General features: G+C 65.3%; 41 protein-coding genes and 1 pseudogene. 19 read left to right on the forward strand and 23 right to left on the reverse strand.

The genetic code is table 11. The features are described 5' to 3' along the window. Positions 1–99: 99 nt before the first annotated feature. Both istA and istB read left to right on the forward strand, forming a co-directional pair. Entirely contained in the window at positions 100–1,629 is a 1,530-nt protein-coding gene (gene istA / locus L610_RS08835) for an IS21 family transposase (protein ID WP_144704383.1), read from the forward strand. After that, positions 1,619–2,413: an IS21-like element helper ATPase IstB gene (gene istB, locus L610_RS08840; protein WP_024850044.1), complete on the forward strand. Its 795-nt coding sequence runs from the start codon at positions 1,619–1,621 to the stop codon at positions 2,411–2,413. Before istA ends, istB begins: the two co-directional genes overlap by 11 nt. A gap of 163 nt (positions 2,414–2,576) precedes the next feature. On the opposite strand, the gene L610_RS20495 is transcribed toward istB, so the two are convergent. Genes L610_RS20495 through L610_RS08865 form a run of 6 tightly spaced genes read right to left on the reverse strand, consistent with a single transcriptional unit; the run spans position 2,577 to position 7,066 of the window. After that, on the reverse strand, positions 2,577–2,882 hold the full coding sequence (locus L610_RS20495) for an ABC transporter permease (RefSeq protein ID WP_246658969.1): 306 nt from the start codon (positions 2,880–2,882) through the stop codon (positions 2,577–2,579). Beyond that, positions 2,869–3,426, reverse strand: a complete 558-nt coding sequence (locus L610_RS08845; protein ID WP_246658970.1) for an ABC transporter permease — start codon at positions 3,424–3,426, stop codon at positions 2,869–2,871. The genes L610_RS20495 and L610_RS08845 overlap by 14 nt, the downstream gene beginning before the upstream one ends. Then, on the reverse strand, positions 3,423–4,616 hold the full coding sequence (locus L610_RS08850; protein WP_024846234.1) for an ABC transporter substrate-binding protein: 1,194 nt from the start codon (positions 4,614–4,616) through the stop codon (positions 3,423–3,425). The genes L610_RS08845 and L610_RS08850 overlap by 4 nt, the downstream gene beginning before the upstream one ends. Before the next feature lie 13 nt (positions 4,617–4,629). Continuing rightward, entirely contained in the window at positions 4,630–5,418 is a 789-nt protein-coding gene (locus L610_RS08855; protein WP_024846235.1) for an ABC transporter ATP-binding protein, read from the reverse strand. Beyond that, positions 5,415–6,494: an acyl-CoA/acyl-ACP dehydrogenase gene (locus L610_RS08860; RefSeq protein ID WP_144704386.1), complete on the reverse strand. Its 1,080-nt coding sequence runs from the start codon at positions 6,492–6,494 to the stop codon at positions 5,415–5,417. The genes L610_RS08855 and L610_RS08860 overlap by 4 nt, the downstream gene beginning before the upstream one ends. Beyond that, positions 6,491–7,066: a carboxymuconolactone decarboxylase family protein gene (locus tag L610_RS08865; RefSeq protein WP_024846237.1), complete on the reverse strand. Its 576-nt coding sequence runs from the start codon at positions 7,064–7,066 to the stop codon at positions 6,491–6,493. The genes L610_RS08860 and L610_RS08865 overlap by 4 nt, the downstream gene beginning before the upstream one ends. Positions 7,067–7,388: 322 nt before the next feature. On the opposite strand from L610_RS08865, the gene L610_RS08870 reads away from it, so the two are divergent. The 8 genes from L610_RS08870 to L610_RS08905 all read left to right on the forward strand — a co-directional run bounded on the left by L610_RS08870 (position 7,389) and on the right by L610_RS08905 (position 16,416). Next, positions 7,389–8,414: an ABC transporter substrate-binding protein gene (locus L610_RS08870; RefSeq protein WP_024846238.1), complete on the forward strand. Its 1,026-nt coding sequence runs from the start codon at positions 7,389–7,391 to the stop codon at positions 8,412–8,414. Positions 8,415–8,477: 63 nt separating this feature from the next. Next, the gene (locus L610_RS08875; protein WP_144704389.1) at positions 8,478–9,971 is read left to right on the forward strand and encodes a sugar ABC transporter ATP-binding protein; all 1,494 of its coding nucleotides are present in this window, start codon (positions 8,478–8,480) and stop codon (positions 9,969–9,971) included. Between the two features lie 334 nt (positions 9,972–10,305). Beyond that, on the forward strand, positions 10,306–11,298 hold the full coding sequence (locus tag L610_RS08880) for an ABC transporter permease (protein WP_144704392.1): 993 nt from the start codon (positions 10,306–10,308) through the stop codon (positions 11,296–11,298). Next, on the forward strand, positions 11,295–12,251 hold the full coding sequence (locus L610_RS08885) for an ABC transporter permease (protein WP_144704395.1): 957 nt from the start codon (positions 11,295–11,297) through the stop codon (positions 12,249–12,251). Before L610_RS08880 ends, L610_RS08885 begins: the two co-directional genes overlap by 4 nt. Continuing rightward, a complete protein-coding gene (locus tag L610_RS08890) occupies positions 12,248–13,261 on the forward strand; it encodes a LacI family DNA-binding transcriptional regulator (RefSeq protein WP_144704399.1) in 1,014 nt (337 codons plus the stop codon). Before L610_RS08885 ends, L610_RS08890 begins: the two co-directional genes overlap by 4 nt. Before the next feature lie 14 nt (positions 13,262–13,275). Then, complete coding sequence (locus tag L610_RS08895; RefSeq protein WP_144704402.1) at positions 13,276–14,514, forward strand: Gfo/Idh/MocA family protein; 1,239 nt, start codon at positions 13,276–13,278, stop codon at positions 14,512–14,514. Further along, positions 14,486–15,529 carry an SIS domain-containing protein gene (locus L610_RS08900; RefSeq protein ID WP_144704405.1) on the forward strand — a complete coding sequence of 348 codons (1,044 nt, stop codon included), beginning with the start codon at positions 14,486–14,488 and terminating at the stop codon, positions 15,527–15,529. Before L610_RS08895 ends, L610_RS08900 begins: the two co-directional genes overlap by 29 nt. Beyond that, entirely contained in the window at positions 15,526–16,416 is an 891-nt protein-coding gene (locus tag L610_RS08905) for a carbohydrate kinase family protein (protein WP_144704409.1), read from the forward strand. Before L610_RS08900 ends, L610_RS08905 begins: the two co-directional genes overlap by 4 nt. Here the strand turns inward: L610_RS08905 and L610_RS08910 are convergent. Together L610_RS08910 and L610_RS08915 are read right to left on the reverse strand one after the other, a co-directional pair. Beyond that, a complete protein-coding gene (locus L610_RS08910; RefSeq protein WP_144704412.1) occupies positions 16,407–17,267 on the reverse strand; it encodes a sulfite exporter TauE/SafE family protein in 861 nt (286 codons plus the stop codon). The genes L610_RS08905 and L610_RS08910 overlap by 10 nt on opposite strands. Before the next feature lie 138 nt (positions 17,268–17,405). Beyond that, on the reverse strand, positions 17,406–17,660 hold the full coding sequence (locus L610_RS08915; RefSeq protein WP_144704415.1) for a hypothetical protein: 255 nt from the start codon (positions 17,658–17,660) through the stop codon (positions 17,406–17,408). Between the two features lie 269 nt (positions 17,661–17,929). Between L610_RS08915 and L610_RS08920 the strand changes: the two genes are divergently transcribed. Beyond that, complete coding sequence (locus tag L610_RS08920; RefSeq protein WP_186441402.1) at positions 17,930–20,137, forward strand: Wzz/FepE/Etk N-terminal domain-containing protein; 2,208 nt, start codon at positions 17,930–17,932, stop codon at positions 20,135–20,137. Between the two features lie 3 nt (positions 20,138–20,140). Here the strand turns inward: L610_RS08920 and L610_RS08925 are convergent, their stop codons facing one another. Beyond that, positions 20,141–20,494, reverse strand: a complete 354-nt coding sequence (locus L610_RS08925; RefSeq protein WP_024846250.1) for a VOC family protein — start codon at positions 20,492–20,494, stop codon at positions 20,141–20,143. 231 nt (positions 20,495–20,725) lie between these two features. Between L610_RS08925 and L610_RS08930 the strand changes: the two genes are divergently transcribed. Continuing rightward, positions 20,726–21,541, forward strand: coding sequence for a lytic transglycosylase domain-containing protein (locus L610_RS08930; RefSeq protein ID WP_024846251.1), 816 nt, complete (start codon positions 20,726–20,728; stop codon positions 21,539–21,541). 856 nt (positions 21,542–22,397) lie between these two features. Here the strand turns inward: L610_RS08930 and L610_RS08935 are convergent. Beyond that, on the reverse strand, positions 22,398–23,621 hold the full coding sequence (locus L610_RS08935) for an argininosuccinate synthase (RefSeq protein ID WP_024846252.1): 1,224 nt from the start codon (positions 23,619–23,621) through the stop codon (positions 22,398–22,400). Between the two features lie 175 nt (positions 23,622–23,796). On the opposite strand from L610_RS08935, the gene L610_RS08940 reads away from it, so the two are divergent. Together L610_RS08940 and L610_RS08945 are read left to right on the forward strand one after the other, a co-directional pair. Next, entirely contained in the window at positions 23,797–25,116 is a 1,320-nt protein-coding gene (locus tag L610_RS08940) for a hypothetical protein (RefSeq protein WP_024846253.1), read from the forward strand. A 68-nt stretch (positions 25,117–25,184) separates the two neighbouring features. Then, positions 25,185–25,838, forward strand: a complete 654-nt coding sequence (locus tag L610_RS08945; protein WP_024846254.1) for a LysE family translocator — start codon at positions 25,185–25,187, stop codon at positions 25,836–25,838. Here the strand turns inward: L610_RS08945 and L610_RS08950 are convergent. The 4 genes from L610_RS08950 to L610_RS08965 all read right to left on the reverse strand — a co-directional run bounded on the left by L610_RS08950 (position 25,835) and on the right by L610_RS08965 (position 28,761). Further along, the gene (locus tag L610_RS08950) at positions 25,835–26,278 is read right to left on the reverse strand and encodes a hypothetical protein (protein ID WP_024846255.1); all 444 of its coding nucleotides are present in this window, start codon (positions 26,276–26,278) and stop codon (positions 25,835–25,837) included. The two genes, L610_RS08945 and L610_RS08950, sit on opposite strands and share 4 nt — an antisense overlap. After that, positions 26,275–27,510 carry a 23S rRNA (adenine(2503)-C(2))-methyltransferase RlmN gene (gene rlmN / locus L610_RS08955; protein WP_024846256.1) on the reverse strand — a complete coding sequence of 412 codons (1,236 nt, stop codon included), beginning with the start codon at positions 27,508–27,510 and terminating at the stop codon, positions 26,275–26,277. Before rlmN ends, L610_RS08950 begins: the two co-directional genes overlap by 4 nt. 109 nt (positions 27,511–27,619) lie before the next feature. Continuing rightward, complete coding sequence (locus tag L610_RS08960) at positions 27,620–28,126, reverse strand: invasion associated locus B family protein (RefSeq protein ID WP_024846257.1); 507 nt, start codon at positions 28,124–28,126, stop codon at positions 27,620–27,622. Positions 28,127–28,392: 266 nt separating this feature from the next. Beyond that, positions 28,393–28,761, reverse strand: coding sequence for a YkvA family protein (locus L610_RS08965; protein WP_024846258.1), 369 nt, complete (start codon positions 28,759–28,761; stop codon positions 28,393–28,395). 163 nt (positions 28,762–28,924) lie between these two features. Here L610_RS08965 and L610_RS08970 point away from each other — a divergent pair, with 163 nt between their 5' ends. Next, positions 28,925–29,371, forward strand: a complete 447-nt coding sequence (locus L610_RS08970; protein WP_024846259.1) for a hypothetical protein — start codon at positions 28,925–28,927, stop codon at positions 29,369–29,371. Positions 29,372–29,803: 432 nt separating this feature from the next. On the opposite strand, the gene L610_RS08975 is transcribed toward L610_RS08970, so the two are convergent. The 3 genes from L610_RS08975 to L610_RS08985 form a co-directional block, all read right to left on the reverse strand. Further along, positions 29,804–30,100, reverse strand: coding sequence for a 4a-hydroxytetrahydrobiopterin dehydratase (locus tag L610_RS08975; protein WP_144704421.1), 297 nt, complete (start codon positions 30,098–30,100; stop codon positions 29,804–29,806). Then, positions 30,097–30,690, reverse strand: a complete 594-nt coding sequence (gene thpR, locus L610_RS08980; RefSeq protein WP_024846261.1) for an RNA 2',3'-cyclic phosphodiesterase — start codon at positions 30,688–30,690, stop codon at positions 30,097–30,099. Before thpR ends, L610_RS08975 begins: the two co-directional genes overlap by 4 nt. A 95-nt stretch (positions 30,691–30,785) precedes the next feature. Continuing rightward, positions 30,786–31,427 carry an arylesterase gene (locus L610_RS08985; protein WP_024846262.1) on the reverse strand — a complete coding sequence of 214 codons (642 nt, stop codon included), beginning with the start codon at positions 31,425–31,427 and terminating at the stop codon, positions 30,786–30,788. Between the two features lie 54 nt (positions 31,428–31,481). On the opposite strand from L610_RS08985, the gene L610_RS08990 reads away from it, so the two are divergent. The 4 genes from L610_RS08990 (at position 31,482) to L610_RS09005 (ending at position 36,194) form a co-directional block, all read left to right on the forward strand. After that, a complete protein-coding gene (locus L610_RS08990; RefSeq protein WP_024846263.1) occupies positions 31,482–32,180 on the forward strand; it encodes an ABC transporter ATP-binding protein in 699 nt (232 codons plus the stop codon). Continuing rightward, entirely contained in the window at positions 32,177–34,741 is a 2,565-nt protein-coding gene (locus L610_RS08995) for an ABC transporter permease (RefSeq protein ID WP_245263618.1), read from the forward strand. Before L610_RS08990 ends, L610_RS08995 begins: the two co-directional genes overlap by 4 nt. A 172-nt stretch (positions 34,742–34,913) precedes the next feature. Further along, entirely contained in the window at positions 34,914–35,693 is a 780-nt protein-coding gene (locus L610_RS09000; protein ID WP_024846265.1) for a Bax inhibitor-1/YccA family protein, read from the forward strand. Positions 35,694–35,972: 279 nt separating this feature from the next. Further along, a complete protein-coding gene (locus tag L610_RS09005) occupies positions 35,973–36,194 on the forward strand; it encodes a DUF2798 domain-containing protein (RefSeq protein ID WP_024846266.1) in 222 nt (73 codons plus the stop codon). Positions 36,195–36,246: 52 nt separating this feature from the next. Here L610_RS09005 and L610_RS09010 read toward each other — a convergent pair whose 3' ends face one another. The 6 genes and pseudogenes from L610_RS09010 to L610_RS20500 all read right to left on the reverse strand — a co-directional run. Further along, entirely contained in the window at positions 36,247–36,867 is a 621-nt protein-coding gene (locus tag L610_RS09010; protein WP_024846267.1) for a 2,3-bisphosphoglycerate-dependent phosphoglycerate mutase, read from the reverse strand. Positions 36,868–36,905: 38 nt separating this feature from the next. Continuing rightward, on the reverse strand, positions 36,906–37,706 hold the full coding sequence (gene dapB, locus L610_RS09015) for a 4-hydroxy-tetrahydrodipicolinate reductase (RefSeq protein WP_024846268.1): 801 nt from the start codon (positions 37,704–37,706) through the stop codon (positions 36,906–36,908). Positions 37,707–37,714: 8 nt separating this feature from the next. Next, positions 37,715–39,463, reverse strand: a complete 1,749-nt coding sequence (locus L610_RS09020) for an ABC transporter ATP-binding protein (RefSeq protein ID WP_245263619.1) — start codon at positions 39,461–39,463, stop codon at positions 37,715–37,717. A 131-nt stretch (positions 39,464–39,594) separates the two neighbouring features. Beyond that, on the reverse strand, positions 39,595–40,617 hold the full coding sequence (locus tag L610_RS09025) for a glucokinase (RefSeq protein WP_024846270.1): 1,023 nt from the start codon (positions 40,615–40,617) through the stop codon (positions 39,595–39,597). A gap of 29 nt (positions 40,618–40,646) precedes the next feature. Further along, positions 40,647–41,030, reverse strand: a complete 384-nt coding sequence (locus L610_RS09030; protein WP_024846271.1) for a methylglyoxal synthase — start codon at positions 41,028–41,030, stop codon at positions 40,647–40,649. A 71-nt stretch (positions 41,031–41,101) separates the two neighbouring features. Then, positions 41,102–41,294, reverse strand: a pseudogene (locus L610_RS20500) (penicillin-insensitive murein endopeptidase); the annotation flags it as partial.

The following is a 41,294-nucleotide window of genomic DNA, read 5'->3' on the forward strand; positions in this document are numbered from 1 at the left end:
GAGAACTGACCCGGGATTGGGCGGTTTTTCCATTGAGAAGTGACCCATGTTTGAACCCACCCCTGCTGGTTGATCGCAGGGGATTTTGGAGTGATAGACATGGCGTTACTGAGCGTTATCCGACGCTGGCATCTGCGGGATGGACATTCGATCCGGGAGATTGCACGGCGCACGGGACTGTCGCGGAACACGATCCGCAAATACCTGCGATCCGACGAGGTGGAGCCCCGCTTCCAGGTGCCGGATCGGCCGAGCAAGCTTGATGCCTATGCCGAGCGGCTGTCGGCCTGGCTGAGGACGGAAGCAAACAGGCCGCGCAAGCAGAAGCGCACGATCAAGCAGTTGCACGCTGACCTGATGAGCCTCGGCTATGAGGGCTCATATGGTCGTGTCGCCGCCTTTGCGCGAGCCTGGAAGGAAGAGCGCCAACGTCAGATGCAAACGAGCGGGCGCGGCACCTTCGTGCCGCTGGCGTTCGAGCCCGGCGAAGCGTTCCAGTTCGACTGGTCGGAAGATTGGGCGGTCATCGGCGGCGAGCGCACCAAACTTCAGGTGGCGCACTTCAAGCTCAGCTACAGCCGCGCCTTCATCGTGCGGGCCTATCCGCTGCAAACGCACGAGATGCTGTTCGATGCCCACAACCACGCCTTCCGGGTTCTGGGCGGCGTTCCCCGGCGCGGGATCTACGACAACATGCGCACGGCGGTCGACAGGATCGGCCGCGGCAAGGAGCGGCAGGTCAATGCCCGCTTCTCGGCGATGGCCAGCCATTATCTGTTCGAGACCGAGTTCTGCAATCCGGCTTCGGGCTGGGAGAAGGGGCAGGTCGAGAAGAACGTCCAGGATTCCCGCCACCGGCTATGGCAACCGATACCACGCTTTCCATCACTGGAAGCCCTGAACGACTGGCTGGAGCAGCGGTGTCGGGAGCTGTGGCAACAGATTCCCCACGGCCTCAGGCCGGGAACGATCGAGGACATCCGGGCCGAGGAAGCACGGTTCCTGATGCCGATGCCACGCCTCTTCGACGGCTTCGTCGAATACACCAAGCGGGTCTCTCCGACCTGCCTGGTCCATCTGGAGCGCAATCGCTACAGCGTGCCGGCGTCCTTCGCCAATCGGCCAGTCAGCCTCAGGGTCTATCCAGAACGGATCGTGGTTGCCGCGGAGGGGCATATCGTATGCGAGCATCCCCGCATCATCGAGCGGTCGCATGACGGCCCCGGTCGCACCGTCTACGACTGGCGTCACTATCTGGCGGTCATCCAGCGCAAGCCCGGTGCTCTGCGCAACGGCGCTCCCTTTACTGAACTCCCCGAAGCCTTCAAACGGCTGCAGCAGCACCTGCTCAGGAAGCCCGGCGGCGACCGCGAGATGGTCGAGATCCTGTCGCTCGTCCTGCAACATGACGAGCAGGTCGTGCTGACCGCCGTCGAGATGGCGTTGCAGGGCGGCGTTCCGACCAAGGTCCACATCCTCAATCTCCTGCACAGGCTGGTCGACGGCAAGCCGATCGAGACGCCGATCGTGGATGCGCCGCAGGCGCTGAGCCTGGCCAAGGAGCCGCAAGCCAATGTCGAGCGCTACGATGCTCTGCGCCAGACCCGGGAGGTACATCATGCGTCATGATCCCGCCAGCGGCGCTATCGTCATCATGCTCAGAAGCCTTAAAATGCACGGCATGGCGCAAGCCGTCGCCGAACTCACCGAGCAGGCTTCACCCGCCTTCGAGTCCGCCATCCCCATCCTGTCGCAACTCCTGAAGGCCGAGATGGCCGAGCGGGAGGTCAGGTCCGTGGCCTATCAACTCAAGGCAGCCCGCTTCCCGGTCTATCGCGACCTGGCCGGCTTCGACTTCGCCAGCAGCGAGATCAACGAGGCCCTCGTGCGCCAGCTCCATCGATGCGAGTTCACGGACAATGCCAACAATGTCGTGCTTGTCGGCGGCCCCGGCACCGGCAAGACCCACATTGCCACCGCCCTCGGCGTGCAGGCGGTCGAGCATCATCGCAAGCGTGTCCGCTTCTTCTCCACCGTCGAACTCGTCAACACGCTCGAGCAGGAGAAGGCCCAGGGCAAGGCCGGCCAGATCGCCAATCGGCTCGCTCATTCCGATCTCGTCATCCTCGACGAACTCGGATACCTGCCCTTCAGCGCATCAGGCGGGGCGCTGCTGTTCCATCTGCTGAGCACGCTCTACGAGCGCACCAGCGTCGTCATCACCACCAACCTCAGCTTCAGCGAATGGGCGACCGTCTTCGGCGACGCCAAGATGACGACGGCGCTGCTCGATCGGCTCACCCATCACTGCCACATCCTGGAGACCGGAAACGACAGCTTCCGCTTCAAGAACAGCTCTGCCCAGACCACACCGACAAAGAAGGAGAAAGCACCCACCTTGACTAAGTCCTGAGACCCAAACCATACATGAAGGCGGGTCACTTCTCGGCGAAAATCCCGGGTCAGCTCTCAGCGGAAATCAACAAATAAGTGAACAACGGTAAACTTACCGGTACGCAGGCGAGAAATCCCAAAGGAACGGCCCAAGCCAGGCGTTTCAGGCGACCGCAGCCCCCTCACCCGCCCCGTCCATACCTCTGAACAAACGCTCTCGCTGCGTAGTCGAGCGCGAAGCCGATGACGCCGATGGCGATGACGGTAGCCATCAATTCGGGATAGGCAAGGCGGTCTCGGGTATCGAGGATGAAGTAGCCGAGGCCGGCCTGCACGCCCAGCATCTCGCACGGCACCAGCACGATCCAGGTAATGCCGATGGCAAGGCGAAGGCCGGTGAGCACGTTGCCGAGCACGCCGGGGATGATGACGCGCGTCAGCGTCTCCCAGCGCGTCGCGCCCGGTACACCAGCATTATATCCATTCACTAGGGGAGGCCACCAGCCAGTGGCGGTCGAGCTGGCGCACGCCGGCGGCCGTGTTGAGCAGAATCGGCCAGACCGCCGCGAAGGCGAGCAGGAAGTAGATCGGCGCGTCGCCCACGCCGAACACCATCACCGCGATCGGCATCCATGACAGCGGCGAGATCATGCGCAGGAACTGGAAGGCCGGCGTCGTCGCCGATTCCGCCAGCCGGGAGGCGCCGACGAGAAGGCCGAGCGGAATCCCAACGGCAAGTGCCGCGGCAAGGCCGATCAGCACGCGCTTGAGGCTGACGCCGATATGCACCCACAGGTCCGGGCCGCTCAGCAGCGTCACCAGCGCCGGCAGCGCGGCGGTCGGCGAGAAGCGGCGGGCAAAGCTCTTCTCGCCCGCGAAAATGTCCGTGGCAAGCCACCAGGCGATCAGGATGAGGACGAGGCCGACGAGCCCCAGCGCGACATGCAGCGCACGGCGCTGCAGCTCCGCTGAAGCAGTCTTTCTTGCCGGGGCAACCGCGGGCTGCCGGGTCTCGTCCGCAATGACAGTCACGCCTGGATTACCTCCTGACGGTCGAAGGAATCCGCAAGGCCGAAGGCCTGCAGGCCGCCGGCTTCCGCGATTGCCTTCTTCACGAAGCTGTCGTCGACGAGGTCCTTGGCGGCAAAGGCCGGGTCGAGCGCGTCGAGGAAGGCGCGGTCGCCCTCGACATGGGTTTCCTTCAAGAGCTTCACCAGTTCCTCGGTATAGGTCGGGAACGGATAGGGCTGGAAGTCGATGCGGCGGTCGCGCCACTCCGGATGTTTGACCGCGCCGGTCTTGACGTATTCGGCGAGGTCCTCGTCGGTGGGCGTCAGCACGCGCGACAGGATTTCCGGGCTGTGCGGCGTGTACTTCTGCTCGTTGGCGGAGGAAAGCAGCTGCGCGGTCTCGGCGCGGTTGTCGCGCGTCCACAGCTGCGCCTTCACCATCGCGTTGACGACCTTCTGCGACCATTCGGGGCGCTCGGAAAGGTCCTGCTCGTTCATGAAGACGACGCAGCAGGCGTGGTCTTTCCAGACATCGCCGGTAAAGCGCAGCACCTTGCCGACCTGGTTGACCTCGGCGGCGGCGTTGAAAGGCTCGGCGACGATGTAGCCGGCGATCTGGCCGGCGGCGAGCGCTGGCACCATGTCCGACGGCGCCATGATCAGCAGGTTCACCTCGTCGGCCGCGATCTCGCCCGACGGGCGGGTGACCGGCTTCAGGCCGTTCTCGCGCAGCAGCTTTTGCAGCACGACATTGTGGATCGAGTACCAGAATGGGATCGCAACCGTCTTGCCGCCGAGTTCGGCCACCGAATTGATGTCGTGGCCAACCGTCAGGCCCGAGCCGCTGGTGTGGTTCCAGGCTACCACCTTCGCCGGCGTCTTGCTGCCATAGCGCGCCCAGACGGTGATCGGTGACAGCAGGTGCACGACATTGACCTGCCCGGCCAGGAACGCCTCGACGATCTGCGACCAGCCGCGGAACAGCACCGGCTTCTCGACCTTGAGGCCCTCGGCCTCGAAGAAGCCTTTGCCGTGCGCGACGAGCAGCGGCGTCGCATCGGTGATCGGCAGGTAGCCGACGCGCACCGGCTCGTCGTCCGACTGGGCGCGTGCCTTGCGCATGTTGAGGAACGGCATGGCGCCGGAAGCCGTCAGAAGCGCGGAAAGCTTCACGATATCGCGGCGGGAGAAGAGAAAATCATCCGTCGGCATGGGTGTGGTCCATTCAGTGGCGGCGAACCGCGTTGCGAAGCGTTGAGACGATCTCGACGCGGATCTGGCCGAGTTCTTCGACGAAATCCTCGCGAGGTTTTGGCAGGTCGATGGTCCACTCGCCGATTTGCGATGCGGGCGAACCACCAAGCAGGATGATGCGGTCGGAGACGAGCAGCGCCTCGTCGATGTCGTGCGTGACGAGCACTGCAGCTGTCCCGTAGTCGCTGACGACCTTGACCAGGAGGCGCTGCATTTCCGAACGCGTCACTTCATCGAGCGCGCCGAACGGCTCGTCGAGGAGCAGCACCTGCGGCTCGCGCGCAAGGCAGCGGGCAAGTGCCGCGCGCTGCGCCATGCCGCCGGAAAGCGCTGCAGGGCGCAGTTTTCGCGCATGGGAAAGCCCAACTTCGCGGATCGCCTGGTCAACGCGGGCCGTAAGTTCGACGCGGGAAATCTTTGGCTGGCGCCTGAAGTCGAGGCCGAAGGCAACGTTCGCCTCAAGGTCGAGCCACGGCAGCAGCGCCGGGTTCTGGAACGCCATCGCCAGGCGCGGGTGAACGCCCGAGACGACGCGCCCTGCCGTCTGCACCTCGCCGGTGCTCGGCGGCTGGAGCCCGGCCAGCACGCGCAAGAGGCTCGACTTGCCGACGCCGCTCGATCCCAGGAGCGAGACGATCTCGCCCTCGGCGAGATCGAGACTGAAGCCGCTCAGCACCGGCTTGTCAGCGCCGTCATAGCGCAGGCCGATGTTGCGGGCGCTCAGCGCGGGAGTCTGCGGGACGACGCGGGCAACGTTCATGCGGCCTTCTGCCTCTCAAGCAGGGCCGCCTTGAGCTGCACCAGGCTCGGCGTGATGACCGGCACGAAGGCCGCCTCGCGCCAGCGGCGGGCGAACGCGCGGCCGGGGCCGGCGAGGTACGCCTTGCCCCCGGACGCCTGCAGTTCGAGCGACACCGCCTCAGCGACGATCTCGGCAAGCTCGATGCGAAGCTCGAACAGCGGAGCGGCATTGGCCTCGAACTCGCGAGAGCGCAGGCCGGCATACATCCGCGCCTCTGCCCTGGCGAGCTGCTGGCTCAACTGCGCGATCGGCTCGCCCAGCACGCTGCGGCCAGCGCCGGCGACCTTGCCGGCTTCGGCGAGCGCGCGGCGCGCAAGGCCGATCGACATGCCGCACTGGAGGCCCGCGAAGGCCGGACGAACCTTCGGCAGCCACTGGCCGGCATTGTCGGAGAGGATGCGGTCGCGGCCGATGCGCACACCGGTGATGGTGACGGCGGCCGTATCCGACGAGCACATGCCCATCAGCTGCAGGTCGTCGGAGCGAGAGAGTCCCTCGTCGTCATGCGACAGCGCAACCACCAGCGCCGGGCCGCCATCGGCCTGGTCGACCGCCGCCGCGACATGGAAGCCTTCGCGGCGAAGGTTCGTCACCCACGGCATCTTGCCGTCGAGGACGAGCTCGTCGCCTTCCCTGCGCGCCACGATCTGCAGCGGCTCGAGGCCGGCGAGGAACTTCATGGCGTTGGAAAGTCCCGTCGCGCCGGCGACGCGGCCGTCGAGAATTTCGGCAAGCTGCCGCTCCTCCAGCGTCCGGTTGGGGCTCTGCAGGAGATATTCGACATAGGTGCGCTGGCCCCAGAGGATGAAGGCCGCGGCCAGCGATTCCTCGGCAACGGCAGCAATGGTGGCGACGGCATCGACGATGTCGCCGCCCGCGCCGCCCTTGTTTGCCGGAACACCCGCGCGAACCAGCCCTGCCCCGGCGAGACGCGGCAGGATCTCGGCGGCGGGAACCGCACCGGTGTCAACGTCGCAGGCAACGCCTGCGAGCCACTCGACGAGATCGGCAGGAAGGTTCACGCGCGCGCTCATTCTGCTGCTGCCCGTGCTGCTTCCGGCTGCCAGCGATACGGCTCGAGCTGCTCGTTGAGCGGCGGCTGGCCGAGATTGTTGGCGAAGTTGCAGAGCGTCGCGAGGCTGACGCCGAGCACGACTTCCAGCGCCTGCTGGTCGGTGTAGCCGGCTGCCTTGAAGGTCGCGAGCGCATCGTCGGAGACGGCGCCGCGGGCGGCGATCACTTCCTCGGTGAAGCGGGCGACGGCGTTGAGGCGGGCATCCGGCACGGTCGTCTTGTTGCGCAGCGCCTCGACGATGGCCTCTTCAAGGTGGGCCTTCTTGTAGCCGATGGCGGTGTGTCCGGCGACGCAGAAGCCGCATCCGTGGGTCGCGGCAGCGGTAATCTGCACGGCCTCGCGCTCGGCGAGCGTCAGCGAGGCGCGGGCGTTGATGCCGCCGACGGTGAGGTAGGTTTCGAGCGCGACCGGAGCGTTGGCAAGCACGCGCAGGAGGTTCGGCAGGTAACCGTTGTTCTTCTGGGCTGTGGCAAGGCGTTCCTTCGCCTCGTCCGGAGCATCTTCAATGGTGCGCAGCGGCAAGCGGGACATTTATATCTCCTCGCGGGGTAAATTTTTCTAATGTCTGGCCAAATCTATCATCCGGACCGCAGGAAGCCCCGATCAAGGCCTCACAAATTCCCGCAGAATCTGAGAATGTTGTTCTGCCTGACCTTGCAGTAATGGAAACGGTTGCTGCCGCAAAAGCTTTGCGCAGTTGGCAACGTCCGAGTTTCAGGACAACATGGACTTGTGGAGGAAATTTCGCGGCGGAGGCGGCTCTTCGGCTGAGGATGTCGCCAAAATCCGCTTGAAATCGATTTCATTTTGCTCTTACAATCGATTTCATCAGTTCGCACTAAGGGAGGAACCTGTGAAGAAACTGACCCTGCTCGCACTCGCCGGCGTAGCCGCCGCTGCGATCTCTGCCTCATCCGTATCCGCTGCAGACTACAAGATCGGCCTCTCCAACGGTTGGGTCGGTTCCGAGTGGCGCACCCAGATGATCGAGGAAGCCCAGGCCGCCGCCGCTGCCTGGAAGGAACGTGGCCACAATGTCGAGGTCGTGGTGCAGAGCGCCAATGTCGACGTGCCGGGCCAGATCGCCCACGTCCGCAACTTCATCAATGAAGGCGTCGACGCGATCATCATCAACCCGAACAGCCCGACCGCCTTCGACCCGGTCTTCGCACAGGCCAAGGAAGCCGGCATCCTGGTGATCTCCACCGACGCCGAGGTCTCCTCCCCGGATGCGATCTATGTCGGCATCGACCAGACGGCCTGGGGCGCAGCTGGCGCCGAATGGCTCGCCAAGACCCTGAATGGCAAGGGCAACGTCGTCGCCATCAACGGCGTCGCCGGCCACCCGGCCAACGAGATGCGCGTCGCCGGCTACCGTTCGGTGTTCGAGAAGTATCCGGACATCAAGGTCGTCAACGAGGTCAACGCGAACTGGGATCAGGCGCAGGGCCAGCAGGCCATGCAGAATCTCCTCGCCACCAACCCGGACATCAACGGCGTTTGGGTTCAGGACGGCATGGCCGCCGGCGCCTGGAAGTCGATCATGGATGCGGGCAAGGCCGGCGACATCGCGGCGACCGGCGAAATCCGCAAGGACTTCATCGACCTCTGGACCTCCGAGAAGCTGAACTCCGGCGCGTCCGTGAACCCGCCCGGCGTGATGGCCTCGGCGCTCAACGTCGCCGTCTTCATGCTTGAAGGCCGCGAGCTCAAGGAGCCGGCAACGGCTGGCCAGTACGGCAACGCCATGTACCTGCCGATTCCGTTCATCGACTCGAGCAACCTCGCCGAGGCTGCAAAGCAGGTCGAGGGCAAGCCGGGCTACTACTCCTTCACCAGCGCCCTCTCGATCGAAGAGGCCGAGGCGCTGTTCAAGTAAACCATCCTGACGAGCCGGAAGCGGGGTCCCCCCGCTTCCGCAACAGGGCAGGAGTTTTCCGACATGGCAAAGCTGAAGATCAGCGGCGTAAGCAAGGCTTACGGCGCAACGGTGGCGCTCAGCCGCGGCGACCTCGAGCTTGAAGCTGGCGAGGTGCACGTCCTCATCGGCTCGAACGGATCCGGCAAGAGCACGCTCTGCAAGATCGTCGCCGGCTCGGTGCGGCCCGACAAGGGCGAGGTGCTGCTCGACGGCAAGCCCGTCACCATGAGCGGTCCGCGCGCTTCCAAGGCGCTCGGCATCGGCATCTTCTACCAGGAACTCAGCCTCGCCGCGCGGCGCACGGTCGAGGAGAACATCTGCCTGCCCGACCTGCCGATGAAGGGCCCCTTCATCGACCGCAAGGCTTTGTCCGAGCGCGCACGGCGCTACATCGAACTGTTTGACGGCGTCACTGGCGAAGGCTTTGCGCCGGACCTCACCGTCGACGTACTGCGCGCCGACCAGCGCCAGCTGGTCGAGATCATGAAGACGCTCGCGAGCGAAGCGCAGATCCTGATCTTCGACGAGCCGACGTCCGCGCTCGACCGCGCCCAGGTCGACCGCTTCTTCGAAATCCTGCGCCGCCTCAAGAGCGAAGGCCGCGCCATCGTCTTCATCTCGCACCGCATGGACGAGATCTTTGCTCTCGGCGACCGCGTCACCGTGTTGCGCGACGGCGCCACCGTCGGCACCTCCCGCATTGCCGACACCAACGCGCAGGAAGTCGTGCGCATGATGGTGGGCGAGGAACCGACGCTTGCCGAACATGCCGACGCCGCGCCGCAGGCGACAGGGCCGGTCGCGCTGAAGCTTTCCTCCCTCTCCGGCATCGGTTTTTCCGATGTCAGCTTCGAGGTGCGCCAAGGCGAGATCCTTGGCCTCGGCGGGCTCCACGGCCAGGGCCAGTCGTCGGTGCTGCGCGCGCTGTTTGGCGCGGGCTCGGTCGCGACCGGCGATGTAACGCTGGACGGCGGCGCCTACCACCCGCACGATCCGCGCGCGGCGATCCGCGCGGGCCTCGCCTATGTCTCCGGCGACCGCGGCCGCGATGGCGTCATCCAGGGCCGGCCGATCCTCGAAAACCTCACGCCGATCCATTTCCTGCGCAACCGGCTCGCGCTCGCCAGCCCATCCGTGCTGAAGGCAAAGGCGACGCCCGCCGTCGAAGCGCTGAAGACGAAGTTCGCCAGCTTCTCGCATCCCATCGGATCGCTCTCCGGCGGCAACCAGCAGAAGATCGTCATCGCCCGCTGGCTGATCGACCGGCCGAAGGTGCTGCTGCTCGACGATCCGACCAAGGGCATCGACCTTGCCGCCAAGAGCGATCTGTTCGCGCTGGTGCGCCGGCTTGCCGCCGAGGGCATGGCCATTGTGCTCTATTCGTCGGAGGACGCGGAGCTGCTGGCCAACTCCGACCGCATCCTCGTCTTTAATGGCGGCCGCATCACCCGCGAGCTCACCGGCGCCGAGCGCACGCGCTTCAACCTCTACGAAGCAGCCTACGAGGCCGCGTGATGAGGAACTTTTCTTCTTGCAAATCGGGCCGCTTGGCACCCCCACCCCTTACCCCTCCCCACAAGGGGGAGGGGGAACTTGCAAGGCTTGCGCTCAAACAGGTGCAAACTGCGACTTCAGCGCCAACTGCGCTGCGCGCGGATGGGCTTGAACTCGGCCTCCCGCGTCGAGGGCTGTCGTCTCAACGATCGAGGCGCGCGGACATCTCAGAATCCCCCTCCCCCTTGTGGGGAGGGGTAAGGGGTGGGGGTGCTGTGCCGGCCTCCGCGACCCGCGTGAAGGACCGCCTGTCACGTCCAAATCCACCGATCCCCTCCCCGTCACAGGAGAAGGCATGATGGTTGATGCTGTTGCCAAGCCGCCGCGCCAGCCCGGCGCGCTGAAGCGGTTCATCGAGCGATATCCGTTCGTACCGGCGCTGGTGATCATGCTGGTGCTGCTGGCGCTCAACGGAATCTGGCAGCCGCGCAGCGTCAGCCTCGTTGGCATCACCGGCCTCATCAAGACCTACATGGCGCTGATGCTGCTCGCCGTCGCCCAGACCTATGTCGTCTATGCCGGCGACATCGACCTGTCGGCCGGCGCGATCGTCTCGCTGGTCAACGTCGTCATCGTCGCCATCATGGCGGCGATGGGCGACAGCGGCGCATCGGTCTTCACCGCAATGGCCGCGGGGCTCGCGGTCGGGCTCGCCTGTGGCATCGTCAACGGGCTGGTCGTCGCCGCCTTCCGCCTGCAGGCGATCGTCGCCACCTTCGCGACCTCGATCTTCTTCACCGGCCTTGCGCTGTGGGTGATGCCGGTCGCGGGCACTCCCGCCCCGGCCACTTTCTGGCGCACCTATGGCGGGCGCATCCTCGAAATCCCGTTCGTGTTCTGGGCAGCGATCGTGCTCGCCGTGATCCTCTATGTCCTGTCGCGCACCCGCCATTCGCTGCAGCTGCTGGCCGTGGGCGATGACGCGCAGGGCGCCTACCAGAGCGGCCTGCGGGTGACGGCGATCCGCATCCGTGGCTATGCCTTTTGCGGCCTGTTCGCGGCGCTCGCAGCCTTCTGCATCACCGGCGATACCGCCAGCGGCGATCCGCTCGTCGGCGGCAAGATGACCCTTTATTCGGTCGCGGCCGTTGTGCTCGGCGGCACCGCGCTTGCGGGCGGCTATGGCACCGTCGTCGGCTCCGTCTTCGGCGCGCTCATCATCGGCCTCATCAATTCGCTGGTCTACTTCGTCGGCACGCCGTCCGAATGGCAGAACCTGGTGCAGGGCCTCGCCATCCTTGTCGCGCTGGTTGCGGGCATCCTGATCGGCCGGAGGGCGCGCGCATGACCCAGGTCCCGGAAATGCTCAAGAACCCCATTTTCGTCGCGCTGGCGCTGATCGTCCTGCTGCTCTTCGCCGGCGAGATGCTGTCGCCGGGCTTTGCCTCGCCGACGCAGATCATGCGCCTTTTGATCGTCGCGGCCCTGCTCGGCATCGTCGCGGCCGGCCAGAACCTCGTCATCCTCGGCGGGCGCGAAGGCATCGACCTTTCGGTCGGCGGCGTCGTTTCGCTGGCGGCGATCATCGCCGGCAATCTGATGGACGGCCAGAACGCGGGCATCCCGCTCGCCATCCTCGGCTGCATCGCCGCCGGCGCCATCATCGGCCTCATCAACGGCGTCGGCGTCACGCTGATGCGCATTCCCCCGCTCGTCATGACGCTCGGCATGCTCGGCGTGCTGCAGGGCCTGCTGGTCGTCATCCGCCAGGGCATCCCGTCGGGCCGCGCGGCGCCGGGCCTGTCGCAGTTCGTCACCAAGCCGATCCTGCTCGGCCTTCCCGGCATCATCTGGCTGTGGGTGCTGATCGGCCTGTTCCTCGCCTTCCTTCTGTCGCGCACCGTCTACGGCCATCGCATCTATGCGATCGGGTCCAACGAACAGGCGGCGCGCATGGCGGGCGTGCCGGTCGCCGCGATCCGCATCTCGCTGTTTGCGCTGTCGGGCGTCTTTGCTTCCATCGCAGGCATCTGCCTGATCGGCTATTCGGGTTCGTCCTTCGCCAATGTCGGTGAGCAGTACATGCTCCCGTCGATCATCGCGGTCGTGTTCGGCGGCACGTTGCTTGCCGGCGGCAAGGGCGGCTACACCGGCACCATGGCGGGTGCGATGATGCTGACCGTGCTGCAGGGCATCCTAACCACCGTCAACATCGACGAATCCGGCCGCCAGATGATCTTTGGCGCAACGCTCCTGTTGCTGATGCTGTTCTACGGCCGCGGGAAGGCCATGCGCGCATGAGCGGTCGCAGGCCCAAGATCAAGGACATCGCCGAGAAGGTGGGCGTGTCGCCCGCCACCGTCTCGCGCGCGCTTTCGGGCAGCGGGCTCGTCGCCGAGCCGACGCTGAGCCGGATCCGCGAAACGGCACGGGCAATGAACTACCGGCCGAACGTCAGCGCGCGCAATCTGCGCACCCAGCGCTCGATGTCGGTGCTGATGGTCGTGCGCGACATCGGCAACCCGTTCTATCTGGAGGTCATGAAGGGCGTCGAGGAGGCGGCGAGTGCCGCCGGCTATGCGGTGCTGATGGGCAATACCCAGAACGATCGCCGCCGCGAGATGGAGTATTTCGACATGCTCCGCGACGGCCATGCGGACGGCATGATCCTGATGACCGGCAAGCTGCCACCAAAACTAGAGGCCGAGCGCGAGGCGCTGCCGCTGGTGGTCGCTCTCGAAACCATCGAAGGCTATGGCCTGCCGCATGTGCAGGTCGACAATTTCCGCGCCGCGCGCGAGGCGGTCGAGCACCTGATCGGCCTTGGCCACACCCGCATCGCCCACCTCACCGGCCCGCTGCCGGAGGTGATGGCGACGCTGCGCCGCGACGGCTGGCGCGCGGCTATGGAGGCGGCGAACCTGCCGATCCTGCCGGGCTACGAGCAGCGCGGCGACTACCTGCTCGCAACCGGGCACGAACTCGGCGCGAAACTCTGCGACCTGCCCGAGCCGCCGACGGCGATCTTCTGCGCCAATGACGAGATGGCGTTCGGCGTCATCCACGAGCTTCGCCGCCGTGGGCTCGACGTGCCGGGCGACGTCTCTGTGGTCGGCTTCGACGACATTTATCTGAGCAAGGCGCTGTTCCCGCCGCTGACGACGGTGAGCCAGCCGCGCGCCGACATCGGCCGCAAGGCAATGTCGCTGCTGCTCGACGTGATGGGCGAGGCCGAGCTTTCGCCCGAGCCCATCGTGATGCCTACCACGCTGAAAATTCGCGGGACCACCGGTCCCGTCCGCATGACCTGAGGGAGAGTTATTTCATGGCTGAGATCAGAGACAGACTGCGCGTCGGCTTCGTCGGCTCGGGCTTCATCGCCCACTTCCACCTGAAGTCGATGGTGGGCGTGCGCAATGTCGATGTCACCGGCGTCTACAGCCGCAGCGCCGAGAAGCGCCAGAAGTTCGCCGATGCCGTTGCAGAGCTCGGCCTTGGCACCTGCCGCACTCATGAGACGCTGGAATCGCTGCTGACCGCCGACGATGTCGACGCGATCTGGATCCTGTCGCCGAACGACACCCGCCTCGGCGTTATGCGCGAACTGCACCGCCTCAAGAAGGACGGCCGCAGCCAAGTCTTCGCTGTTGCCTGCGAAAAGCCGCTCGCCCGCACGGTTGCCGAAGCACGCGAGATGGTTCGCCTCGTCGATGATGCCGGGCTCAACCACGGCTATCTCGAAAACCAGGTGTTCTGCACGCCCGTCCTGCGCGGCAAGGAGATCATCTGGCGCCGAGCAGCCTCGACCACCGGCCGCCCGTATCTCGCCCGCGCCGCGGAAGAACACTCCGGCCCGCACGAGCCGTGGTTCTGGCAGGGCGACAAGCAGGGCGGCGGCGTTCTGTCCGACATGATGTGCCACTCGGTCGAGGTCGCGCGTCACCTGCTGACCGCGCCGGGCGCAAAGCGCAACTCGCTGAAGGTCAAGGCCGTCAACGGCACGGTGGCGAACCTCAAGTGGACGCGGCCGTTCTATGCCGACCAGCTCAAGAGCCGGTTCGGCGCGGAGGTCGACTACCGCAATCGTCCGTCGGAGGATTTCGCACGGGGCACGGTGGAGCTCGAGGACGAGGACGGCAACGAGCTGATGATCGAGGCGACGACCTCGTGGGCTTATGTCGGCGCGGGCCTGCGTATCCAGCTCGAACTGCTCGGGCCGGAATATGCGATGGAGTTCAACTCGCTTTCAACCGGCCTCAAGGTGTTCATGTCGCGCGCCGTGACCGGCGCCGAGGGCGAAGACCTGGTCGAGAAGCAGAATGCCGAGCAGGGTCTGATGCCGGTGCTCGAGGACGAGGCCGGCGTCTACGGCTACACCGACGAGAACCGCCACATGGTCGAGTGCTTCCGCAAGGGCGAAACGCCGCTCGAGACGTTCCATGACGGTCTGGCGGTCGTCGAGATCCTGATGGGCCTCTATATGTCTTCGGAGCTTGGCCGCACCGTCCGCTTCCCGGAACCGGAGCTGGAGAACTATGTCCCTGTCGTCGCACGTGCGCGCTGAGGCGCAGAGCCCGCGCGACCTGCTCTCCGACGAGATGCGCCGGCAGAACGCCGACGCTCTCGCCAGTCTCGACACCAACCGCGAACGCGCTGCGGAAATCGCAGCGCGCCTGCGGCAGTCGGGCCGGCTGCTTCTCCTCGGCATGGGCGCCTCGCACTGGGCAAACCGCATGGCGGTGGCTTTCTACCGCGCGGCCGGCATCGATGCGCATGCCGAACCGATCTCGGAAGACTTGCGCCAGCCGGAAACGCCGTTCGAGCGCGTGGTGATGCTGACCTCCCAGTCCGGTAATTCCGGCGAGGTCCGCCTCTGGCTTAACCGCAACCCTGATCGTGCCGATGTCTTCGGCCTGACGCTACAGGCCGACAGCGTGCTCGGGTCCTCGGTACCGTCGCTGATCGGCGTCGGTCCGCGCGAGATCCCGTTCGCGGCGACGCGCAGTATCGTCATCACGCTCGCGCTGCATGCAGCCGTACTGGAGGCGCTTGGTACCGACATTTCGGATCTGCGGACCCTCTGGGCGCAGCCGTTCACGCATCCCGATCTGCCTCAGGCAGCCGTTTCGGCGCTGTCCGGCTGCTCGTCGCTGTTCCTGGCAACGCGCGGCCAGTGCGTGCCAGCGCTCGAATGCTGCGCGCTGACCTACATGGAGCTTGCCCGCACGCCTGCGATCGCGCTCGAGCTCGGACAGCTGATCCACGGGCCGCAGGAGGCTCTCGGTCCCTCCACCGCGCTTCTGCTCGTCCGTCCCGCCGGTCCTGACGCCATGAACATCACGCGCTTCGCCTGGCAGGCGCGCTCGTGGGGCGTGCCGCTCGTCATGTTCGACATCGGCAATGACATGCCGGACGTCGAAGGCGCTGCCATCGTCCGCCTGCCGCAGGCCGAGGGACTTGCCGCTATCGCGCGGGTCCTGCCGGCGGTGCAGGCGCTCGTCATCGACGCGGCGGCGCGACGTGTGCCCGACATGGGCGTGCCGCAGCGCTCCTCGAAAGTAACGGACGGCGAAGGATGACCGCGCCCATCCTCGTCCTCGGCAATGTGAATGTCGACCTCGTCCTCGGCCCGGTCGATGGCTGGCCGGCCATCGGTACCGAGATCGAGGTCGAGCGCGCCGAAATGCGCGCCGGCGGTTCTGCCGGCAATACCGCTCTGGCGCTCTCGGGCCTCGACGAGCCGCACCTGCTCGTCGCCTCTACCGGCGACGACCCGAACGGCATCTGGCTGCGTGGCGAGTTCGACGCGCGCTTCAGCGACTGGATCGTCGATCCCGGCATGACGACGACGACGGTCGGCATCGTCCATACCGGCGGCGATCGGGCCTTCTTCACGACGCCCGGCCATCTGCAGCGGGCGGCACCCGAACCTCTGCTTGAGCGGATCGACCGTGCCCCGCGCGAGGGTGCCGTTGCCATCCTCTCCGGCAACCTGCTGATGCCGCGCATCCGCAATGCGACGAGCCGTATCCTTGCTGAACTGCGGGCGCGCGGATGGCAGACTGCGATTGATCCCGGCTGGCCGCCGCAGGGCTGGACCGAAAAATTCCGGCAGACATTCGTCGAATGGCTCGGCCTTGCCGACCACATCCTGCTCAACGAGGAGGAGGTTTCAGGCTTCGGCGGCGCCGACGCCATACTCGGCCTGCTGCCATCCGCCTCAACTCTGGTGGTCAAGCGCGGGCCGGAAGGCGCGGTCGCGTGGCGCAATGGCGAAGAAATCAGGGTTGCCGCTCCGAAGGTCGAGGTAATCGACACCGTCGGCGCCGGCGACACTTTCAATGCCGCCTATCTCGCCCGGCATGTGGCCGGCGCTTCGCTGGAAGAAGCCTTGCGCCACGGCGTCGAGGTGGCATCCTTCGCCGTGTCCACCTTCCCGCGCAGCTACGGTCCGGCTCAGAAGTAGCCGGCGATCTGCTCGAACAGGAAGCGGGCCGAGACCAGCAACAGGAAGCAGCCGAAGGCAACCTCCAGCTTCCGCTTCGGCAGCGCGTGCGCAATCTTCACGCCGATCGGCGCGGTCATGACGCTGGTCGGCGTGATCAGCAGCACGCCCACCAGCGACACGAAGCCGAGCGCGAACGGCGGCTGGATCATCGCGACGTTCGGAAACTCGGCCGCACGCGGCCATCCGGCCAGAATGTAGCCCAGTGCGCCCGGAATCGAGATCAGCACGCCGAGGCCGGAAGAGGTCGACACCGCCTGGTGGATCGGCCGGCCATAGAAGGTCATGAACAGGCTCGAAAGCTGCCCGCCGCCGATGCCCATCAGCGACGAAAGCACGCCGATCAGCACACCGTAGAGGCGCATCACCAGCTTGCCGGGCATGGTGTCGGAGATCTTCCAACTGTCCTTGCCGAACTGGAGCCTGAGCGCCGAGACACCGGCAACGACGATAAACACCGCCTTGAAGAGGTCCGCCGGCGCGTAGCGGGCAATCACGCCGCCCGCGACAACGCCCAGCACCACCGGCACCGCCCAGACGCGGATGATCGACAGGTCCACCGTGCCGCGCTTGTGGTGCGCCGTGAACGAGCGGATCGAGGTGGGGATGATGATCGCAAGCGAGCTGCCGACCGCGAGCGGCATGCGGATTTCGTCCGGGACCTCGAGCACGCGGAAAAGCTCGTAGAGCACCGGCACGATCACTGCGCCACCGCCCACGCCGAAGACGCCGGCGAGAATGCCGGTCACCGCGCCTGCCGCCAGCAGGCCCACGATGATGACGATGATCTCGGTCAGGTTCACGTCCAACATGCTGGCTCGCTCGTCCCTACTCGCAAAGAAATGGCGCCGAACGGCGCTTCTGCGACCGCACTAGCACGGGCAGCGGTTGCCGCAAATGGCAGCGACGCGATAGGCCGAACCGGAACCGGCGGATTTTCGAGCTAAGGATCAGCGGCGCTTAGCGCGCACGCGCGCCTGCTGCAGGCGCCGGCAGTGCAGACATTCGAGCGTCGCAAGGCCCAAGGCGAGGCCAAGATTGTAGGCAACCAGCCACGATGCGGCCTGGAACAGCGCGTCAGCCACGGAGGAAGAGGAGATAATCGCGAAAGCAATGACTGCAAGACCGGCGACGAACCAGACGGCGACCGGCCAGCGCATCGCCAGCACCATGCCGATCATGCCCGTCGCCAGAGCTGCCATCATCTGCACCGTCTCCTGCTCGTCCCCACGAGCCTAGGTATGAGCACCTTAATGCAGCGTTAGAGACTTCGTTCGAACCTGCCGCATCCCCGGCTTATGCACGGGAACCCGTTTCCGCGCACTGGAGACACTGGAAGCTACAGTATTGCTGGACGCTTGTCTCCTGCCTCCTCAAGTAACAGCTCCGCCATGCCCAATCCGCTTCAATAATACTTGCTTTCATTCTAATTTTCTAAACAATTACTCCTATGGGGGATAGGGGAGCCTGGGCGATGGGAACCAGTTTCGGCAGTACCTGGACGCCTTATGTGGTTGGCGAAGCGGCACCGCCGTTTCCCGCGCACAGTCGGCAGCCAGCTAGAGAGACCGATCTTCGCCACCTCGTTGAACTGCTGCGACGGCACGCGCGGCTGCTCATCCTGACGACCGCCTTCTGCATCGCAGCCGCCGCCGTCATCGTCCTCCTGCTGCCGCCGATCTACACGTCCACCACGCTCGTCCTGTTCGATCCGAGCCGGAAGAACCTTCTCGACACGGCCGGCCCGGCTAGTAGTGGCTCGGCGGACAGCGCCCGCATCGACAGCGAGGTCGAGATCATCCGCTCCGACGAGATTCTTCTTGCCGTTAGCGCCGGGGAAAACCTCTCCACCGATCCGGAATACGGCGCTGCTCCTTCGCTCTCCGACACAATCAGCCGCATCCTGCCCCTGCCCTTCCTGCAGCCACCGAGCGCAGAAGAAGCAGGGATGAAGGCGCTGGAGCGGCTGCGGAAAAACATCTCCGTACAGCGGCGCGGCTCCACCCATGTCATCGCCATCAGTGCGCGCTCGAGCGATCCGGCGCGGGCGGCGGAACTCGCCAACGTTGTGGCCGAAACCTACATCGCCCGCCAGCTTGAGCGGAAGGTGGAAGCAACCCTCGCCGGCCGCGACAAGATCGAAAGCCAGCTCACGGACGCGCGCGCGGCGGTCGTGGCCGCCGAGACGGCCTTCCGCAACTACCTCGTCGATAACATAGACGAGGTCATCACCGCGACGGGCAACAGCGACGTCGAGCAATTGCACGCCGAGCTCGACACGCTGCTCGGCCAGTCGAATACGACTCGTCTGCGCATGGACCGGCTGCAGGCCCAGCTTGCCCGCTCCGACTGGACGGGCCTTGCCCGGACGCTGCAGGCGCCCGAGGCGATGGAACTCGAAAAGCAGCGGATCGAACTGATGCTACGGCTCGGCCGCACCGATCTCGGCATGCCGGCGGATGCGGCGACCCACGAAAGCCTGTCGGCGGTCGAGAGCGCGCTGACGAGCGTCGCGCATGAGGAGTTCTCGCGGCTGCGGTCGACGCTCGTGCGCACCAACAGCGTGATTGCCGAGCGCCGGCAGCAGCTCTCGATCAAGGTGCTCGAAGGGCACCTGCCGCCGGAAATCCTCGCACCGTTCTACGGATTGCAGCAGTCGGCGCAGGTGGCCGCTTCGAGCTATGAGGCATTGCTTTCCCGCCTCCGGGCGCTTGAAACCGAGGCGTCGATCCAGATGTCGGACAGCCGCGTCGTCTCGACCGCCTTCCCCGCCGCGCGGCCGGTATTTCCGAACAAGCCGCTGATCCTGTCCCTCGCGGGCATTGGCGGGCTCGGACTTGGCATTGCCCTCGCCTTCCTGTTCGAGAACTATTTTGGCGGCTTCACCGACGCCCGCCAGGTCGAGGCGGTGCTGCGCCGGCGCGTTGCCGCGGTCCTGCCGCCCGCCCTGCGTGGATCCGGCTCCGTCGCTGATGCCGTGGTCGAGGCGCCGCTGTCGACCTATTCGGAAGCGGTGCGGAAGATGCGCGCCATTCTCGATGCGTCGCTGCAACGGGCGCTGTCGCAGGCGGGCGCCGAGCGCGGGCAGGTCATCGTCGTCTCCTCGGCGCTTCCCGGCGAAGGCAAGACGACGCTCGCCCTTTCGCTCGCGCGCACCTACGCGCTCTCCGGCCGCAACGTGCTCATCATCGACTGTGACATGCGCAAGCCGAGCCTCCACCATCATCTGGCCGTGGATGCTTCGACCGGCCTGATCGACATCCTCCTCCGCAGCGCGCCCAATCGCAATCTGTCCGGCATCCTCGTTCGCGACCCGATCTCGCCCGCCGTGTCCATCGTCGGCGCGCGGCGGGCGGACCTGCCGACCGATCAACTTGTCGCGAGCGAAGCCTTCCGCCAGATCATCGCCTCGGCGCGGCGCAACTTCGACTACGTTATCCTCGACACGCCGCCCCTGGAGCCGCTCGTCGATGGCCTTTACCTCTGCCAGCACGCCGACGCGGTCGTCTTCGTCATCCGCTGGGCGCGCACCCCGCAGCAGGTTGTGGCCAGCGCGCTGGAGCGGATCGCGGAACTCGTCCCGCCGGGCGCCGCAACGCTGCTGGCGCTGACGCAAAAAGACGGCACCGCCTCGCCTCCGTCGCGGAAGGCACGCCGTGCCCTCGCGGCGTACGAGGCATGAAAACTACTTGTGCTGCAGGATGTTGATGAGCCGCCCGAACGGATCGCGGACATAGAAGCGCCGCACGCCCCAGGGCTCGTCGGCCGGCCCGTATTCGATCGCGATGCCGGCCCGCGTCACCCGCGTCAGCATCCCGTCAACGTCATCGACCTCGACGGAAAGATCCGGCAACGGCGTTCCGGAGCCGCCCTCGCTCAGGAAGCTGACCTGCGGCCTTGCCTCCACCGCAGGAGCAGCGAAGGTGACGATCCAGCCGTGATCCATGGCGAACTCAAGGCCGAGCACATTGCCATAGAAGGCGCGTGCGGCTGCCGGGTCCGGCGTGGCGATGTTTGCAACAATCCGCTTGACGAGCATCGTCTTCTCCTCACATTGGTCAGGGTCTGCCACGCGGCAAGCGGTCCGGCCGCGTGTCCGCATAGCGACATAAAAGTGACACTGCGGCGCCGCGGTGACAGACTGTTTCCGAATTTGTGCTCTATTGCCCCGGATTTGCCGCATCACGCGTCCATGCGGGCCCGGGTGACATTGTTGGCAAAGGACAGGCACTGATGGTGCCACTCAGGCAACCGAGGAGAAAGAGCAAGGATGATGCGGACGAAAGTTAAGCTGCTTGCGGCAGCGCTTCTTTCTGTCGGTCTTTCCACTGGCATTGCGCAAGCCGCAAGCTGCGGAAATGACGGCAGCGGCTTCAACGCGTGGAAGAAGGACTTCCTGGCACAGGCGCAGGCACGCGGCTTCGGCCAGCGCGCGCTGAACGCGCTCGAAGGCACGAAGTACAACACCGCGACGATCAAGGCCGATCGCGGCCAGAAGAGCTTCAAGCTTTCGCTCAACCAGTTCATGGAAAAGCGCGGTGCCCCGACCATCGTCCGCAAGGGCAAGCAGCTGAAGCAGGCGAACGCGCAGCTCTTCAACCAGATCGAGCGCCAGTATGGCGTGCCGTCGGGCGTGCTGCTGGCGATCTGGGGCATGGAAACCGGCTTCGGCAGCTTCCTCGGCAACCAGAACATCGTCTCCGCCGTTGCCACGCTTGCCTATGACTGCCGCCGCAGCGAATTCTTCACCCGCCAGCTGAACGCCGCCCTCACTCTCGTCGACCGTGGTCACCTGCGCGCCGACGCGATCGGTGCCGCGCATGGCGAAATCGGCCAGACGCAGTTCCTGCCCGAGAACGTCGTCAAGTTCGGCGTCGATGGCGACGGCGACGGCCGCATCGACCTGATCGGCTCGCGCGCCGACGCGCTGGCCTCCACCGCCAACTTCCTGCGCGGCCACGGCTGGCGCCCCGGCGCCGGCTACCAGGAAGGCGAACCCAACTTCGCCGCCATCAAGGGCTGGAACGACGCCGGCGTCTACCAGAAGGCAATCGCCATCATGGCCCGCGACATCGACGGCAAGTAAGCCGCCGGCATCCGGACCAATCCCCGGGGCCCCCAAGGGGCTCCAGCAGACAACGACAAGCCCGGTTGCCAGCGCAACCGGGCTTTTTCGTTTCCTGGATCCTGCGGGGACGAACTTTCAAGGTAGGGAAGCGAGTTCGCGGACCACAGCTCCAGACGCCCCCTCCACCGCCTTCGCATGGTCCCCTCCCCCACACGTGGGGAGGATCCCGGGTCCGTCGCGCCACCTCTGTTCCGCCGCGACAACTTGACCGTTCAGGCATGGATGGCCGGGTCAAGCCCGGCCATGACGAAGGGGGAAGCGGGAGCGACTAGACGTGTGGCGTTGCGCGTCGCGGCCCTTGTCTTGTTGTCGGCAAGGTCGGGCGCGTCACGTCACGGCGTGTTTGCAACGAAATCCGCGATAAAGCGGCTTCGCAGCGTCTGCGTCTCGCCAGGAAAGAACGAGCACAACATCAAAACCTCGTCATGGCCGGGCTTGACCCGGCCATCCATGCCGGAATGCCGACGATGGAACGCAACCCAAAAAATACAGGCGCCGACCGAGGATCCTCCCCCGTTTACGGGGGAGGTGGCGCCGAAGGCGACGGAGGGGGCTCGTGGAGCGCCGCGCATAAAACTTTGAGCGCGATCAGCCCACGACATCCCGGCCTTTCGCCTACGACCTCGCAGCGACGGCGAAGCTCGGTTGCGAAAATAGCGCCTCGTGTCGGGCAGGAACCTCGGCCTGCCCGCCCGCAAAACCGAAGGGCCACCGCATCCGTTAAGATGCGGGGCCCTTTAAAATTCAGCTCATTTCAGCCGGTGTGACAGGAGCGGCGGCGGCCGAAGTGCCGCCGCACCGCCGCCGGAACGGCTTACCCCTTGCGGCGGCGGGCAGCGAGCGTGCGCAGGCGCAGCGCGTTGAGGCGGATGAAGCCCTCTGCGTCCTTCTGGTCATAGGCGCCGCGGTCGTCCTCGAAGGTGACCAGCGCGTCCGAGTACAGCGACTTCGGCGAACGGCGGCCGGTGACGATGACGTTGCCCTTGTAGAGCTTGAGGCGAACCTCGCCCTCGACGTCTTCCTGGCTCTTGTCGATCAGCGCCTGCAGCATCTCGCGCTCCGGCGAGAACCAGAAGCCGTTGTAGATCAGCTCCGCATAGCGCGGCATCAGCTCGTCCTTGAGGTGAGCGGCGCCGCGGTCGAGCGTGATCGACTCGATCGCGCGGTGTGCCTGCAGCAGGATGGTGCCGCCCGGGGTCTCGTAGACGCCGCGCGACTTCATGCCGACGAAGCGGTTCTCGACGAGGTCGAGGCGGCCGATGCCGTTGTCGCGGCCGAGGTCGTTGAGCGCCTTGAACAGGGTCGCCGGCGACATCTCCTGGCCGTTCAGCGCGACCGGGTCACCCTTCTTGAAGGTGATGGTGATTTCCGTCGGCTTGTCGGGCGCGTCCATCGGCGAGATGGTACGCATGTGGACGTATTCCGGCGGCTCCTGCCACGGATCCTCGAGCACCTTGCCCTCGGAGGACGAGTGCAAGAGGTTAGCGTCGACGGAGAACGGCGCCTCGCCCTTCTTGTCCTTGGCAACCGGGATCTGGTGCTGCTCGGCGAAGTTGATCAGGTCGGTGCGCGACTTGAAGGTCCAGTCACGCCACGGTGCAATCACCTTGATGTCCGGGTTCAGCGAGTAGGCAGACAGCTCGAAGCGGACCTGGTCGTTGCCCTTGCCGGTCGCGCCGTGGGCGATGGCGTCGGCGCCGGTCTCCTCGGCGATCTCGACGAGGCGCTTGGAGATCAGCGGGCGCGCGATCGAAGTGCCGAGCAGGTAGAGGCCCTCATACTGCGCGTTGGCGCGGAACATCGGGAACACGAAGTTCGAGATGAACTCCTCGCGTACGTCCTCGATGTAGATTTCCTTGATGCCGAGCATCTCGGCCTTCTTGCGCGCCGGCTCCAGCTCTTCGCCCTGGCCGAGGTCAGCGGTGAAGGTCACGACCTCCGCACCAACTTCGGTCTGCAGCCACTTCAGGATGATCGAGGTGTCGAGGCCGCCGGAATAGGCCAGCACCACCTTCTTGACGTCTTTCCACTTGGACATGTCGCACCCGGTTCGTTCGCGGGACGATCATCCCGCCTGTAGGTTCGCGGCACTTTTAGCAGGAATGCGCTTTCGGGCAAGGCGACATCATAACAACGTGAGGTCCTGCGATCTTGTTGCCTTACTTGCCGGCGATAAAGTCGCGCTAACTGATTCCCTGCTGACGGAGACTTCCTTGCCGGTTCTGACCACCGACGGGCCGCGACGGCTCATTGTCCTCGCGATGCTGGCGTGCTCGATGCTCCCGACGGCCGCCGCCGCGAAGGGACCCGAGCGTTGGGTCGCCGAAAGGGATTCGCGCCGCGCCTCGCTGCCGGTCGGCAACCACCCGGCAATCGAGAGCGGCGAGCTTTCCTGCGAGGAATTCGAGTGGACGCTGACGCTCCAGCTTCGCGAGGCCGCGCTTCCCGGCGAGGGGAAGGCGGAGCTGCGCGTCGACGGCAATGCCCATCCGGTGAAAGCCGACATAAAGGACACGGCGGTCACGCTCGCCATCACCCGCGACCTGCTCGAACCGCTGATGGCCGGACAGCGTCTCGAGATCGACTTCTCCGGGCTGCTCGAGGACACGCTGGGCGATATCACGGTACCGCTGCGCGGCTCGCGTCAGGCGGTCCGCGCCGTCGAGGCCGCGTGCGCAAAGCGCGACATGTCAGCCTATGAGGAAGTGAAGTTCTCCGCCGACCGGAAAAGCGTCGAGCTGGTGCAGGAGCTGCGCGCGAAGGACATTCACGACTTCACCTACGCGACCACAGCGAAACCGAAGATCGAGGCGGCGAGCATCAGTCTCGGCGAACAGCGGCGGCTCGTCTTCACGCGGCTTTGCGGCTCGTGGTGGTATTACGGCTCCTCAGGCTGCAACATCACCGCTTTCGCGGAATTCCCGGCGGAGCAGAAGGAAGAGACCAGCCAGGAACAGCCACAGAGCAGCTGGCGCGAGGTCTATGACAGCGAAAACGCGCAGGTTTTCCTCGACCGCAACGCCGAAACCGAAGGCTGGCCGGACATCGTCTCGCTGCCGACGCGGGTCGATGACGAGCCGAAGGTCTGGCGATGGGAGAGCGGCCGCTATGCCTTCCAGCGCATCTTTGGTGCGAAGGAAGAGCCGGAAGCGGTAGAAGAGAAGACGCCGCAAACGGCAGAGCCGGCAGAGGAAGCGCCTGTTGCCGACACGCCGGTTGGGGAAGAGGCTGCCGGGACCGAAGCGCAAAAGACACCTGACGCGGAAGCGGTCGGTGCTCAGCCTGTAAACCCGACCTCTGATGCCGATCCTGCGCCGGCCTACGAGGCCGAGGAGAAGCCTGCCGACCCCAGCCCGTCGGAGGCCGCTACCTCCACGACCGAGGCCCCAGCGCAACCAGAACCTGCAGAGCAGTCAAAACCCACGGGTGACGAAAAACCGGCACCCGACGCTGCCGAATCCGAAGCGGCTGCTCCCCCTTCCGAGACTGCGGCAGGAAAGCCGTCCGATTCGTCAGGAACAGCGAAGAATTGATGGTGCGGAGCCGTCGCATGGCATCGGCAATTGCGATATAGCTCTCCCATCTTCGTGGACCTGCCATCATGAGCTTCTCGAACTTCGTTCCCGAATTTTCCGTTCTTGCGCCCTTTGCCGTGGCGGTGCTGATCATCACGCTCACGCCGGGCCCGGACATGACCCTGTTCGTCGGCCGCGCGCTGTCGCAGGGCCGCGCTGCGGGCCTTGCCTGCATGGCGGGCGCCATGACCGGCATCGTCATTCACACGACGCTCGTCGCACTTGGCCTTTCGGCGCTGATCGTCGCATCGCCCGAGGCATTCCTCGGCCTCAAGATTTTCGGCGCCGGCTACCTCGTCTGGCTCGCCTTCCAGGCGGTGCGCAGCGGCTCGGCCTTCTCGCCGCAGGCGCAGGAGGATGCGCCGCAGCGCTCGATCTTCCGCAACTGGGCGACCGGGCTCGTCATCAACCTGATGAACCCGAAAATCCTGCTGTTCTTCATGACCTTCCTGCCGCAGTTCGTCTCGGCAAGCGATCCGCATGCGCCGAAGAAGCTGTTCTTCCTCGGCATCATGTTCATCGTCCTCGCGCTGCCGCTGACGGTGCCGATGGTGCTGGCAGCCGACGGCTTCTCGCGGATGCTGCGGCGCTCCCCGCGCGTCATGCGCGCGATCGACTATCTGTTCGCAGGGGTCTTTTCGGCGTTCGCGATCAAGATCCTGACCGCGCAGGCGAATTAAACATCTCGCCTTATGCCTGACGAGGAACCGGCCACCAGCCAGTAGCAGAGACCGCCGGCGATGCCGGCGGCGCAGGCGCCGATGGCAAGCATCGGCTGCGACAGCCCCTCATCGGTCCACAGCGTCAGGCCGCGAATGTAGACGGCGGCAACGCCCACCACTCCTCCCGCGATCGCAAAGAACAGCCAGTCGCGGCGCGCCGCGACTTCGGCGATTGCAATGGCGATCATGGCGGGGAAGAAGGCAAAGTAGCTGACGAACAGCGCGACGATCGGAACCGAGACGAAGAAGCCGCCGGAGATGAAGGCGAACTCCTCGCTGGTCAGCTCGAACAAGCCGACCAGCAGCAGGTGGATGAACGCGCTCGCGCCGAGCGCGGCGCAAGCGTAGCCGATCAGGATCAGGAAGAAGCGCAGGAAATAGGCGAAGAAGCCGCTCAATCTTCGCCGTGGCCTGCGATCATCATGGCTTCGAGCGCCAGGCGCTCGGTCTTGCGCATGCGCTCCGATTCCGACTTGAGCTGGCCGCAGGCGGCGAGAATGTCGCGGCCGCGCGGCGTGCGGATCGGCGATGCGTAGCCCGCCTGGTTCACATAGTCGGCGAAGCGTTCGATCGTCTCCCAGTCCGAGCACTGGTAGTTGGTGCCCGGCCACGGGTTGAACGGGATCAGGTTGATCTTCGCCGGAATGCCCTTGAGCAGGCGCACCAGCTCCTTGGCGTCGTCGAGCGAATCGTTGACGTCCTTCAGCATCACGTACTCGAAGGTGATGCGGCGCGCGTTGGAAAGGCCCGGATAGTTCCGGCAAGCTTCCATCAGCTCCTTGAGCGGGTACTTCTTGTTGATCGGCACCAGCATGTCGCGCAGGTCGTCGCGCACGGCGTGCAGCGAGATGGCGAGCATGACGCCGATCTCCTCGCCGGTGCGCTGGATGCCCGGCACGACGCCCGAGGTCGACAGCGTGATGCGGCGCTTGGAGAGCGACAGCCCGTCGCCATCGGAGGCGATCAGCAGCGCCTTCTTGACCGCGTCGAAATTGTAGAGCGGCTCGCCCATGCCCATCATGACGATGTTGGTGACCTTGCGGCCTTCGGCCGGCACGATCGCGCCATCAGGCGTGCCGCGCTCGGGGAAGTCACCGAGCCGGTCGCGCGCCGTCATCAGCTGAGCGAGGATTTCCTCGGTGGTCAGGTTGCGCACCAGCTTCTGCGTGCCGGTGTGGCAGAACGAGCAGGTGAGCGTGCAGCCGACCTGGCTCGAGATGCAGAGCGTGCCGCGCCCTTCTTCAGGAATATAGACGGTCTCGATCTCGACCGGCCGCCCTGCCCCGCGCGGCGGGAAGCGAAACAGCCACTTGCGCGTGCCGTCGGTCGAGATCTGTTCCTCGACGATTTCGGGTCGCGCGATCGTGAAGTGGCGGTCGAGCTCGGCGCGCAGATCCTTGGAGATGTTGAACATCTCCGAGAAATCGGAAACGCCGCGCACATAGAGCCAGTGCCAGAGCTGCTGGACGCGCATCTTGCGCTGGCGCTCGGGCACGCCGATTTCGCCGAGCGCGTCGGCCATCTCCTCGCGGGTCAGGCCGATCAGCGAGGGTTTTTCAGCCGCACGGGCAGCGTTAGCAGCCAGGATTGCGCGCGTCTGAGGCGAGGTGAGATCAAACGATAGGGTCATGGGCCGGAGATATAGGAGCGGCCTCGGCCGCGTGCCAGTTTTGCCTGCACATAACAGATCGGGGCCGCTTCGTCACGGCCCCGAATGAGATCACCTTGTCGCGGAACTCTTAGCTGCAGGTCTGGATCGACGACAGCGCTGCCGAGATGCCCTTCAGGGAGAAGGTGTAGCTGGTCGCGTTGCCACGGCGCGAGGTTGCCTGGACCTTCATGTCGGCCCCGGCGCGCATCGCTGCGATCAGGGCCGGCTCTTCAGCCGCGTTCTCCATCCAGGCTGAACGGCCGCGGGTGAACATGGTGAAGCTCTTGTCGCCGACCGAGACGCGGACCTTCGAATTCTCCTGGAAATCGTAGGACGCGATGAACTGCGGCTCGTAGGAGACGTTCTGGCCCGGCTTCTGGCTCACGAAGAAGAAGATGTCGCCATGGTCCAGGGTGGTGGGCTGCTTGTCCGTCGGAACGGTGAGAACATAGCAAACCTTGCCGCTATTGGCCTGGTAGGAGTACGTGCCCCAGGCGTTGTGCTGGCCAATTTTCGTGGCCCCAGCCTGCGCAAAAGCCGGCGCAGCAAAGGCAAGCGCCGCAAGGCAGGAAATCGTCAAAATGGTTCCGCGCATCGTCGTACCGTTATCCTTGTGCGTGGTCGCGTAGGGTCCATCGAACTGGTCCGATCAGGCCCAATACGTATCAATTCTAAATTAATGAGGGTTACTAAAGGATGAACCGCGCTACGGCGAACCCCGCAATTGCAACCCCCTGCCGCTGTGCAGGCTGTTTCCAGACGGCACAACGGCAAGCCACATCCCAACGCTTGGTGTTGAAATGGGCAAAAGCGGCGAGAGTTTGACTTAAAGGCGAACCAGCGGGCGCCGTCCAGCGGCATCTACCCCTTTTCGAGCGCCTCGCGGGCAAGTTCCAGGTGCTCGGGGCGGATATGGCCGCGGATCGCGGTCATCGCGGCGGTCAGTACAGCAAGGTCATCGGTAAAGCCGAAGGCGAAGATGAAATCGGGAATCATGTCCGCCGGCATGACGAAATAGGCGAGCGCCGCCAGCAGCGTGCCGCGCACGCGCAACGGCGTGCGCTTGTCCATCGCCGCATAGTAGCCGGCAACAACCTCTTCCATGAACGGGATGTGCTTTGCCGCGCGCCTGACCGTCTGCCAGAATTTCGCGCGCACCTTCTCTTCGCGCTTCGCGTCTTCCTTGTCGCTGACGGGTGCGAGGATTTCGGCAATATCGGCGTCGTTCATCGCGGCTTTCTCCATGCCCTGAAAGATGGGCAGAGCCAGCGCGATTGCAAGATTTGCCGCGCCAGGCGTTCCTCCGGAGCCGAAGCCCCAAAAACTTACGCAGCGTAAGTTTTACCGTTTTCTAATATTGCAATTCAACAGTACCCGTGCGGAGGGTACTTCTATGGACGTGACAAACGAATGGTATTGGGAAGGTAATATCGTAGATGCCGTAATCGATTATCTTGTCGAAGGTGGGTGGACCATTGTCAGCATGGCCGACACCTACGCCAAGGAGCATGGCGAGGACATCCGGGCTCTTAAGGACGGACGCGCTCTCATCGTCGAAGCCAAGGGCTATCCGTCGAGGCTGTATCGCGACCCGCGCCGGGTCAGGGAAAAGAAGCGAACCAATCCGAGCACGCAGGCGCCGAAGTGGTATTCGCATGCCATCATCACCGCGATGCGCCTGAAGCACCGCAACGCCGCAGCGACCGTCGCAGTCGCCCTGCCCGACATCCCGCGCTACCGCAAGCTTCACGAGGAAACCGCGGAGTCGCTGTCGAAGCTGGACGTGACGATGCTGTTCGTCGGCGAGGAAGGCGATGTCGAGCGGGTCGGCCCGCTCTAGCGGCGCTTAGTTCTGTGCAAGTTGCTGCATCTGCTGCCGGGATCGTCTCCGCCGCCGGGAGAGCGGAGACGTTCAGGCATGGATGGCCGGGTCAAGCCCGGCCATGACGAAGTGGTGATGTGGTCGGGAACAATGAGCGCCCGCGCGACGACAACGCACGCGTCGGGAAGGAGGTCTGGCACCTTGCTGGACGGTTCTGAGTTCACGAACACGCTCAAGCTTCGGGCTAGACCCGGCCATGGAGGGGAGGAAACAGCGCGGGAAGGCCGCCTTGCACCTTGCTGGACCGTTCTGAGTTCACGAATTCGTTCAAGCTTCGTCATGGCCGGGCTTGACCCGGCCATCCATGCGGAACGACGACGCGCGCCACCAGCGGGGAAGAAGAAGCACCAGGGCGTACTCTGGGCCCCTGCTGCCTAACCCGCCAGAAGCTCAGTTCCCCGCGAACCGGTCCATCTTCTTCGCCAGCTCGAAATCCAGCGCGGTGAGGCCGTCGGCAGAGTGGGTCGTCAGGCGCACGTCAACCTTGTTGTAGACGTTCGACCATTCCGGTTGATGGTCGAGCTTTTCCGCCGCAAGCGCTGCCCGCGTCATGAAGCCAAACGCCTCGCTGAAGTTCTTGAATTTGAACCCCTTGCGGATCGCGGCACCGCCCTCTTCCAGCACCCAGCCGTTCAAAGACGACAGGGCTTCGTCAATCGCGGCGCTGTCCAGGCGGTCGCGGCTCACAGGTACCTCCTGTTCGCCTCGTAAAAAGGAGTGTCGGCCTCCCGCGCCCCGCCGGCATCGAGCAGCGGCCAGGCTTCCTCGACGATATACGGGCCGCCGCCGACCGAATCGCGCGACGACATCAGCACGAAGCGGCCGACCTTGTAGGGCAGCGCCGCGAAGTTGCCGCGCGAGGAAAGGTAGCGGGCAAGGTCTACCGGCGAGGTGTTGCGCAGCCGTGCCAGCGTCACATGCGGCACGAACTTTCGCGGGTCCGCCGGCAGGCCCAGGCGCTGGCAGATGCGCTCGATTTCCGCCTGCAGCGCCAAAAGCTCGGGCGACGGCACCACCGCGGCATAGACCGAATGCGGCTTCTTCGACCCGAACGCCCCCACGCCCGACAGCGTCAGGTTGAAGGACGGGCGCCGGACCCGGTCGAGCGCGTTGGCAACCTCGTCGGCAACGTGGCCTTCGACGTCGCCGATGAAGCGCAGGGTGATGTGGTAGTTTTCGGTGTCGATCCAGCGCGCGCCGGGAAGTCCACCACGCAGCAGCGACAGGGAGAGAGAAGCGTCGCGCGGTATCTCGAGGGCGGTGAATAGTCTAGGCATTGCTACCTCCTCGATTCGACTGATACCAGCGAAACACCTATGACAAGGCGGTTCAAGCCTGATTGTTCCCCCAAGCTACGTTCCGCACCGGAAACTCAGTCGGGCGTGCGCGCGGTCAGCACCTTCTCGATGACCGGCAGAAAGCCCTCGACCATGCGGTCGACGCCCTGCGGGTTCGGGTGCATGCCGTCTTCGAGCAGCAGGCTTTTTTCAGCCGCGACGCCATCCAGGAAGAACGGGTAGAACGGCAGCTCGTATTTTTCCGCGAGCTCAGGATAGATGCGGTTGAAGCGGTCGCCATAGTCGGCGCCGAGGTTCGGCGCGGCCATCATGCCGGCTAGGATCACGGGAATGCCCCGCTCCTTCAGCCGCTCGATCATGGCGGTAAGGTTCTTTTCGGTAAGCTCCGGCGCGATGCCGCGCAGCATGTCGTTGGCGCCGAGCTCGAGGATGACGAGGTCGGTGTCGTCCGGCACCGACCAGTCGAGCCGGGAAAGGCCGGCGCTCGTCGTGTCCCCCGAAACGCCCGCATTCGCGACGGTGACGTCATGCCCGCGCGCCTTTAGCGCCGCCTCCAGCTTCTCCGGAAACGACTGCCCGGCGTCGAGCTGGTAGCCCGCCATCAGGCTGTCGCCGAAGCCGACGATCCGGTACGGTTCTGCCGCTGCGGCAATTACGCCCAACAGAAGAGTGAAGACCGCAGCCGGCAAAAGCCGGTAAAACCGTTTGAAAGCCATCCGCTCCAACCCATATCTGATCGACGCCCGCAGCTCATATAGGATCATCGCCTCGTGAAAGAAGCCGCCATCCGCCTGAAGGACGTATCGCTCACATTGGGCGAAGGTGCCTCTTCTGTCCACGTCCTCAAGGGCGTCAGCCTGGAGGTGGCGAGCGGCGAAGCAACCGGCATCGTCGGGCCGTCCGGCTCCGGCAAGTCGACGCTGCTGATGGTGATTGCGGGGCTGGAGCGGGTCGATTCCGGCGAGGTCTGGATCGCGGGCCAGCGCCTCGACGACCGCAGCGAGGACGAGATCGCCGCCTTTCGCGGCCGCAATGTCGGCATCGTCTTCCAGTCGTTTCACCTGATCCCGAACATGACGGCGCTCGAAAACGTCGCCGTGCCGCTGGAGCTTGCCGGCCATCCCGACCCGTTCGGTGTCGCGGCGCGCGAGCTTGCGGCCGTCGGCCTTGCCGAGCGCACCACGCATTATCCGGGCGAGCTTTCCGGCGGCGAACAGCAGCGCGTGGCGATTGCCCGCGCCCTGGCGCCGGAACCCAAGCTGCTGATCGCCGACGAGCCCACCGGCAATCTCGACCAGGCGACCGGCCGGCAAATCGCCGACCTTTTGTTTCACAAGGCATCCGAGCGCGGCATGACACTCGTGCTTGTCACGCATGACCCGTCGCTTGCCGCGCGCTGCACACGCCAGATCGCGATGCGCTCGGGCCGCATCGAGACCACTCCGGAACTCGCCGCGGTGCCTGCATGACGGCGCAGGCAATGTCACCGCTGCATGCGCTCCGGCTCGCCGTCCGATTTTCGCTGCGTGAGATGCGCGGCGGCCTCTCCGGCTTCCTCATCTTCATCACCTGCATTGCGCTTGGCGTTGCCGCCATCGGCGGCGTCAACTCAGTCGCGCGCGCGATCACGCAAGGGGTTGCGAGCCAAGGCCAGACGTTGCTGGGCGGCGACCTGCGCTTCCAGCTGATCCACCGCGAGGCGGACGAGCGCGAACACGCCTTCTTCGACGGCCTCGGCACCACCTCGCACAGCGCCAACATGCGCTCGATGGCGCGTCTTCCCGATGGCTCCGACCAGACGCTGGTCGAGGTGAAGGCCGTCGACGAGATCTACCCGCTCTATGGCGAGCTGGTCACGGAACCGGCCCTATCCCGCGAGGAACTGTTCGGCGAACGCGGCGGCGTTCAGGGCGCGGCGGCAGCGGAAATCTTCTTCGAGCGGCTCGGCGTTGAGGTCGGCGACCGCATCAGCCTCGGCACGGCCGAATTTGAACTCCGCGCCGTCATCGCCAGCGAGCCCGACGCGGTGTCGGAAGGCTTTGGCCTTGCGCCGCGCCTGCTCGTCTCGCTCGACGGCCTGCGCGCCTCGGGCCTCATCCAGCCCGGCAGCCTCATCGAACACGCCTACAAGATCAGGCTGCCCGCCGGCACCACGGATGCCGCCATCGAACAGATAAGCGAACAGGCGACCGCCGGCTTCCCCGAAGCCGGCTGGAGCATTCGCAGCCGCACCAATGCCGCCCCCTCGCTCTCGGCCAATGTCGAACGCTTCTCGCAGTTTCTGACGCTGGTGGGCCTCACCGCGCTCGTCGTCGGCGGCGTTGGCGTGGCGAACGCCGTGCGCGCCTATCTCGACGCCAAGCGGCCGGTGATCGCGACCTTCAAGAGCCTCGGCGCATCGGGCCGGTTCGTCTTCACGATCTATCTCGTCCAGATCATGATGATCTCGGCGGTCGGCATCGTCATCGGCGTCGTGCTTGGCGCGCTGATGCCGCCTCTGGCCGCAAGCTTCCTGTCCTCGGTCCTTCCCGTGCCGCAAGCGGGCGGCATTTTCCCGGGCGCGCTGGCGCTCGGCGCCCTGTTCGGCATCCTTGTGACGCTTGGCTTCGCGCTGCTGCCGCTCGGCCGCGCCCGCGACGTGCCGGCCACCGCCCTCTTCCGCGAAATGGGTTTTGACCAGCGCGGCATGCCGCGCCTGGTCTATGTCCTGACGGCGCTCGCCATCGCCGTGCTGATGGCCGCGATTGCCATCTGGACCGCGAGCGACCGGCGCATCGCCGTCATCTTCATCGGCGCTGCGATCTTCGCGTTCCTCGTGCTTCGTCTCGTCAGCGTCGGCATCCAGTGGCTGGCGCGTAGGAGCCCCCGGGTGCGCTCGGTCGCGCTCCGGCTTGCCATCGGCAACATCCACCGTCCCGGCGCGCTCACACCTTCCGTCGTGCTGTCGCTCGGCCTTGGCCTGACGCTGCTCGTTACGCTTGCCCTCATCGACGGCAATCTGCGCCGCCAGATCGCCGGCAACCTGCCGGCCCAGGCGCCGAACTTCTTCTTCGTCGACATCCAGAGCGCCGACGCCGACGGCTTTGCCGAACTGCTGGCGCGCGAGGCGCCCGAGGGAAAGCTGATCCGCGTGCCGATGCTGCGCGGCCGCGTCATGGCGCTCAACGGTGTCGACGTGCGCGACATCGACGTGCCGCCGGAAGGCCGCTGGGTGCTTCGCGGCGACCGCGGCATCACCTACGCCCGCAACGTCCCCGAAAACTCGACCCTGAGCGAAGGCGAGTGGTGGCCGCAGGACTATGAGGGCGAGCCGCTGGTGTCGTTCGCCGCACGCGAAGGCCGCGAGCTCGGCCTGAAACTCGGCGACACGGTCACCGTCAACGTCCTTGGCCGCAACATCACCGCGCGCATCGCCAACTTCCGCGAGGTGCAGTGGGAATCGCTCGCCATCAACTTCGTGATGGTGTTCTCGCCCAACACCTTCGCCGGCGCGCCACACTCCTGGCTTGCAACTCTGTCGGACCCGAAGGCCGCCCCGGAGGACGAAGCACGCATCCTCAACACGGTCACCCGCACCTTTCCGGGCGTTACCAGCGTGCGCGTGAAGGATGCTCTCGAGATCGTGAACGACATCGTCGCGCAGTTGGCGGTCGCAATCCGCGCCTCGGCGGCGGTCGCGCTGATCGCTTCGGTGTTGGTCCTTTCAGGTGCGCTTGCCGCCGGAAACCGCGCTCGTGTGCACGACGCGGTGGTGCTGAAGACGCTCGGGGCGACTCGCCGCACGCTGATCCAGGCATTTTCGCTCGAATATTCGATCATCGGCCTGGCTACAGCGCTGTTCGCCCTGTTCGCGGGCGGGGTCGCAGCGTGGTTCGTTGTCGCACGAATCATGCGGCTGCCATCGGTGTTCCTGCCGGAAGTGGCGCTTTCGACCGTGGTGATTGCCCTCGTTCTCACCGTCGGATTCGGCCTGATTGGCACCTGGCGGGTGCTCGGACACAAGGCTGCACCGGTCCTTCGCAACCTTTAGACGCGGCAAATAGCTCCTTAAGTCTATGCTCACGCTGGATTTCAGGCTGATAAAGGTCTTGTTCTGAACACGAAGAATCCTCATATTCCGCTTAGGCATGCTGGAGTTCCGCCAGCGGCGCCTGGGCGGTTGCCCGACACCCGACGGAACGCAAGCAAGGAAAGAGGATTCCATGGCTGAATATCGCAACTACCAGGCTCGCGTCGCGACAGCCGGTGCGCGCGCCGATGCCAGTATCGACGAGGGCCTGCGCGCCTACATGATCAGGGTCTACAACCTGATGGCGCTGGGCCTTGCGATTACCGGCATTGCCGCACTTGGCACGGTGATGCTTGCCACCACCAATGACCCGTCCGCTGCCGTGGCTCAGCTCGGCAACGGCAAGATGCTGACCTCGCTCGGCGCCGCACTCTATGGCTCGCCSCTGCGCTGGGTCGTGATGCTCGCTCCGCTGGCGATGGTGTTCTTCCTGTCGTTCCGCGTCGAGAAGATGAGCCTTTCGGCTGCACAGACCACCTTCTGGGCCTTCGCTGCCCTGATGGGCGTGTCGCTGTCGTCGGTCTTCCTGGTCTACACCAGCGCCTCGATCGTCCAGACGTTCTTCATCACCGCCACCGCCTTCCTGGCGCTGTCGCTCTTCGGCTACACGACCAAGCGCGACCTGACGGGCATGGGTTCGTTCCTGATCATGGGCGTCTGGGGCCTGATCATCGCATCGCTGGTCAACATCTTCCTGGCATCGTCCGCGCTGCAGTTCGCCATCTCGGCGATCGGCGTGCTGGTGTTCGCTGGCCTGACCGCCTACGACACCCAGAAGATCAAGGAAATGTACTACGTCGGTGACGGCGCGCTGGTTGCCGGCCGCAAGGCCATCATGGGCGCGCTGCAGCTCTACCTCGACTTCATCAACATGTTCATGTTCCTGCTGCAGTTCCTGGGCAACCGCGAATAACAGCCGGACCTGACAGTCGATCGGAAAGCCCCTGCGGACCTCCGCAGGGGCTTTTCTTTTGCCGAGCGGTGCGCTCGCGCTTGAAACCGGCTGGAATTGCGGTATTCACGCCAGGCCGAAAAGATTTGAGGCTGGTGTGGTCATTCCAGCCCCCGCGTCTGCGGGATGCAGTCACTTCGAAGAGTGAACCCACGGCACCAACCTGAGTAACCACTTGGGACGGTGCTGTGATCGTAGCCGGGTCATCCGGCCAGCGCCGTCCCTTCGGAGAGAACTGAAATGGACGTCAAAACCCAGATTGTTACCCAGATCGTCATGACCTGCCTCATGGCCTTCTCGATGTCAGGCATCATGGCCGCCATCGCCCTTGGCCTCGACAAGTTCACCGTGTCGATGTGGATGTCGCAGTTCATCATCGCCTGGCCGATCGCCTTCGTCGCCACGTCGATCCTGTGGCCGGTGGCTTCACGGATCAGCAAGCTGATCCTCGGCCAGCGCTAACAAAAAGGGCGGCTCGACGGCCGCCCTTGTCGCATCTGCCTGAAGCTGACGATCAGCCTTCCAGAATTTCCTTCGACGCCACCGTCGAATCCGGATTGAGCTTGTAGATGATCGGCACGCCGGTGTTCAGCTCGACCTTGATCACGTCCTCGCCCGACAGGCCCTCGAGCGCCATGATCAGCGCGCGCAGCGAATTGCCGTGCGCGGCTACCAGCACCGTCTCGCCGCGCAGCACGTGCGGCTGGATGGTGTGCATGTAATACGGCCAGACGCGCGCGCCGGTGTCGCGCAGGCTCTCGCCCCCGGGCGGCGGAACGTCATAGGAGCGGCGCCAGACGTGGACCTGCTCCTCGCCCCACTTGGCGCGGGCATCGTCCTTGTTGAGGCCGGAGAGATCGCCGTAGTCGCGCTCGTTGAGGGCGATGTTGCGGATCGTGGCGAGGTCCGACTGGCCGACGCCGTCGAGGATGTGCTGGCAGGTGACCTGCGCGCGCTGCAGCTCGGAGGTGAAGGCAATGTCGAACTTCATGTTCTTCGCCGACAGCAGCTGGCCGGCCTTCTTCGCCTCGGCATGACCCTGCTCGGTCAGCGCCGGATCGCGCCAGCCGGTGAACAGGTTCTTCAGGTTCCACTCGCTCTGGCCATGACGGACAAGCACCAGCGTTCCGGACATTCAATTCTCCCTGTCGTTCGAATTCGGATGAAAATGGATCAGAGCCCCAGGACGTCGCGCATGGTGTAGAGGCCCGGCTTGCGGCCGTTGGCCCACAGCGCAGCCTTCACGGCGCCGCGTGCGAACAGTGCCCGGTCCTCGGCGTGATGCGAAAGAACGATGCGCTCGCCGGCCCCGGCAAGGATCACCGAGTGGTCGCCGACCACCGAGCCGCCGCGCAGCGTCGCAAAGCCGATCGAGCCTTCCGGGCGCGGGCCGGTGTGGCCGTCGCGAACGCGCACGCTCTCTTCGGCAAGGTTGATCTGGCGTCCGCGCGCGGCCGCCTCGCCGAGCAGCAGCGCCGTGCCCGACGGCGCATCGACCTTGTGACGGTGGTGCATTTCCAGAACCTCGATGTCGAAGTCGCTTGCCGAAAGCGCCTTCGCCGCCTGCTCGACGAGCACGGCGAGAAGGTTCACGCCAAGGCTCATGTTGCCCGACTTGACGATGGTTGCGTGGCGCGCGGCTGCCTGGATCCTGGCGTCATCCGCCTCTGTGCAGCCGGTGGTGCCGATGATGTGGGCGATGCGTGCCTGCGCGGCATAGCCGGCAAACTCGACGGTCGCGGCCGGCGCGGTGAAGTCCAGCACGCCGTCGGCACGGGCGAAAGCCTTGAGTGGATCGTCGGTGATCGGCACGCCGAGATTGCCGGCGCCAGCCACTTCGCCCGCGTCCTGGCCGAGGAACGGCGATCCGGCGCGCTCGACAGCTGCGACCAGCTTTGCACCTTCAGTCTCGGCAACCGTGCGGATCAGCGTACGACCCATGCGACCGGCTGCGCCGACGACAACAAGACCCATGCTCACGATCAGATACCTTCTTCAACGCCAGCGGCGGCATGTTCGACATGCAGCCGGTGGAACCTTGCATATACGCCGACGGGGCTGTGCAGCAGCTCGGCATGCGTGCCCTGCTCTACCACGCGGCCCTGTTCCATCACCACGATATTGTCCGCCTTCACCACCGTGGACAGCCTGTGGGCGATGACGATGGTGGTGCGGTCCTTCATCACCGTCTCCAGCGCCGCCTGCACCCGCGCTTCCGACTCTGCATCGAGTGCCGAGGTCGCCTCGTCGAGCAGCAGGATGGCGGCGTTGCGCACCATCGCGCGGGCAATCGACAGGCGCTGGCGCTGGCCACCCGAAAGGGTCACGCCATTCTCGCCGACCGGCGTGTCGTAGCCTTGCGGTAGGGTGCGGATGAACTCGTCGGCATAGGCAAGGCGCGCGGCTTCCTCGACCTCGGCGTCGCTCGCATCGGGGCGGCCATAGCGGATGTTGTCGCGGATCGTGCCTTCGAACAGGTACGGGTGCTGCGAGACATAGGCGATGCTCGAGCGCAGCGAGGCGCGCGTCACGCCGGAAATGTCCTGCCCATCGATAAGAATGCGCCCGCCAGAGAGGTCATGGAAGCCCTCGATCAGCGCGACGATGGTCGATTTGCCGGCACCCGACGCGCCAACGATCGCTGTCATCTGGCCGGCGCGTGCCACGAAGCTGACGCCGCGCAAAACCGGCTCGCCCGGCGCATAGCCGAAGGCAACGTTTTCGACGCGGATCTCGCCGCCATTGACCTGCAAGGGCCTGGCATCGGCGCGGTCGCGCTGGCGCGGCGGAAGGTCGAGAAGCTCATAGATCATGCGCGCATTGACCAGCGAGCGCTCGAGATTGACCTGCACGCGGGCAAGGCGCCGCGCCGGATCATAGGCAAGCAGCAGCGCGGTGATGAAGCCGAACACGGAGCCCGGCGGCGTGCCATAGGCCTGCGCGCGCCAGGCCGAGTAGGCCAGCACGCCGGCAACCGCAAAGCCCGCCAGCATTTCGGTAATGGGCGTCACACGCTCCGAAACCTTGACGATCTTGTTCGCCCGGCCTTCCGCCTCGGAAATCAGCCCCGCCATTTTGGCCGAGAGCTGCTGTTCCATGGTGAAGGCCTTCACCACGGCGATGCCCTGGGTTGCCTCCTGCATCGCGCCGACGAGGCGGGAGTTCACCTCCACCGCCTGCCGCGCAACGCGGCGCAAGCGCCGCATCACGGCGTTGACCACATAGATCAGCGGCGGGCCGATCAGCAGGGCGATCACCGACAGCATCGGGTCGAGCACAACCATCGCGACGATCAGCGCAATCAGCATGACCGCGTCGCCGACCACGGCGCGCAGCGTCATCGACAGCATGTCGCGAATGCCGAGCACATTCTCGTTGACGCGCGCGGCCAGCTGGCCCGAGCGCTGCTCGGTGTAGAAGTCGAGGCCAAGCCGCATCAAATGGTCGAAGATGCGCTGCTGGTAGCGGGCAACGAGGTTGTTGCCGATCATGCCGAGCACGACCGAATGGCCGTAGGTGGCAAGGCCGCGCACGATGAACACGCCCGCCATCGCCGCGCACAGCCACGGCACCAGGTCGAAGCGCTGGCTGTAGAAGACGTCGTCGATCATCGGCTTCATCACCCACGGGATCGCCGCGGTTGCCAGCGCCACTGCGAGAAGGCAGATGATCGCCAATGCGTAGAGGCCGGTATATTCGCGCGCGTTCTCCGCAAGAACGCGGCGAAGCACCGGGAGAACGTCTCCACCTGCGGCGCGCGCCGGCTGTGCTTGTCCGTCCGAGGCCAACTCGTCTTCTATCCCAGTGCCAGTTCGTCCGAGCTTGCTAATGCCCGCTCGCGAGCGCTGGCGCAATCGGCAAATCAGCTTTTGCGCCAGCGGCGGCCATGTGTCTCGACGCCATAACGCTCCGGCGAGCCCGCAAAGGCGGCCAGCCCCACCAGCGCGGCGAGCGGATGCGTGATGACGTAGACCGGCATCTGCCGGACCATCGCCGAGTGCGGAGCCTTGTCTTCAAAGGCTTCGCGGAACAGGCCGGTCTTCAGCGCCGGCACGATCTTCTGGGCGATGCCGCCGGTAAGGTAAATACCGCCCTTGCCCATGAAGACCAGCGCGAGGTCGCCAGCGAGCCGCCCGAGGCAGGTGACGAAGATACCCAGCGCCTCCTCCGCGATCGGATCGTCCTTCGCCAGTGCCGCGCCGGTAACGTAGGCGGGGTCGGACACGGTGGTAGAACGCCCTTCGGCGGCAGCCACCGCGCGGTAAAGGTTCACGAGGCCACGCCCGCACAGAATCTGCTCAGCCGAAATCCGGCCCTCGATGCGCTCGACATAGGGGAAGACCTGGAAGTCGCGGGCGCTGCGCGGGCCGATGTCGACATGTCCGCCCTCGCCCGGAACCGGGATCCAGATGCCGCGCGCATGAATGAGCCCGGCAACGCCAAGGCCGGTGCCGGGGCCGAGCACGACGCGGCTTGCGCCCTCTTCCGGCTCGCCGCCGCCGATCTTTTCCAGATGCTCGGAGCCGAGCGCGGTGACAGCCAGCGCCTGCGCCTCGAAATCGTTGAGAAGGATGACCTCTTCCAGCCCCAGCCCGGCGATCATCTCCCGGGGCCGCACCACCCAATGGCAATTCGTGAGCGGCACCTCGTCGCCGTCCACCGGTCCTGCCAGCGCCAGCACCGCCGAGCGGGGCTGCGGCGCGCCCTCACGGATCGCAGCTGCAATCGCCTCGTCGATCGAGGCAAAATCCGCCGTCTTCATGGTGTGGACGTGCTGCGGCTCGCAGCCGGGCTCCGTCAGCACGGCAAAGCGCGCATTGGTGCCGCCGATGTCGCCGATCAAGACCGGGAAAGGAAGCAGGGCTTCAGAGCTGGTGAGGGGCATGTGTTGAGGCGTTCCCGGATATCCGACGATCAGCTGCGCTCGCGTTCGGCGAGGAGAAGTTCCGCCGTCGCGACGTTGAGAGCCATCGGGATATCATAGACGACCGCAAGCCGCATCAGCGCCTTTACGTCGACGTCGTGCGGCATCGGTGTCAGCGGGTCGACGAAGAAGATCAGCGCGTCTATCTCGCCCTCGGCGATCAGCGCCCCGATCTGCTGGTCGCCGCCGAGCGGACCGCTCTTAACCCGCCGCACGCTGAGCGCCGGATTGGCCTCGAGGATCATCGTGCCGGTAGTTCCGGTCGAGACGATCTCGCAGCCGTTCAGCAATTCGGCATGCGCCGCGCAGAACGCGACCATGTCATCCTTCTTGGCGTCATGGGCGACGAGGGCAAGGCGGAAGCGGTTCGACACTTTGATAGTCCTTATCACGCGAACTAAATCGGTTTAGTCCGCGCTGAACGCCCAAGTCAACAAAGTCGCGTTCAATTCTGCGGGCGCGGGAACGGCACGGGAATGCGGCGCTCCGGCGTCGGCAGGAAGGCACTCGCGGCGACCGGCGCTGTCGGGGCAATGCTGCCCTGCGCGATCATCGTTCCGCCGCGACCACTATAGGTGACGGCAGCTTCCGACACCGGCTCTGGAGCCTTCAGAACCGTCTGGCATGCCTTCGGCAGC

Origin of the sequence: Aminobacter sp. J44 (assembly GCF_007829415.1) — a bacterium.
Classification (GTDB): Bacteria; Pseudomonadota; Alphaproteobacteria; order Rhizobiales; family Rhizobiaceae; genus Aerobium.

Coding starts and splice junctions, on each gene's coding strand:
- L610_RS08965 (WP_024846258.1), bottom strand. CDS start 28,761: ATGAACGACGCCGATATTGCCGAAATCCTCGCACCCGTCAGCGACAAG.
- L610_RS08985 (WP_024846262.1), bottom strand. CDS start 31,427: ATGGCTTTCAAACGGTTTTACCGGCTTTTGCCGGCTGCGGTCTTCACT.
- dapB (WP_024846268.1), bottom strand. CDS start 37,706: ATGGGTCTTGTTGTCGTCGGCGCAGCCGGTCGCATGGGTCGTACGCTG.
- L610_RS08900 (WP_144704405.1), top strand. CDS start 14,486: ATGTCCCTGTCGTCGCACGTGCGCGCTGAGGCGCAGAGCCCGCGCGAC.
- L610_RS08855 (WP_024846235.1), bottom strand. CDS start 5,418: ATGAACGTTGCCCGCGTCGTCCCGCAGACTCCCGCGCTGAGCGCCCGC.
- L610_RS08880 (WP_144704392.1), top strand. CDS start 10,306: ATGATGGTTGATGCTGTTGCCAAGCCGCCGCGCCAGCCCGGCGCGCTG.
- L610_RS09010 (WP_024846267.1), bottom strand. CDS start 36,867: ATGTCCGGAACGCTGGTGCTTGTCCGTCATGGCCAGAGCGAGTGGAAC.
- L610_RS08895 (WP_144704402.1), top strand. CDS start 13,276: ATGGCTGAGATCAGAGACAGACTGCGCGTCGGCTTCGTCGGCTCGGGC.
- L610_RS08915 (WP_144704415.1), bottom strand. CDS start 17,660: ATGATGGCAGCTCTGGCGACGGGCATGATCGGCATGGTGCTGGCGATG.
- L610_RS08885 (WP_144704395.1), top strand. CDS start 11,295: ATGACCCAGGTCCCGGAAATGCTCAAGAACCCCATTTTCGTCGCGCTG.
- L610_RS09025 (WP_024846270.1), bottom strand. CDS start 40,617: ATGCCCCTCACCAGCTCTGAAGCCCTGCTTCCTTTCCCGGTCTTGATC.
- L610_RS08995 (WP_245263618.1), top strand. CDS start 32,177: ATGACGGCGCAGGCAATGTCACCGCTGCATGCGCTCCGGCTCGCCGTC.
- L610_RS08865 (WP_024846237.1), bottom strand. CDS start 7,066: ATGTCCCGCTTGCCGCTGCGCACCATTGAAGATGCTCCGGACGAGGCG.
- L610_RS08875 (WP_144704389.1), top strand. CDS start 8,478: ATGGCAAAGCTGAAGATCAGCGGCGTAAGCAAGGCTTACGGCGCAACG.
- L610_RS08920 (WP_186441402.1), top strand. CDS start 17,930: ATGGGAACCAGTTTCGGCAGTACCTGGACGCCTTATGTGGTTGGCGAA.
- L610_RS08970 (WP_024846259.1), top strand. CDS start 28,925: ATGGACGTGACAAACGAATGGTATTGGGAAGGTAATATCGTAGATGCC.
- L610_RS08930 (WP_024846251.1), top strand. CDS start 20,726: ATGATGCGGACGAAAGTTAAGCTGCTTGCGGCAGCGCTTCTTTCTGTC.
- L610_RS08850 (WP_024846234.1), bottom strand. CDS start 4,616: ATGCCGACGGATGATTTTCTCTTCTCCCGCCGCGATATCGTGAAGCTT.
- L610_RS08910 (WP_144704412.1), bottom strand. CDS start 17,267: ATGTTGGACGTGAACCTGACCGAGATCATCGTCATCATCGTGGGCCTG.
- L610_RS08925 (WP_024846250.1), bottom strand. CDS start 20,494: ATGCTCGTCAAGCGGATTGTTGCAAACATCGCCACGCCGGACCCGGCA.
- L610_RS08960 (WP_024846257.1), bottom strand. CDS start 28,126: ATGCGCGGAACCATTTTGACGATTTCCTGCCTTGCGGCGCTTGCCTTT.
- L610_RS08905 (WP_144704409.1), top strand. CDS start 15,526: ATGACCGCGCCCATCCTCGTCCTCGGCAATGTGAATGTCGACCTCGTC.
- L610_RS08890 (WP_144704399.1), top strand. CDS start 12,248: ATGAGCGGTCGCAGGCCCAAGATCAAGGACATCGCCGAGAAGGTGGGC.
- L610_RS08860 (WP_144704386.1), bottom strand. CDS start 6,494: ATGAGCGCGCGCGTGAACCTTCCTGCCGATCTCGTCGAGTGGCTCGCA.
- thpR (WP_024846261.1), bottom strand. CDS start 30,690: ATGCCTAGACTATTCACCGCCCTCGAGATACCGCGCGACGCTTCTCTC.
- L610_RS09005 (WP_024846266.1), top strand. CDS start 35,973: ATGGACGTCAAAACCCAGATTGTTACCCAGATCGTCATGACCTGCCTC.
- L610_RS08945 (WP_024846254.1), top strand. CDS start 25,185: ATGAGCTTCTCGAACTTCGTTCCCGAATTTTCCGTTCTTGCGCCCTTT.
- istB (WP_024850044.1), top strand. CDS start 1,619: ATGCGTCATGATCCCGCCAGCGGCGCTATCGTCATCATGCTCAGAAGC.
- istA (WP_144704383.1), top strand. CDS start 100: ATGGCGTTACTGAGCGTTATCCGACGCTGGCATCTGCGGGATGGACAT.
- L610_RS08935 (WP_024846252.1), bottom strand. CDS start 23,621: ATGTCCAAGTGGAAAGACGTCAAGAAGGTGGTGCTGGCCTATTCCGGC.
- rlmN (WP_024846256.1), bottom strand. CDS start 27,510: ATGACCCTATCGTTTGATCTCACCTCGCCTCAGACGCGCGCAATCCTG.